Annotated in this window: 54 protein-coding genes and 1 tRNA gene (1 of these 55 running past the window's edge); 32 read left to right on the forward strand and 23 right to left on the reverse strand. The window is 38.7% G+C overall.

What is annotated here, in order from left to right:
• Nucleotides 1-642, forward strand: partial view of a polyprenyl synthetase family protein gene (locus MWU78_RS19335; RefSeq protein ID WP_247000893.1) — the 3' portion only. Its footprint begins 336 nt before the window's first position; 642 of the gene's 978 nt are visible here — the last part of the coding sequence; its start codon lies off the left edge, out of view; the stop codon is at nt 640-642.
• Nucleotides 643-886: 244 nt separating this feature from the next.
• On the opposite strand, the gene MWU78_RS19340 is transcribed toward MWU78_RS19335, so the two are convergent.
• Nucleotides 887-1,129 carry a zinc-ribbon domain-containing protein gene (locus tag MWU78_RS19340; protein WP_247000895.1) on the reverse strand — a complete coding sequence of 81 codons (243 nt, stop codon included), beginning with the start codon at nt 1,127-1,129 and terminating at the stop codon, nt 887-889.
• A gap of 124 nt (nt 1,130-1,253) precedes the next feature.
• Between MWU78_RS19340 and dnaG the strand changes: the two genes are divergently transcribed.
• Complete coding sequence (gene dnaG / locus MWU78_RS19345; RefSeq protein ID WP_247000897.1) at nt 1,254-3,233, forward strand: DNA primase; 1,980 nt, start codon at nt 1,254-1,256, stop codon at nt 3,231-3,233.
• Between the two features lie 93 nt (nt 3,234-3,326).
• Here dnaG and MWU78_RS19350 read toward each other — a convergent pair whose 3' ends face one another.
• Both MWU78_RS19350 and nadE read right to left on the reverse strand, forming a co-directional pair.
• Nucleotides 3,327-3,956: a response regulator transcription factor gene (locus tag MWU78_RS19350; RefSeq protein WP_187581788.1), complete on the reverse strand. Its 630-nt coding sequence runs from the start codon at nt 3,954-3,956 to the stop codon at nt 3,327-3,329.
• A gap of 168 nt (nt 3,957-4,124) precedes the next feature.
• The gene (gene nadE / locus MWU78_RS19355; RefSeq protein ID WP_247000899.1) at nt 4,125-4,913 is read right to left on the reverse strand and encodes an NAD(+) synthase; all 789 of its coding nucleotides are present in this window, start codon (nt 4,911-4,913) and stop codon (nt 4,125-4,127) included.
• A 93-nt stretch (nt 4,914-5,006) separates the two neighbouring features.
• Between nadE and gldB the strand changes: the two genes are divergently transcribed.
• The 3 genes from gldB to MWU78_RS19370 all read left to right on the forward strand — a co-directional run bounded on the left by gldB (nt 5,007) and on the right by MWU78_RS19370 (nt 6,833).
• Nucleotides 5,007-5,972: a gliding motility lipoprotein GldB gene (gldB, locus tag MWU78_RS19360; RefSeq protein ID WP_247000901.1), complete on the forward strand. Its 966-nt coding sequence runs from the start codon at nt 5,007-5,009 to the stop codon at nt 5,970-5,972.
• A gap of 27 nt (nt 5,973-5,999) precedes the next feature.
• Nucleotides 6,000-6,335, forward strand: coding sequence for a gliding motility protein GldC (gene gldC / locus MWU78_RS19365; RefSeq protein ID WP_187581785.1), 336 nt, complete (start codon nt 6,000-6,002; stop codon nt 6,333-6,335).
• Between the two features lie 138 nt (nt 6,336-6,473).
• Entirely contained in the window at nt 6,474-6,833 is a 360-nt protein-coding gene (locus tag MWU78_RS19370) for a GTPase (RefSeq protein WP_247000903.1), read from the forward strand.
• 14 nt (nt 6,834-6,847) lie between these two features.
• On the opposite strand, the gene yihA is transcribed toward MWU78_RS19370, so the two are convergent.
• Both yihA and MWU78_RS19380 read right to left on the reverse strand, forming a co-directional pair.
• A complete protein-coding gene (gene yihA, locus MWU78_RS19375; protein WP_247000912.1) occupies nt 6,848-7,462 on the reverse strand; it encodes a ribosome biogenesis GTP-binding protein YihA/YsxC in 615 nt (204 codons plus the stop codon).
• 38 nt (nt 7,463-7,500) lie between these two features.
• The gene (locus tag MWU78_RS19380; RefSeq protein WP_247000914.1) at nt 7,501-8,265 is read right to left on the reverse strand and encodes an alpha/beta hydrolase; all 765 of its coding nucleotides are present in this window, start codon (nt 8,263-8,265) and stop codon (nt 7,501-7,503) included.
• A 265-nt stretch (nt 8,266-8,530) separates the two neighbouring features.
• Between MWU78_RS19380 and mraZ the strand changes: the two genes are divergently transcribed.
• The 18 genes from mraZ to MWU78_RS19470 all read left to right on the forward strand — a co-directional run bounded on the left by mraZ (nt 8,531) and on the right by MWU78_RS19470 (nt 25,637).
• The gene (gene mraZ, locus MWU78_RS19385) at nt 8,531-8,995 is read left to right on the forward strand and encodes a division/cell wall cluster transcriptional repressor MraZ (RefSeq protein ID WP_247000916.1); all 465 of its coding nucleotides are present in this window, start codon (nt 8,531-8,533) and stop codon (nt 8,993-8,995) included.
• Nucleotides 8,982-9,878, forward strand: coding sequence for a 16S rRNA (cytosine(1402)-N(4))-methyltransferase RsmH (gene rsmH / locus MWU78_RS19390; protein ID WP_247000989.1), 897 nt, complete (start codon nt 8,982-8,984; stop codon nt 9,876-9,878). The genes mraZ and rsmH overlap by 14 nt, the downstream gene beginning before the upstream one ends.
• Nucleotides 9,879-9,956: 78 nt before the next feature.
• Nucleotides 9,957-10,280, forward strand: coding sequence for an FtsL-like putative cell division protein (locus MWU78_RS19395; RefSeq protein WP_247000918.1), 324 nt, complete (start codon nt 9,957-9,959; stop codon nt 10,278-10,280).
• A complete protein-coding gene (locus MWU78_RS19400) occupies nt 10,280-12,286 on the forward strand; it encodes a penicillin-binding protein (protein ID WP_247000920.1) in 2,007 nt (668 codons plus the stop codon). The genes MWU78_RS19395 and MWU78_RS19400 overlap by 1 nt, the downstream gene beginning before the upstream one ends.
• Complete coding sequence (locus MWU78_RS19405) at nt 12,283-13,746, forward strand: UDP-N-acetylmuramoyl-L-alanyl-D-glutamate--2,6-diaminopimelate ligase (RefSeq protein ID WP_247000922.1); 1,464 nt, start codon at nt 12,283-12,285, stop codon at nt 13,744-13,746. Before MWU78_RS19400 ends, MWU78_RS19405 begins: the two co-directional genes overlap by 4 nt.
• 50 nt (nt 13,747-13,796) lie before the next feature.
• The gene (gene mraY, locus MWU78_RS19410; protein WP_247000924.1) at nt 13,797-15,020 is read left to right on the forward strand and encodes a phospho-N-acetylmuramoyl-pentapeptide-transferase; all 1,224 of its coding nucleotides are present in this window, start codon (nt 13,797-13,799) and stop codon (nt 15,018-15,020) included.
• Between the two features lies 1 nt (nt 15,021).
• Entirely contained in the window at nt 15,022-16,356 is a 1,335-nt protein-coding gene (murD, locus tag MWU78_RS19415; protein ID WP_247000925.1) for a UDP-N-acetylmuramoyl-L-alanine--D-glutamate ligase, read from the forward strand.
• 24 nt (nt 16,357-16,380) lie between these two features.
• Nucleotides 16,381-17,553: an FtsW/RodA/SpoVE family cell cycle protein gene (locus tag MWU78_RS19420; RefSeq protein ID WP_247000926.1), complete on the forward strand. Its 1,173-nt coding sequence runs from the start codon at nt 16,381-16,383 to the stop codon at nt 17,551-17,553.
• Nucleotides 17,540-18,628, forward strand: coding sequence for an undecaprenyldiphospho-muramoylpentapeptide beta-N-acetylglucosaminyltransferase (gene murG / locus MWU78_RS19425; RefSeq protein ID WP_247000927.1), 1,089 nt, complete (start codon nt 17,540-17,542; stop codon nt 18,626-18,628). The genes MWU78_RS19420 and murG overlap by 14 nt, the downstream gene beginning before the upstream one ends.
• Before the next feature lie 10 nt (nt 18,629-18,638).
• A complete protein-coding gene (murC, locus tag MWU78_RS19430) occupies nt 18,639-20,000 on the forward strand; it encodes a UDP-N-acetylmuramate--L-alanine ligase (RefSeq protein ID WP_247000928.1) in 1,362 nt (453 codons plus the stop codon).
• Between the two features lie 11 nt (nt 20,001-20,011).
• Nucleotides 20,012-20,731, forward strand: coding sequence for a cell division protein FtsQ/DivIB (locus MWU78_RS19435; RefSeq protein ID WP_247000929.1), 720 nt, complete (start codon nt 20,012-20,014; stop codon nt 20,729-20,731).
• Nucleotides 20,732-20,734: 3 nt separating this feature from the next.
• A complete protein-coding gene (gene ftsA / locus MWU78_RS19440) occupies nt 20,735-22,063 on the forward strand; it encodes a cell division protein FtsA (protein WP_247000930.1) in 1,329 nt (442 codons plus the stop codon).
• Between the two features lie 44 nt (nt 22,064-22,107).
• Complete coding sequence (ftsZ, locus tag MWU78_RS19445; protein WP_247000931.1) at nt 22,108-24,033, forward strand: cell division protein FtsZ; 1,926 nt, start codon at nt 22,108-22,110, stop codon at nt 24,031-24,033.
• 94 nt (nt 24,034-24,127) lie between these two features.
• Nucleotides 24,128-24,580, forward strand: a complete 453-nt coding sequence (locus MWU78_RS19450; RefSeq protein ID WP_247000932.1) for a GatB/YqeY domain-containing protein — start codon at nt 24,128-24,130, stop codon at nt 24,578-24,580.
• 114 nt (nt 24,581-24,694) lie between these two features.
• Nucleotides 24,695-25,030 carry a GIY-YIG nuclease family protein gene (locus MWU78_RS19455; RefSeq protein WP_247000933.1) on the forward strand — a complete coding sequence of 112 codons (336 nt, stop codon included), beginning with the start codon at nt 24,695-24,697 and terminating at the stop codon, nt 25,028-25,030.
• Entirely contained in the window at nt 25,012-25,347 is a 336-nt protein-coding gene (locus MWU78_RS19460; protein ID WP_247000934.1) for a GIY-YIG nuclease family protein, read from the forward strand. Before MWU78_RS19455 ends, MWU78_RS19460 begins: the two co-directional genes overlap by 19 nt.
• On the forward strand, nt 25,329-25,586 hold the full coding sequence (locus tag MWU78_RS19465) for a GIY-YIG nuclease family protein (protein WP_247000935.1): 258 nt from the start codon (nt 25,329-25,331) through the stop codon (nt 25,584-25,586). Before MWU78_RS19460 ends, MWU78_RS19465 begins: the two co-directional genes overlap by 19 nt.
• Nucleotides 25,564-25,637: transfer RNA gene (locus MWU78_RS19470), tRNA-Arg, on the forward strand. The genes MWU78_RS19465 and MWU78_RS19470 overlap by 23 nt, the downstream gene beginning before the upstream one ends.
• 246 nt (nt 25,638-25,883) lie before the next feature.
• Here the strand turns inward: MWU78_RS19470 and MWU78_RS19475 are convergent.
• Complete coding sequence (locus MWU78_RS19475) at nt 25,884-26,219, reverse strand: hypothetical protein (RefSeq protein ID WP_247000936.1); 336 nt, start codon at nt 26,217-26,219, stop codon at nt 25,884-25,886.
• A gap of 112 nt (nt 26,220-26,331) precedes the next feature.
• Complete coding sequence (locus tag MWU78_RS19480; RefSeq protein WP_247000937.1) at nt 26,332-26,925, reverse strand: hypothetical protein; 594 nt, start codon at nt 26,923-26,925, stop codon at nt 26,332-26,334.
• Nucleotides 26,926-27,064: 139 nt separating this feature from the next.
• On the opposite strand from MWU78_RS19480, the gene MWU78_RS19485 reads away from it, so the two are divergent.
• Nucleotides 27,065-27,841, forward strand: coding sequence for a LuxR C-terminal-related transcriptional regulator (locus MWU78_RS19485; protein ID WP_247000938.1), 777 nt, complete (start codon nt 27,065-27,067; stop codon nt 27,839-27,841).
• A gap of 770 nt (nt 27,842-28,611) precedes the next feature.
• On the opposite strand, the gene MWU78_RS19490 is transcribed toward MWU78_RS19485, so the two are convergent.
• On the reverse strand, nt 28,612-30,768 hold the full coding sequence (locus tag MWU78_RS19490) for a cation:proton antiporter (protein WP_247000939.1): 2,157 nt from the start codon (nt 30,766-30,768) through the stop codon (nt 28,612-28,614).
• Nucleotides 30,769-31,015: 247 nt separating this feature from the next.
• Between MWU78_RS19490 and MWU78_RS19495 the strand changes: the two genes are divergently transcribed.
• Nucleotides 31,016-32,812, forward strand: a complete 1,797-nt coding sequence (locus MWU78_RS19495) for an arylsulfatase (RefSeq protein ID WP_247000941.1) — start codon at nt 31,016-31,018, stop codon at nt 32,810-32,812.
• A 213-nt stretch (nt 32,813-33,025) separates the two neighbouring features.
• Nucleotides 33,026-33,403 carry a hypothetical protein gene (locus tag MWU78_RS19500; RefSeq protein ID WP_247000943.1) on the forward strand — a complete coding sequence of 126 codons (378 nt, stop codon included), beginning with the start codon at nt 33,026-33,028 and terminating at the stop codon, nt 33,401-33,403.
• A 72-nt stretch (nt 33,404-33,475) separates the two neighbouring features.
• Here MWU78_RS19500 and MWU78_RS19505 read toward each other — a convergent pair whose 3' ends face one another.
• Nucleotides 33,476-34,006 carry a GNAT family N-acetyltransferase gene (locus MWU78_RS19505; protein WP_348647115.1) on the reverse strand — a complete coding sequence of 177 codons (531 nt, stop codon included), beginning with the start codon at nt 34,004-34,006 and terminating at the stop codon, nt 33,476-33,478.
• Between the two features lie 238 nt (nt 34,007-34,244).
• Between MWU78_RS19505 and MWU78_RS19510 the strand changes: the two genes are divergently transcribed.
• Entirely contained in the window at nt 34,245-34,757 is a 513-nt protein-coding gene (locus tag MWU78_RS19510; RefSeq protein WP_247000945.1) for a YfcE family phosphodiesterase, read from the forward strand.
• A gap of 410 nt (nt 34,758-35,167) precedes the next feature.
• Complete coding sequence (locus MWU78_RS19515) at nt 35,168-36,355, forward strand: hypothetical protein (protein ID WP_247000947.1); 1,188 nt, start codon at nt 35,168-35,170, stop codon at nt 36,353-36,355.
• A 163-nt stretch (nt 36,356-36,518) separates the two neighbouring features.
• Here the strand turns inward: MWU78_RS19515 and MWU78_RS19520 are convergent, their stop codons facing one another.
• From MWU78_RS19520 to kduI, 5 genes are all read right to left on the reverse strand, one after another.
• Complete coding sequence (locus tag MWU78_RS19520) at nt 36,519-36,998, reverse strand: DUF2975 domain-containing protein (protein ID WP_247000949.1); 480 nt, start codon at nt 36,996-36,998, stop codon at nt 36,519-36,521.
• A gap of 370 nt (nt 36,999-37,368) precedes the next feature.
• The gene (locus MWU78_RS19525) at nt 37,369-38,907 is read right to left on the reverse strand and encodes a pyruvate kinase (protein WP_247000951.1); all 1,539 of its coding nucleotides are present in this window, start codon (nt 38,905-38,907) and stop codon (nt 37,369-37,371) included.
• A gap of 182 nt (nt 38,908-39,089) precedes the next feature.
• Complete coding sequence (locus tag MWU78_RS19530) at nt 39,090-40,268, reverse strand: DUF4861 family protein (protein ID WP_247000953.1); 1,179 nt, start codon at nt 40,266-40,268, stop codon at nt 39,090-39,092.
• A 9-nt stretch (nt 40,269-40,277) separates the two neighbouring features.
• Complete coding sequence (locus MWU78_RS19535; RefSeq protein ID WP_247000955.1) at nt 40,278-41,072, reverse strand: gluconate 5-dehydrogenase; 795 nt, start codon at nt 41,070-41,072, stop codon at nt 40,278-40,280.
• Between the two features lie 19 nt (nt 41,073-41,091).
• Entirely contained in the window at nt 41,092-41,934 is an 843-nt protein-coding gene (gene kduI, locus MWU78_RS19540; RefSeq protein ID WP_247000957.1) for a 5-dehydro-4-deoxy-D-glucuronate isomerase, read from the reverse strand.
• Nucleotides 41,935-42,086: 152 nt separating this feature from the next.
• On the opposite strand from kduI, the gene MWU78_RS19545 reads away from it, so the two are divergent.
• Together MWU78_RS19545 and MWU78_RS19550 are read left to right on the forward strand one after the other, a co-directional pair.
• Nucleotides 42,087-43,103 (forward strand): LacI family DNA-binding transcriptional regulator, encoded by a 1,017-nt coding sequence (locus tag MWU78_RS19545; RefSeq protein WP_247000959.1) that lies wholly within the window; start codon nt 42,087-42,089, stop codon nt 43,101-43,103.
• A gap of 68 nt (nt 43,104-43,171) precedes the next feature.
• A complete protein-coding gene (locus MWU78_RS19550; RefSeq protein WP_247000962.1) occupies nt 43,172-44,401 on the forward strand; it encodes a glycoside hydrolase family 88 protein in 1,230 nt (409 codons plus the stop codon).
• Nucleotides 44,402-44,420: 19 nt separating this feature from the next.
• On the opposite strand, the gene MWU78_RS19555 is transcribed toward MWU78_RS19550, so the two are convergent.
• The 3 genes from MWU78_RS19555 to MWU78_RS19565 form a co-directional block, all read right to left on the reverse strand.
• Nucleotides 44,421-45,419, reverse strand: coding sequence for a YpdA family putative bacillithiol disulfide reductase (locus tag MWU78_RS19555; protein WP_247000964.1), 999 nt, complete (start codon nt 45,417-45,419; stop codon nt 44,421-44,423).
• On the reverse strand, nt 45,419-46,078 hold the full coding sequence (gene rpe / locus MWU78_RS19560) for a ribulose-phosphate 3-epimerase (RefSeq protein WP_247000966.1): 660 nt from the start codon (nt 46,076-46,078) through the stop codon (nt 45,419-45,421). The genes MWU78_RS19555 and rpe overlap by 1 nt, the downstream gene beginning before the upstream one ends.
• 110 nt (nt 46,079-46,188) lie before the next feature.
• Nucleotides 46,189-47,424 (reverse strand): DEAD/DEAH box helicase, encoded by a 1,236-nt coding sequence (locus MWU78_RS19565; RefSeq protein WP_247000968.1) that lies wholly within the window; start codon nt 47,422-47,424, stop codon nt 46,189-46,191.
• A 521-nt stretch (nt 47,425-47,945) separates the two neighbouring features.
• Between MWU78_RS19565 and MWU78_RS19570 the strand changes: the two genes are divergently transcribed.
• Nucleotides 47,946-48,920, forward strand: a complete 975-nt coding sequence (locus MWU78_RS19570) for an NmrA/HSCARG family protein (RefSeq protein WP_247000970.1) — start codon at nt 47,946-47,948, stop codon at nt 48,918-48,920.
• Nucleotides 48,921-49,032: 112 nt separating this feature from the next.
• On the opposite strand, the gene MWU78_RS19575 is transcribed toward MWU78_RS19570, so the two are convergent.
• From MWU78_RS19575 to rpsO, 5 genes are all read right to left on the reverse strand, one after another.
• Nucleotides 49,033-49,326, reverse strand: a complete 294-nt coding sequence (locus MWU78_RS19575; protein ID WP_247000972.1) for a hypothetical protein — start codon at nt 49,324-49,326, stop codon at nt 49,033-49,035.
• A 313-nt stretch (nt 49,327-49,639) separates the two neighbouring features.
• Nucleotides 49,640-51,841 (reverse strand): radical SAM protein, encoded by a 2,202-nt coding sequence (locus MWU78_RS19580; RefSeq protein WP_247000974.1) that lies wholly within the window; start codon nt 51,839-51,841, stop codon nt 49,640-49,642.
• 342 nt (nt 51,842-52,183) lie between these two features.
• Nucleotides 52,184-53,047, reverse strand: coding sequence for a sigma-70 family RNA polymerase sigma factor (locus MWU78_RS19585; RefSeq protein ID WP_103440424.1), 864 nt, complete (start codon nt 53,045-53,047; stop codon nt 52,184-52,186).
• A 187-nt stretch (nt 53,048-53,234) separates the two neighbouring features.
• Nucleotides 53,235-55,448, reverse strand: a complete 2,214-nt coding sequence (locus tag MWU78_RS19590) for a polyribonucleotide nucleotidyltransferase (protein WP_247000976.1) — start codon at nt 55,446-55,448, stop codon at nt 53,235-53,237.
• Between the two features lie 228 nt (nt 55,449-55,676).
• Nucleotides 55,677-55,946, reverse strand: a complete 270-nt coding sequence (gene rpsO, locus MWU78_RS19595) for a 30S ribosomal protein S15 (protein WP_187581743.1) — start codon at nt 55,944-55,946, stop codon at nt 55,677-55,679.
• A gap of 257 nt (nt 55,947-56,203) precedes the next feature.
• Between rpsO and MWU78_RS19600 the strand changes: the two genes are divergently transcribed.
• Nucleotides 56,204-57,064, forward strand: coding sequence for a hypothetical protein (locus tag MWU78_RS19600; protein WP_247000978.1), 861 nt, complete (start codon nt 56,204-56,206; stop codon nt 57,062-57,064).
• A 123-nt stretch (nt 57,065-57,187) separates the two neighbouring features.
• On the opposite strand, the gene MWU78_RS19605 is transcribed toward MWU78_RS19600, so the two are convergent.
• A partial coding sequence (locus tag MWU78_RS19605) for a transposase (protein WP_247000980.1) occupies nt 57,188-57,574 on the reverse strand: 387 nt, incomplete at its 5' end.

The following is a 57,574-nucleotide window of genomic DNA, read 5'->3' on the forward strand; positions in this document are numbered from 1 at the left end:
TTGGTAGGGGATTATTTGCTTTCCAAAGGGCTGCTGTTGTCAATAGATAACGGAGATTTTGATCTTCTTAAAATTATTTCCGTCGCTGTACGTGAAATGAGTGAGGGAGAATTGCTGCAAATAGAAAAGGCCAGGCGACTGGATATTACCGAGGAGGTGTATTACGATATTATTAGGCAGAAAACAGCAACCTTAATTGCTGCCTGTTGTAGTCTAGGGGCATGCTCCGTTAAGCCCAATTCCCCGGATGTGGAGACTTTTAGGAAATTCGGCGAGCTAATAGGTATGGCCTTCCAGATCAAGGATGATTTGTTCGATTACGGGGAAGAGAGAATTGGCAAACCTACAGGGATCGATATCAAGGAACAAAAAATGACCTTGCCGTTGATTTTTGTACTCAATAAATGTTCCAAAGCAGAAAAAAAGTGGTTGATCAATTCTATTAAGAATCACAACAAAGATAAAAAGAGGGTCAAGGAAGTTATTGCCTTTGTAAAGGAAAACGGAGGCCTTGAATATGCCGTGAAAAAGATGCTAGCCTATAAGGAGGAGGCATTGACCTTATTGGCGACGTACCCGGATTCAGAATATAGGAGTTCACTGGAACTTATGGTGAACTATGTGGTCGATCGAAAGAAGTAAATTTACTCTAGTGTACATTAAACATAATCGTTTTATTCATAACTGTAGGTGACCATGATGTAATTGAAGTCGTCTATCTTAATAACGAACAAACTTCAGGGATCTGAAAATAATTTCTATAGATCACGTTTGGGAGTATTAGGTTGTACGGGCTTTTTAGAATGTAATTTACCATATTTCCTCTCTGGGAAAGCGCTTCGAATTATAATAAATGGATGGAATTTAAATCTTATTAATAGATTTTTCAATCTTCGATACTTTGTTTCATTTCCTCAGTAAATTCATCCTCAAAATAGGTTCCTTTACAGTGCGAACAGCTTATTGTGGTAGAAGTGCCCACTCTAAAAAGGGAAATCCAGAACAAGTGGAAATAAGTCGTACTTGTAACCCTGGTCAAAGTTCCCTTATTTTCACAATAGGGACATACAACATTTGGTAACGATTTTGAAATTGTTTTTCCCGGTTTTGTTCCTAGAAATAATATCATTTTCTATTAGTTTATACTTCTGAATGAGAATCGCAATTTAATTAATATTTCTCTGATATGGATGGCCTTTCCTTTTTCCAACAGGCCATAAAGTACTATCTTTAGCCTGCAAAAAATTTAAAGATTGATTACAAAATCTACCATAGACAAAGTATACGAGACAGCCCGTTTAGAGGAGGTGATCGGGGATTTTGTGCAACTAAAGAAATCAGGCTCCAACTTTAAGGGCTTAAGTCCGTTTACCGATGAGCGCAGCCCCAGTTTCATGGTCTCCCCGGTAAAACAAATATGGAAGGATTTTAGTAGTGGAAAGGGAGGGAACGTTGTGGCCTTCCTAATGGAGCATGAACATTTTTCCTATCCGGAGGCCATTAAATATTTGGCAAGGAAATACAATATTGAAATAGAGGAAACAGAGCAGAGCAATGAACAAAAGGAGCAGACCAATGAAAGGGAGAGTATGTATCTGGTTTCTGAATATGCCCAAAAATATTTCTCGGAAGTTTTATGGGAAAGGGAACAGGGAAAGGCTATTGGATTAAGTTATTTTAAGGAGCGTGGTTTTACAGATGATACTATTAAAAAGTTTGATTTGGGCTATTGCCTGGATCAGTGGGACGGCTTTACCAAAGCGGCCTTATCCAAGGGGTATCAATTAAACTATTTGGAAAAAACGGGACTTACTATTGTAAAGGATGATGCTGCCAATCCCGGACAGAATAAGACCTTTGACCGTTTTAAAGGTCGTGTAATGTTTCCCATACACAGTATGAGTGGAAGGGTTTTGGGCTTTGGAGGTCGGATTTTGACAAATGATAAGAAAGCGGCCAAATACTTAAATTCTCCAGAAAGTGATATTTACCATAAAAGCAAGGTGCTTTATGGTATTTACTTTGCCAAACAAGCCATTGCCAAGGAAGACAATTGTTATTTGGTAGAAGGGTATACAGATGTTATCCAGATGTACCAACGGGGTATACACAATGTAGTGTCTTCTAGTGGAACGGCGTTGACCTCGGATCAGATAAGATTGATAAATAGGCTTACAAAGAATATTACGGTTTTATTTGATGGGGATGCGGCCGGATTGCGGGCATCACTTAGAGGGATAGACCTTATTCTGGAGCAAGGGATGAACGTAAAGGTGTGCACTTTCCCTGAGGGGGAAGACCCTGATAGTTTCTCCAAGACCAATGATTATGAGGATGTGGTGCTCTATTTACAGGAGAATTCGAAGGACTTTATTCAGTTCAAGGCCTCTTTATTGGTTGAGGAATCCGCCAACGACCCAATTAAAAGAGCGGACACGGTAAGGGATATTGTAAATAGTATATCTAAGATTCCAGATCGGATACAAAAGGAAATCTATATACAGGAGTGCGCTCAGATCATGAATATTTCCGAAGCGGTCCTGTTCAATACTTTGGCACAGATAGGAAAAAAGGATGTTGCAGATTCCAACAAAAAGGTAAAACAGGAACAACAGGCCTTTGATGTGGTTAAGAACGAACCTTTACGGCAGAAGGTGGATGTGCAATATGAACTGGAGCGTAAGATTATAGAGATGTTGTTGCTTTATGGTGATTTGGAACAAAAATTTGAGGATTTGGTACTAAAGGAAAACCAAAAAGGCGACTTGGAACTGGAGCCGGAATCCTTGGATGCCAAGGTGTACGAAAAAATTTATCTAGACCTTCAAGATGATGAAATTGAGTTGGCCAATGAGCAGTTCAGAAATATCTATTATAAAATAATGGAAGACCTTAATGAGAAGGAAAATTTTTCGATTACTACCTTTATTGCCGGTTTGAATCAAGAATTGGCGTCGGAAATATCTTCTATATTAATGGAGGAAGAGAAATATGCCCTACATCAATGGGAGCGAAAGGATATATATCCCAAAGATAAAAAAGTAGGAATTTCCCAGTTGGTGAGCGAAACTATTTTAACTCTTAGATGTTATTTGATAAAGAAAAGGATAGGCTCCCTTCAGGAGGATACATTAAATAAGAATGAAGGGAATCATGAGGCATTGGAGGAGATAATGAACTATATTCAGCTTAACGTTCTGCTGAACAAAAAACTGAATAGGGTTCTTTCTTAGGAATTCAGGTAAATGGCCTTAAAAAAAGACCGCATCCCATTTTAATAGGGATGCGGTCTTTTTTTTGGATATTATACTATGCTCTAGGTTAACTTAATACAGTTCCAAGGCCTTGGCTTGCTGTAATAAATCCACTAGGTTGTCTACATTTAATTTACGCATTAAACGCGCTTTGTAGGTACTAACCGTTTTTTCGTTCAAATCCAATCCTTGCGCCACTTCCTTGTTGCGTTTTCCACTGGCCAACAATTTAAGGACTTCAACTTCCCTTGTAGAGAGTTTTCTAAAGAACCTTCTTGGTTTTTGTGTTCCTTCATCAAAAGCAAGACGTTGTGCCAGTTCGTTGGTAATGAACATATTGCCTTCGCTAACTTTTCTAATGGCACTTATAATGTAGTCTATCTCTGAAGTCTTGGATAGGTAGCCAAAAGCTCCAGCTCTTATGGTACTTAATGCATAAACATCTTCCGATTGTCCACTATAGATCAACACCCGTATATTTGGGTACTGCTTTTTAATTTTTCTAAGGGTTGCAATGCCATTAATTTCAGGAATGTCCATTTCCAGAAGAATAACGTCTGGGGTGAAAATTTCCAGCTTATTAAATAATTCCGTGGTAGTAGATGCATCGGCTATAACTTCAATATCTGAAACAGGGTTCAAGACTTGTTGTACGCCCATCCGAACAATAGGATGATTATCAGCAATTAAAATTTTGATCATTTTAGGTTATTTTTCTAGATTTCAACATCAATAATCATGTCTAAAATACTGACATGCAATGTAGGGTTAAAATATCTAATTCGATAAGCAAAGCTTCATTTTTTTATTCAAAACCAAAAATTTTTGCATATTTTTTCGTTTTAATCACTTGGTTCTTAGGTGAGAGGTTCATTTTAATGAATTTGGAATTTCACAAACAGGTATTGGGAGCATTTTATGTTTGTTGGCGCGGTTAAATTTATTGTATATCTGAAAAACCTCTTTTTGTCTATCAGAAAAATCCGTATCCGCTTTACCTTCATCCTGCATTTGCATGGCCCATTCCAATTCTGGATATGATGCCCCTATTTGATCTTCGTCCGTTCTGTCATCTCCCCATAATCCATCTGTAGGAGCTGCCTTTATTATATCTTCGTTAATCCCCAAGACTTTTGCAATTTCATATACTTCGGTTTTTAACAAATCGGCGATCGGACTTAGGTCTACACCGCCATCCCCATATTTGGTGTAGAACCCTACCCCAAAATCTTCTACCTTATTACCGGTTCCTGCTACCAGTAGTTTGTTCAATGCGGCAAAGTAATATAATGTGGTCATTCTTAACCGTGCTCGGGTGTTGGCCAGGGACATAAATCTATCCTCCTCATTTTCAACAGCCGGTAATGCATTTACCAAACTATCGAAAGTTGGTGTAAGGTCTACTAGTTGTCTGTCAACATTTTGGTAATTGGCCTTTAGCCAGTTAATATGGTTGGATGCGCGTGTAACTTGGCTGGCTGCCTGATGTATGGGCATTTCCAGACATAAAAGTTGTAGGCCAGTTTTGGCACATAAGGTTGAGGTTACCGCAGAATCTATGCCTCCCGAAATTCCTATTGTAAATCCTTTTATATTTGCTTTGGTGGCATAATCCTGCAACCAGTTAACAATGTGGTCTATTACTTTTTCGGTCTGCATCTGAACAATTTATAAGGTTTAAAAACTTAACTTTGCACGGTAAAAATAAAGCCTAGATATTAAAAATTAAAACATTAACCGAATTACTTTAGCATGCGAAAGGCCATATTCCTCATTTTTCTCCCAATTATTATTTTTTGCAGTTGTGAGGGTAGCGATAAAGTGGCCGATGAGGTCGCTAAAATAAATGTAGATTTAAAGGTTTTTAGGTTCGACAGGGAGTTTGCCCAAGCACAGCCTAAGGATATACCTTTTTTGAAAAAAGAATACCCTTATCTTTTTCCTGTCCATTATTCTGATAGCATCTGGATTGCTAAATTACAGGACACTGTGCAGATAGAAGTTCTTGATGAAGTTGGCAAATCTTTCCCCGGCTTTGATAAGGAACAGGAAAATCTTGAACTTTTGTTTAAGCATATTAGGTATTATTTTCCTAATTATAAAGTCCCTAAGGTGGTTACAGTGACTTCGGATGTGGATTATAACAATAGAATTATTCTTACGGATAGCTTACTTCTTATTGGTCTTGATAATTATTTAGGAGCATCCCATAAGTTTTATCAAGGTATTTCCAAATATATTGCCAATGATTTGGATGAGCAATATATGATACGTGACATTGCAAGTGCGTTTGCTAAGACCGTGGTGCCCTCACCTCGGGACCGTACCTTTTTATCACAACTTATTTACTATGGCAAAGAGCTGTATTTAATGGAAAAGCTTATGCCTCAAAATACCGATGCCGTAACTATGGGCTATGCCCCTGATGAACTGGAATGGGCCAATGCAAATGAGGAACAGATTTGGCGGTATTTTATTGAGCGCGAATTATTGTATAGTACCAATAGTAAATTGGGGCCGCGTTTTTTAGATCCAGCTCCTTTTTCAAAATTTGAATTGGAACTTGATAATGAGTCACCAGGTAAAATTGGGAGATATTTAGGTTGGCAAATAGTAAAGGCATTTATGGATAATAATAATATCACATTACAGGAAATGTTAACTGTGCCGGAAGAAGAGCTGTTTAAAAGATCGGGATATAAACCCAGAAAGCTATAAAAGATCAAACATATCAAAAATAAAATAATGGCGAAACTACATACATCAGAAATTACGTTAAAGGTTGGATTGGATGAAAATAGGGTTCCTGAGGAATTAACGTGGTCTGCCCAAGATGGCGGTATAGATAATGAAAAAGCCAAGGCAATGTTATTGTCTGTTTGGGATAGTGAAAACCAGGAATCTCTGAAGATTGATTTATGGACCAAAGATATGCCCGTTGATGAAATGAAAATTTTCTTTCATCAGACATTGGTTTCCTTGTCCGATACCTTTATGAAGGCAACACAAGATGAAAAAATGACAGCAACCATGAAAGATTTCTGCGATTATTTTGCCGAAAAACTTGAGTTGAAAAAATAGTTACTTCTGCGATTTTTGTTCTCTCTGCCTTGCATTTTGAGCTTCCGTTAAGTATTGTTGTTGTTTACCGACAAACTTAATAATAGGAACTTTTAGCATATTGTTATGGATGGTACTGGGGTAGATCGACTTGTTTTTGTGTATAATGCCAAATCGGGTATAGGTAATGCGTTGTTAGGTAGTGCTCACAAAATTTTAAGTCCTGGCTCATACGATTGTAATTTATGCGCGATAACCTTTGGTGTTTTTTCTGAAAATAAAAAATGGAAAGCATTTAGGCGGCAATTCGATTTAGAAATGGAATTTCTTCATCTGGATGAGTTTATGGAAAGATATCCAAACGAAAATTATTCTAACCGGGACTTTCCAAAAGTGTTTGTTTCAAAAAATGGCAAACTGGCAGGGTTTCTTAAAAAAGCAGAGATAAATGCTATGAAGAATCAGGAAGATTTAATATTGGGAGTTCAGGAAAAATTTGCACAAAAAAACGCAATATGAATTTTAATCAAGTCCTAGTGTGCTTCTTTGAAGAAATTAGTATTTAACTCATCAATATAGCCAAGCAGTTCTTCTTGGCCCATTCCGTTTGTGGAGGAGGTCACAAAATAAAGTGGAGCCTCTTCCCAAACTCCGTCCAATAATCCCTTAATATAGGCGCTAACGTGGTTTTCTATGGCCTTTGGTTTCAATTTGTCGGCCTTGGTGAAAATCATGCAAAACGGGATCTGGTTTTCCCCCATCCATTCCAAAAATTCCAAATCCACTTTTTGGGGTTCGTGCCTAATATCGATCAAAACAAAGGCACATACCAATTGCTGGCGCTCAATAAAGTAGTCGGTAATATATTTCTGAAAGGTTTTTTTGTCTTTTTTGGAAACACGGGCATACCCATAACCAGGTAAATCTACCAAAAACCAATTTTCATTGATTTTAAAATGATTTATGAGTTGAGTCTTTCCTGGGCGGCCAGATGTTTTGGCCAAACCTTTCCTTTGGGTAAGCATATTGATCAAAGATGATTTTCCCACATTGGAACGGCCAATAAAGGCATATTCCGGCAAATGGTCCTTTGGGCAATTTGTTACGTTGGAATTGCTCATGACAAAGTCGGCCGACTTTATTTTCATTTGTTTGCTATTAAAGTATTATTAGTATTGACTCCAGGTTACAAATTTCGTTTCTCCAACCAAGCATCAAGGACAGTGTTGAACTCCAGGGGGTGCTCCATCATTGGTGCATGTCCGCATTTATCGATCCAAAATAAATCGGAATCAGGGAGAAGAGAATGAAATTCCTCAGCCACGTTTGGTGGGGTAACACTATCGTTTTTGCCCCATATAATGCAAGTGGGGGTCAACATATGTGGTAAATCCTTGGACATGTTGTGCCTTATGGCACTTTTAGCAATGGATAAGGTCTTTACTAATTTTATGCGGTCATTAACTGTAGCAAAAACTTCATCCACAATTTCTTTGGTGGCTATTTCGGGGTCATAAAACACATCCTGTGCCTTTTTCTTTATAAATTCATAATCGCCACGCTTGGGATACCCGTCTCCCATTGCACTTTCGTATAGGCCAGAACTACCTGTTATGACCAGGGCCTTAACCATTTTTGGGTACAATTTGGTGTGAAGTAGTCCAATGTGTCCGCCCAAAGAATTGCCTAAAAGAATTACGTCTTTTAGTTCTTTGTGTTCTATAAACCGCTCCAAAAATTTGGCAAAGCTCTTTACGTTGGTCTTGAGCAATGGCATATCGTAAATCGGAAGTTCGGGTACCAATACCTTGTAGCCCTTGGGGGGGAAATGATTCATAACCCCGTGGAAATTGCTCAATCCACCCATGAGGCCGTGCAATATTATAATAGGTGTTCCTTCACCCATTTCAATGTAGCGGTATTTCCCCTCTTTAATTATCTTTTTTTCCATTAAGGATCCTTCTGGTCTTAGTTGACAAATATAGGCATTTCATTGTTATACAAGTATAGCCAAGTTTTTGGAAAGGCAATGGACAATGACATTTTTTTTGTTGAAAGAATTTTTAGGGGATAGTCCCAAAGAATTTTTTGAGGGGCATTTTGGGTGTCGTTTGTCGATAAAGTATGCATTTTATTAACAAAGTGGTATTTTGTGGTAAATTGTGGTAATAATTTCTATATATTTGAGTTATTAAATTAAAAACCAGCTACTTTAAGTGATAAGTTTCATTGGAACATATGATTGTAAGGCCGATTCTAAGGGAAGGGTAATGCTTCCTGTGGCGCTTAAAAATCAGATGTCACCCGTAATCAATGATGGTTTTGTCGTAAAGCGTTCGGTTTTTCAACCTTGTTTAGAACTGTATCCCATGGCGGAGTGGAATTTGCTGATGCAGAAAATGAACAAGAAGAATCGATTTAAGAAAAAGAACAACGATTTCATAAGAAGATTTTCTGCAGGAGTAAAGGTAGTTGAAATTGATGCTACGGGTAGGTTGTTGATTCCAAAAAATTTGGTGGATGTGGCGGGAATTGCTAAAGAAGTGGTCTTGAGTTCGGCAATCAACATTGTTGAAATCTGGGATAAGGATAGTTACGAAAAAGTATTGGAGGAAACGGCCGAGGACTTTGCGAGTCTGGCAGAAGAAGTAATGGGAGACGACGATGATGATATATCATAATCCAGTATTGTTGAAAGAATCCGTTGATGGATTGAATATAAAGCCTAATGGTGTTTATGTTGATGTGACTTTTGGGGGTGGCGGACATTCTAGGGAGATATTGAAAAGGCTTGGGGATGATGGAAGGCTCTTGGCATTTGATCAGGATGAGGATGCGTTGCAAAATGTTATTGATGATGGACGATTTCAGTTGATCAATGAAAACTTTAGATATATAAAGCAGTTTTTGAAGTTCTATGGCGTGAAGAAAGTAGATGGGATATTGGCCGATTTTGGAGTATCCTCCCATCAATTTGATCAGGCCGAAAGGGGTTTTTCAACCCGCTTTGATGCTGATTTGGATATGCGAATGAGCAAGAAAAACCAGGTATCGGCTTTTGACGTGGTTAATGTGTATGAGTTTGATGAGTTGAGTAGGGTGTTATTTCAGTATGGAGACCTGCGAAATGCAAATGCAATGGCAAAAACCATTATAGAGCGGAGGGAAGAGGATCCAATAAAAACTACCGATCAATTGAAGGAGGTGTTGGGTCAATATTTGCCCAAGCATCGGGAGCATAAAATACTGGCCCAGATATACCAGGCTATAAGGATAGAGGTGAACCAGGAAATACAGGTGATAAAGGAGTTTTTGTTGCAGGTTCCTGAACTATTGAATGAGGGGGGTAGGTTGAGTGTTATAAGTTATCATTCTTTGGAGGACAGGCTTGTTAAAAGGTATATAAGGGCAGGTCGGTTTGAAGGGGAGCCGGAAAAGGATTTTTATGGGAACATTAAGGTTCCCCTAAAAAAAGTTGGAGGATTGGTGGTACCATCAAAAGAGGAGATAAAAATTAATAATAGAGCCAGAAGCGCTAAGCTAAGGATCGCGGAGCGGGTTTAAATACGAATGAAAATTGCGAATTATCCTCCCTGGAGGTGTTTGTGATTATTAAGGTATAGTTGAATGATTTTTTAAGCAATGAGAAAAGGAATATTAGACATATTAAAGGGAAAGTTTTTGGTAAGCGGAGGTGCTCCAAAAAACTGGATGTTTATCATTTATGTTTCTTTCTTGGCAACAGTAATGATTGCCAGTTCCCACAGTGCTGATGGAAAAGTGCACAAAATTGCTGCTTTGGATGAGCAGGTTAAGGAGCTGAGAAGTGAGTTTGTGGATGTTCGTTCGGATATGCAGCATCTAAAGTTGGAATCCACTGTGTTAAGGATGTTGGAGCGGGATGCTTTGTTTCCTTCGGAGACTCCCCCAAAAAAAATTAAAGTTAAAACAGAAACAGAAGATTAGTGCCGGTAACAGAAAAAAACATATTGACCAGATTATATATTGTGGCGGGATTGCTATTCCTGTTCGCAATGGCTGTTTTGGTTAAATTGGTGAGTATTCAGATGGTGGAAGGGGATAAGTATCGAAAACTTGCCATGGATCGTACCGAGAAAATGTTCACCATTGCTCCCAAAAGAGGTAATCTTTATTCTGATGACGGCAGTTTGCTGGCTACTTCGGTTTCACGATATACCATACGTTTTGATGCTGAAACTGTAGGAAAGAAAGATTTTGAGGAGAATGTAAAGCCCTTGTCGGATGCATTGGCAAAATTGTTCGGTAAAACCACATCACATTATCAGCAATTACTAAGAAAGGCGAAAGCAAATAAGAACAGATATGCTTTGGTCGCTAGGAATTTGGACTATTCGGATTATATAGCTGTAAAACAATTTCCACTCTTTAATAAAGGTCCGTATAAAGGAGGTTTGATTATTGAGCAAAAAATTGTTCGTGAGCATCCCTTGGGTAAAATTGCGGAGAGAAGTGTGGGGTATGAAAGGGTAGATGAGAATGGATATTATACCAGGGTTGGTCTTGAAGGTGCCTTTGGTGAGTATTTAAGAGGGATAGAAGGTAAAAGGTTAAAACAAAAGATTGCCAAAGGCCAGTGGAAGCCTATTGGTTGGGATAACATTGTTGAGCCCCAAGATGGCTATGATGTTGTTTCCACCATCGATATCAACATACAGGATATTGCCCATCATGCTTTATTGGGGCAATTGGAAAAATATAATGCGGAACACGGTTGTGTAATTGTAATGGAAACCGAGACCGGGGAGATTAAAGCTATTTCCAACTTGGGTAGAACTACAGATGGTAAATATTACGAGCGATTAAATTATGCCATTGGGGAGTCGCACGAGCCTGGATCTACTTTTAAGCTAATGTCCATGGTCGTGGCCTTGGAGGATAAAGTAATTGATACCAATACGGTTATAGATACAGAAAAAGGCAATTATAAGGTCTATAACAGGACTGTTAGGGATTCTAAACATGGAGGTTACGGTAAGATAACGGCGGCTAAGGCATTTGAGGTCTCTTCCAATACTGCTTTTGCTAAAATCATCAATAATAATTATAAGGAAAATCCGGAAAAATTTGTAAACCGCCTAATGAATATGAACCTGCATAGGGAATTGGGGTTGCCGGTAAAAGGTGAGGGAACCCCTGTAATTCGCTATCCTGGGGATAAGGGTTGGTCAGGAGTTTCCTTGGCATGGATGTCCCATGGTTATGAAGTTTCATTAACCCCTTTGCAGACCTTAACATTTTATAATGCCATCGCCAATGATGGCGAGATGTTAAAGCCAAGACTTATAAAAGAGGTAAAAGAGTGGGATAAGACTATTCTTAAATTTGAAAAGGAGGTCATTAATCCGTCTATCTGCTCTAAGGAAACAGCGCATAAAGTGCAGCAATTGCTTAAAAATGTGGTAGAGAAAAAGCACGGAACCGGACATGGACTTTATTCGCCTAATTTTTCTATGGCGGGAAAGACCGGAACCACACAGAAAAATTATGTTTCCAAAGATCCTGAGGTGATGAAATACATCTCCACTTTCGCTGGTTACTTTCCTGCAGATGACCCCAAATATTCTTGTATCGTGGTAATTCATGAGCCGGATAAAAGTGTTGGTTACTATGGAGCGGATGTTTCTGGTCCTGTTTTTAAATCTGTAGCACAAAAAATTTATGCTAGCTCGCCGTTGGTGGACGAAGTTGATGTTCATGATGCCGAGACAAAGAACTTGGACGAGGAGTTTCAAAGGTATTTTGCCGCTTCCAATAAAAAATATAATGAGGTACCCAATGTAGAGGGTATGAGCGGTATGGATGCGGTTTCTATTCTTGAGAATTTAGGGATAGAAGTTGAGGTGAAGGGAAATGGAAAGGTCAAAAAGCAATCTATTGCCAAAGGAACCGATCTGAAAAAGGTTAACAAAATAGTACTGGAACTATCATGATGACACTAAAGGACATATTGTACGGTGTTAGCCTTTCTGCGGTAAGTGGTTCTACTTCCATTATGGTGAACAATATTTGTTTCGATTCCAGAAAGGTTGGAATGGATGATGTTTTTGTGGCCATAAAAGGAGTTGTTGCCGACGGTCATCAGTTCATTGATAAGGCTATTGCTTCGGGTGCCAAATCCATTGTATGCGAAGAGCTGCCAAAGCAATTGGTCAATGAAATAACATATGTGGAGGTGGATAATGGCAACAAGGCGTTGGCTATAATGGCATCCAACTTTTATGGTAATCCTTCCAAAAATTTAAGACTGGTGGGGGTTACTGGTACCAACGGTAAGACTACTATTAGCAGTTTATTATATCAATTGTTTAAGAAAGCTGGTTTTAAAGTAGGCCTAATATCCACTATAAGGATAATGGTAGATAATAAGGAATATGCCACTACACATACTACTCCGGATGCGCTTACAATAAACAAATATTTGCAGTTGATGAATGATGTAGGTGTTGAGTATTGCTTTATGGAGGTGAGTTCTCATGGTATCCATCAAAAGAGAACGGAAGGTTTGGTGTTCGAAGGCGCTATTTTTACCAATCTTTCTCATGATCATTTGGATTATCATAAGACTTTTGCAGAATATAGGGACACCAAGAAAGTGTTGTTCGATAGGTTGTCGAAAAAAGCATTCGCACTTACCAATATAGACGATAAGAACGGTTTGGTCATGTTGCAGAATACTGTGGCGAGAAAGTATACCTATGCTTTAAGGTCCTATGCTAATTACAGGGCTCAAATATTGGAAAATCAGTTCAATGGTCAATTGTTAAAGATCGATGACAATGAGGTCTGGTCCAAATTGATAGGGGATTTTAATGCCTATAACATGTTGGCCATATATGCCACAGCAGATTTATTAGGATTGGAAAAATTGGAAATTCTACGTCTTCTAAGTGAATTGGAAAATGTGGAGGGAAGGTTTCAATATTATATTTCAAAAGAAAGAATTACAGCTATTGTTGATTATGCCCATACACCGGATGCCTTGAAAAATGTACTTGATACTATCGGTACATTGAGGACTGGAAATGAAAATGTCATCACCGTCGTGGGGTGTGGTGGTGACAGAGATAAGTCTAAGCGTCCGGTTATGGGTCATATCGCATCATCATTAAGCAATAAAGTCATTTTTACCTCAGATAACCCCAGATCGGAATCACCTACCGTTATTATCGAGGAAATGGAAGCAGGTGTAGAACCTCAAAATGCAAACAAGACACTATCAATTGTGAATCGTAAGCAGGCCATTAAAACGGCATGTCAATTGGCTGCGGCCAAGGATATTATTTTAATCGCTGGCAAAGGCCATGAAACCTATCAGGAAACCAATGGTGTCCGCGAAGATTTTGATGATTTTAAAATGGTTAAAGAGTTGTTGACAAGTTTAAAGAAGTAGAATTTAGGTCAACTAAATGAATGTAAATATTAAAAAACAATAACCCAGGAATGCTATACTATTTGTTCGAATATTTGGAAAAACATTATCAACTGCCAGGGGCGGGGCTTTTCCAATTTATTACGTTTAGGGCGGCTATGGCGGTAATGTTTTCGCTTATTTTGGCTACTGTCTATGGGAAAAGGATCATTAACTTTTTACGACATAAACAAATAGGGGAAACTGTTAGGGACTTGGGTTTAGAGGGTCAAAAACAGAAATCGGGTACGCCTACCATGGGAGGACTTATCATTATTATGTCCACATTGATTCCGGTATTGCTATTTGCCCGTTTCTTGGACAATATTTATGTAATCCTTCTGATCGTGACCACAATTTGGATGGGGATTATTGGCTTTGTGGATGATTATATCAAAATATTCAAAAAGGATAAAGAGGGCTTAAAAGGAAGGTTTAAGGTTTTGGGCCAAGTAGTTTTGGGTCTAATGGTGGGGGCAACTTTGTATTTCCACCCAGAAGTGACAGTGAAGGAGCATTCCAGGACAGAGATTACCCAGAATTATACCGTTAAGCAAGTGCCGGGCGAGGAAATTAAATCTACCATGACCACCTTGCCGTTTATAAAAAATAACGAGTTGGATTACTCCCGCTTTATTTCTTGGATGGGTGATGGGATGGAGGAATATGCATGGTTGGTGTTTATTCCCATTATTATAATTATTGTCACGGCCGTTTCCAACGGTGCTAATCTTACCGATGGAATAGATGGATTGGCCGCCGGGACTTCAGCGATAATCGTATTTACACTCGGCATCTTTACACTGGTTTCCGGTAATATAATTTTCTCGGATTATTTGGATATCATGTTCATACCTAGAGTGGGTGAATTGGTGGTGTTTATTGCGGCCTTTGTGGGTGCCTTGGTCGGATTTTTATGGTACAATGCATATCCTGCAACGGTCTTTATGGGAGATACTGGAAGTCTGACCATTGGTGGGATAATTGCCGTGATAGCCATCATTATCCGAAAGGAATTATTAATCCCTGTTTTATGTGGAATTTTCTTTGCAGAGTCCATTTCAGTAATGCTGCAGGTGGGTTATTTTAAATATACCAAGAAGAGATTTGGGGAAGGTAAAAGGATATTTCTAATGGCGCCATTACATCATCATTATCAGAAAAAGGGATACCACGAAAGTAAAATTGTAACCAGATTTTGGGTTGTTGGAATCCTATTGGCAGTAATTACCATAGTAACGTTAAAGGTGCGATAAAATGAAGCGGTTAGTTGTTTTGGGAGGAGGAGAAAGTGGTGTTGGAACAGCTATTTTGGGTAAAAAGGAAGGTTTTGAAGTTTTTGTCTCCGATAAGGGGGCAGTTAAAGAGGAATATAGAAAAGTTCTTGAACATTTTGAGATTGATTGGGAAGAAGAGCAACATACCGAGGGCAAGATTTTAAATGCGGATTTGGTTATGAAAAGTCCTGGTATCCCCGATACGGTTCCATTGATACTCTTGCTTAAGACGAAAGGAGTTCCGGTTATTTCGGAAATCGAGTTTGCATCGAGGTATACAAAGGCGACCATTATTGGGATTACAGGTAGTAATGGAAAGACTACCACCACCATGCTTACAAACCATATTTTAAAGGCAGCTGGACTGAATGTTGGTATGGCGGGGAATATAGGTGATAGCTATGCCAAAATGGTTGCGGAAAAGGATTTTGATTTCTATGTATTGGAAATAAGTAGTTTTCAATTGGATGGAATAGTGGACTTTAAGCCACATATAGCCATCCTTACCAATATCACTCCAGATCACCTGGATAGATATGGATACAATTTTGAAAACTATATAGCATCCAAGTTTAGAATTGCAAAAAACCAGACAAAGGAAGATTATTTAATATATGATGCCGATGATGAAGTAATAGTCCACTGGTTGAAGAACAACCCGGTTCAATCAAAATTATTGCCTTTTTCGATCAATAAGAAATTGGATGAAGGGGCGTATTTAGAGAATGATAAAATAATAATTAAGACACATAATAACACTATAGAGATGGGTACAGATGCTTTGGCTTTGGAGGGAAAACATAATTTAAAGAATACTATGGCGGCTACTACAGCGGCTAAATTAATTAGTATTAGAAAAGAAACTATACGCAGAAGTATAGAGAATTTTCAAGGGGCCGAACATAGGCTGGAAAAGGTATTGAAGATTCATCATGTACAATACATAAACGATTCCAAAGCTACCAATGTGAATGCTACTTATTACGCATTGGATAGTATGAAAACGCCGACGGTTTGGATTGTAGGGGGAGTGGACAAGGGAAATGATTATAAGGAACTAATGCCTTTGGTACGTGAAAAAGTAAAGGCAATTATTTGTTTGGGTATGGATAATTCAAAAATCAAGGATGCTTTTGGGAATGTTGTGGATTTGGTTGTTGAAACATTTGCCATGGATGAGGCCGTTAAGGTGGCTTATAAGATAGCAGAACGGGGAGATACGGTTTTGCTCTCACCGGCATGTGCCAGTTTTGACTTGTTCAAGAATTATGAGGATAGGGGAAATCAGTTTAAAGCAGCAATTAAAAAATTATAATCTGTGTTGGGATTTTTAAACAAAATGAATGGAGATAAAGCTATTTGGGCAGTTGTAGCCCTTTTGGCCCTATTTTCATTTTTACCTGTTTATAGTGCCAGTAGTAACTTGGTCTACGTTGTAGGCAACGGAACTACTATAGGTTATTTGGTAAAGCATGCCATACTTCTGCTTATGGGGTTTGGTATTATTTATGGGGTACACCGTATTCCTACCCATTTTTTTAAAGGATTGTCCTTGATTGCAATGCCGGTGGTATTGCTTTTGTTGCTGTATACCTTAGCTCAGGGGCAGGTAATAGATGGGGCCAACGCCAGTAGATGGATACGCATTCCAATTGTTGGGTTTACCTTTCAAACCTCCAATTTGGCAGCTGTAGTATTGATGATCTACGTGGCTAGGTATTTAACAAAAATAAAGGATAAGACCATAACCTTTAAAGAGAGTATTCTGCCATTATGGTTGCCGGTTTTTTTGGTGATAGTGTTAATACTTCCTGCCAATTTTTCTACCGCTGGTATTATATTTTCCATGGTGTTACTACTTTGTTTTATTGGTGGTTATCCTTTTAAGTATTTGTTGGGTATAGTCGGAGCAGGGATATTGTGTTTAACCATATTTATATTAACGGCCAAGGCCGTGCCGGATTTATTTCCCAATAGGGTAGATACTTGGATGAGCAGGATAGAAAGCTTTTCCAATCCGGAGGATACAGAGGCGGATTATCAGATTGAAAAGGCGAAGATAGCTATTGCAACAGGAGGAATAGTAGGCAATGGAGCCGGTAAAAGTGTAATGAAGAACTTTTTACCGCAAAGTTCCTCAGATTTTATTTACGCCATTATTGTAGAGGAGTATGGACTGCTAGGTGGGTTTGTCCTTATGTTCTTTTATTTGCTTTTGCTTTTTAGAATTGTGGTAGTGGCCAATAGTAATGGAACCGTTTTTGGAAAATTATTGGTTTTGGGAGTGGGGCTCCCCATAGTGTTTCAGGCATTGATAAATATGGCAGTAGCCGTTGAGCTATTTCCAGTTACTGGTCAGACTTTGCCTTTGATAAGTAGTGGAGGAACCTCTAGTTGGATGACCTGCTTGGCCATAGGTATAATTTTAAGTGCCAGTAATAAGCACGCTCAGTCGGAACCTGAGGAAATTGATGAAACTAACCCTTTAGAAGTTTTAAGTGGACAGTTATAGATTTATACTTTCAGGAGGGGGAACAGGTGGGCATATATATCCTGCCATTGCAATAGCAAATGAGTTGAAAGTTAGGTATCCTGATGCCGAATTTTTGTTCGTGGGGGCAAAAGACAGAATGGAAATGGAAAAGGTGCCTCAGGCGGGTTACAAAATAGAAGGTTTATGGATTAGTGGGCTGCAAAGGAAGCTCACCTTGAAAAATTTAATGTTTCCTTTTAAAGTAATAAGTAGTTTGATAAAAGCGGCAAACATAGTAAGGAACTTTAAACCACATGCGGTTGTGGGTACTGGCGGTTTTGCGAGTGGTCCCCTTTTAAAGGTGGCCTCTGGCAAAGGCATTCCATGCGTGTTACAGGAACAGAATTCCTATGCCGGAATTACCAATAAATTATTGGCCAACAAGGTTGCCAAAATATGTGTTGCTTATGACGGTATGGAGAAATTTTTCCCAAAGGATAAAATTGTAAAAACGGGAAACCCTGTCCGAGGCGATCTGGTTTCATTGACAAGTAATAAAGCCGAGGCATTGAGTTTCTTTGGATTACAAACGGGTAAAACCACGCTGTTGGTGCTAGGTGGAAGTTTGGGGGCAAGACGTGTAAATAAACTTATAGAACAGGAGTTGCCCTTTTTTAAAGCTCAAGGGATACAAATCGTTTGGCAAAGCGGTAAGCTTTATTATGATGAGTATAAAAAATATGACTGCCAAGATGTTAAGGTGGTGGCGTTTTTAAATAGAATGGACCTGGCCTATTTGGCGGCAGATGTTATTATTTCCAGGGCTGGAGCCGGTTCGGTCTCTGAATTGTGTATAGTAGGTAAACCAGTAATTTTTATCCCTTCTCCAAATGTGGCGGAGGACCATCAAACAAAAAATGCCAAGGCCCTTGTTGAAAAGGATGCGGCGATTATGATAAAGGAGGCTGAGTTGGATGATAAGTTTGAGCCTACGTTTTCCAATTTGCTCAGTTCTGATAGTTTAGCCGAAAAGTTGGGTGGCAATATTAAAAAATTGGCCTTGCCGAATGCTACCAAGGAAATTGTAAATGAAATAGAAAAATTATTAGTGTAATAATTAGAAAATGGGTGTTAAAGATATACATAGCGTCTACTTTATAGGTATTGGAGGTATTGGTATGTCTGCCCTTGCGCGGTATTTTAAATTTGTGGGCAAAAATGTTGCCGGCTATGATAAGACTGAAACTCCGCTTACAAAGGATATGGTAGAATTGGGTATAGATGTACACTACGATGATGATTTGGAATTGGTGCCTAAAATCTATTTAGACCCTGATAATACGTTAATAGTTTTTACTCCTGCTGTGCCCAATGACCATATGGAATATAATTATTTCATTGGGAACGGGTTTCAGGTTAAAAAGCGATCCGAAGTTCTGGGGTTGATTACAAAGGATACCTTCTGTTTTGCAGTTGCAGGTACCCACGGCAAAACAACTACCTCTTGTATCCTAGCACATTTATTAAAAGAAACAGGGACGCCAATTACTGCATTTCTGGGAGGAATATCAGAGGATTTTAATAGTAATTTTTTATTGGAAGGTTCGGAGTACTCGGTAGTGGAGGCCGATGAATTTGATCGTTCCTTTCTTCAGTTGTCACCTAATGTGGCCTGTATAACTTCAATGGATGCAGATCATTTGGATATATATGGCAATAGTGAAGAGCTTCAAAAGTCGTTTGCCGATTTTGTAAAGCGTATTAAGCCGAACGGTAAACTATTTGTGCGTAATGGTTTGCCATTGGAGGGAACCACATATGGCATTGAGGATGGTTCCGATTATTGTATTAGAAATATTAAAATAGAACAGGGCAGCTATGTTTTTGATCTGGAATCACCAGGAGCTAAACTAAAAGCGGTTCGTTTTAACAAACCCGGTAGGCATAACCTGCTCAATGGTTTGGTAGCCTACGCGATGGCAATCGAAGCTGGTTCGTCCCCACAGGGCCTAGCCAATGCATTGGCAACGTTTAAGGGAGTTCAAAGGCGTTTTTCATATCAGATTAAAAGGGCCGATTTTGTTTTTATAGATGATTACGCACATCATCCTACGGAAATAGATGCAGCGTTTCAAGCTGTTTCGGAAATGCATCCGGGCAAGACGGTGTTGGCGGTTTTTCAGCCACACTTATTTTCTAGAACGAGGGATTTTGTGGATGATTTTGCACGTAGCCTGTCCAATTTTAATAGTTTGTTGTTGTTGGATATATATCCTGCCAGGGAAAAGCCAATTGAAGGTGTTACCTCTCAATGGTTGTTGGATAAAGTTACAAGTCCAACGAAAAAATTAATTACGAAGTCAGAGTTGATTTCTGAAATAATAGCCCAAAAACCGGATGTTTTAATAACATTGGGTGCGGGAGATATTGGATTGGAAGTTCCAAAAATAAAAAAGGAATTAGATTTAGTAGATAATAGACTATAAAATTAGAAGAAATGAAAATTAATTGGAATTTCATAAAATTCGGGGCCTTACTACTTGTTGTTACAGGTCTTTATGCATTTTCCAACATTAGGAACAAGCATAAAAAGATCGATAATATTGAAATTAAGTTTGTCGGAGATCAGAATCTATATATGACCCAAGAGACGGTTAATAAATTGTTAATACAAAATTCCGGGGACCTTAAAAACCTGCCTAAAGAAGATATAGTTTTGAATACTATAGAAAAAGCTATCGAAGCTAATGAAATGGTAAAAAATGCCCAAGTTTACCTTACGGTGAACGGGGACCTAATGGCTAAAGTTATACAGCGTAAACCAATCGGAAGAGTTGAGGGAGTAGCAAAGTTTTATATTGATGAGGATGGGAGACGCATGCCATTTTCTAGATACCATTCTGCGCGAGTGCCAATAATTACGGGGATAATAACCGAAAAAAGTACTAAAGGAGTGTACGAAATTTTGACCTATATAAATTCTGATGAATTCTTAAGAAAGAATGTAATAGGCGTTCATATTGCCGATGAGGAAAAGTATCAGTTGAAATTTAGAATGGAGAATTTTGTTGTGGATCTAGGAGATGTGAAAGAATTGGAGAAAAAGTTCAGCAATTTCAAGGCGTTCTATACCAAGGCGAACAAAGACAAAACGTTGAACGATTATAACAGGGTGAGTTTGGAATTTAATAACCAGGTAGTGTGCACCAAAATTTAAGATATGGAACAAGGTAATTATTCAGTTGGGTTGGATATTGGAACCACCAAAATTGTAGCCATCATTGGTAAGGAGAATGAGTATGGCAAGATTGAAATTTTGGGTATTGGTAGATCTAAGAGTTTGGGAGTGCACCGTGGTGTGGTTAATAATATTACTCAGACCATCAAGTCTATACAGCAAGCTGTTGAACTGGCAGAAGCCAATTCGGGTTTAAAAATAAGCTCTGTAGTTGTGGGTATTGCCGGACAGCACATAAGAAGTTTACAACATAGCGATTATATAACCAGGGCTAAATCCGAAGAAGTTATCAATGAAGATGACGTGGAAAAGCTTTGCAATCAGGTTTATAAATTGGTAATGCTGCCAGGTGAGGAAATAATACATGTCCTACCGCAAGAATTTAAGGTAGATGGACAAGCGGAGATAAAGCAGCCAATGGGGATGTATGGAGGACGACTAGAGGCCAACTTTCATGTGGTTGTGGGACAGGTTTCCTCTATCCGAAATGTGGGAAGATGTATAAAAAGTGCCGGTCTTGATCTTGGTAATATAACTTTGGAACCTTTAGCTTCCGCGAATGCGGTTTTAAGTCAGGAAGAAAAAGAGGCAGGTGTTGCTCTGATCGATATAGGTGGTGGTACCACGGACTTGGCCATTTTTAAGGATGGAATAATCCGGCATACCGCAGTTATTCCGTTTGGAGGAAATGTAATTACCGAAGATATTAAGGAAGGTTGTTCCATTATTGAAAAGCAAGCTGAACTATTAAAGATCAAGTTTGGTTCGGCCTGGCCAGGGGAAAATAAGGATAATGAAATTGTTTCCATCCCAGGCTTGAGAGGGCGGGAGCCAAAGGAAATCACCTTGAAAAATTTATCCAAGATAATACATGCCCGAGTAGTGGAGATTGTGGAGCAGGTGTATGTGGAGATTAAGAATTATGGGCACGATGAGCAAAAGAAGAAATTAATTGGAGGCATCGTATTGACTGGCGGTGGAAGCCAGTTGAAACACCTTAAGCAATTGGTGGAATATATTACGGGAATGGACACTAGGATCGGTTATCCCAACGAACACCTGGCAGGCGATTCGGATGAGGAAATAGCCAGCCCATTATATGCAACAGCTGTGGGATTATTGATGAACGCGGTGCAGAACAGGGCCAAAGTAAGGGAAGTAAATCAAGAGGTTGCCGATAAGGATGTTGATCAAGATGTTTTTACGGGGGAAGATCATACCCAGACCAAAACGGCCCTTAAAAAGGAGCGCAAATCTATTTTTGATAAATGGTCCGAGAAACTGAAGGACTTCTTGGATAATGCGGAATAGATTAAAGATTAAGAACAGTATAGTAAACCAGTAAAATAAAAAATATGAGCAAGAACACTGAATTTGAAAGTATAGCCTTTGATTTGCCCAAAAATCAAAGCAACGTAATTAAAGTCATTGGTGTTGGCGGAGGCGGTAGTAATGCAATTAATCATATGTTCCAAGCCGGTATTAACGGGGTGGATTTTGTGATTTGCAATACCGATTCGCAAGCACTTCACAATAGTCCGGTACCCAATAAGATACAATTGGGAGTTTCATTGACAGAAGGATTGGGCGCTGGTGCCAATCCTGAAGTTGGGGAACAAGCGGCTATTGAAAGTATGGAAGAGATCAAGCAAATGCTTGAGCCTACAACAAAAATGATCTTTATTACTGCTGGAATGGGCGGGGGAACAGGTACTGGTGCTGCCCCTGTCATTGCAAAAATGGCAAAGGAAATGGACGTTCTTACAGTGGGGATCGTTACCATGCCTTTTCAATTTGAAGGTAAAATGCGTTGCCAACAAGCTCAGTTGGGAATTGAAAAATTACGTGCCAATGTAGATTCCTTGATTGTTATCAATAATAATAAATTAAGGGAAGTATACGGCAATTTGGGATTTAAGGCTGGTTTTTCCAAAGCAGATGAAGTGTTGGCTACTGCGGCTCGTGGTATTGCCGAGGTAATTACACATCACTATACTCAGAACATAGATTTACGTGACGCCAAGACTGTATTGAGCAGTAGTGGTACGGCCATAATGGGATCGGCCATATCATCTGGATCATCCAGGGCTCATGAAGCTATCATGAAAGCGTTGGATTCCCCTCTGCTCAATGACAACAAAATTACAGGAGCCAAGAATGTGCTTCTACTTATTGTTTCAGGTTCTCAAGAAATTACGATTGATGAAATAGGTGAAATAAACGACCATATTCAAAATGAGGCCGGTTTCGGTGCTAATATCATAATGGGTGTTGGTGAAGATGAGGGACTGGGCGAGGCAATCGCAGTTACGGTTATTGCCACGGGTTTTAATATTGATCAACAGGATGATATAGTAAATACCGAATCCAAAAAAATCATTCATACGTTAGAAGATGAACAACGAGCGGAGCATAATCTAACTCCTAAGAACGTTGTTCACCAGTTGGTCGAAGAAGAGGAAATTACGGCATCTCCAGTAAAGCCTACTCAGGTACAACAGGAGTCGCAAATGGATTTGATTCCTACTACCAATTTCATTAAGAACTTTAATGTGTTCTATGAGGAAGTTGTAGCTGAAAATGTTCAAGACGATTTTATCATAATAAATGCCTCCGATGAAATTAAGGATATAGAGGTAGTGGATCCCCGAGTAGTATCCAATAAGGATATCGAGGAAGATCAGTTTGCATTTAGTTTTGATATGCCTTTGGCCAAAAAGCCTACCGAGGAGGAAGAAGAGGCCCAACATATCATCACCTTCGATTTGGATGAAGAGGTAAGGGATTTGGAAGTAAAAGATCATGTAGAGGTTATACCAGTTCTGGAATACAATAAGAATGGGGAAAAGCGCTACAGTTTGGATGATTATATGGAGTTGGAGAAGAAGCTTACGGGAGCCCAATCCAAGGCAGAAAAGTTTGAGCCACGTATTGTTGAAGATGAGTTGGTATTTGAAAAGCGCACCGTTGCAAATCAGGAATCAAATCAGTCTAGGGTGAATGTGGAGGATGAAGACCCCGTTAACACCCCGATAGAAATCCTTTTAAAGGAACGGGCAGACGAAAGAAGAAGGAAACTAAAGGATTTCAATTATAAATTCCAGAATAGTCTTAGTAACTTGGACGAAATATCCAAGCAGCCAGCTTATAAGAGACAGGGAGTAAACTTAAATGAAAACCCTAGGGAGAATAAGGTTTCTAGAACTAGCCTTAGCGAGGATAGTAATGAAGATATCCAATTGCGCTCCAACAACTCTTATTTACATGATAATGTAGACTAGTAGGATTTGGTGTACTATTATTAACAAAGTTTAAACCCGAAAATAGCTTTTATTTTCGGGTTTATTTTTATCTTCGCAGGGCTAAAAAAGAGTTATGGGTTTACAGCAAAGAGTAATGGAGGATATGAAGGCGGCAATGAGGGCCAAGGACACCGTAGCATTGGAGTCGTTACGCGCTATAAAATCTGCTCTATTGTTGGCGCAGACCGAAACAGGACCGGGGACTGAACTGTCTGAGGAAGAAGAAGTAAAGCTGGTTCAAAAATTAGTAAAGCAGCGTAAGGATAGTGCCGCTATTTATAAGGAACAGGGACGTGAAGATTTGGCCGAGCCGGAATTGGCACAGGCATTGGTAATAGAAAAGTTTTTACCAGAGCAATTGACGGAGGAAGAAATTGAAAAGGTTGTAGTACAGGCCATCGATACTGTTGGTGCTGCTGGAATGAAAGATATGGGCAAGGTTATGGGAATTGTATCCCAAGAATTGGCAGGAAAAGCGGATGGGAAAACCATTTCCAATATCGTAAAGGCTAAACTAGCCAATTAAGAAAGTATATCTGACCATATAGGTCAATATTTGGCCCCGTGGCGCAACTGAATACCCGCCCGTACCGAACTGCCGTTGGTACGTTCGGGCGGGGCGCATCGGATTTAGTTACGAATGTATAAGGTCTATGTAATATATAGTAGTAGTTTTGAAAGATATTATGTTGGTATTACGAATAATATTCAAGTTCGTATAAAACAGCATAATTCTGGAAGGACAAAATCGACCAAGGCTTACGTTCCTTGGGAAGTAGTACTTATGGAGGACTACGAGACCAGATTGGCAGCTAGAGAAAGAGAAAAGTATCTAAAATCAGCTGCAGGAAGGCGTTGGAGAAAATTAAATGTACGGCCCCGTGGCGCAACTGAATACCCGCCCGTACCGAACTACCGTTGGTACGTTCGGGCGGGGCGCATCAGATTTTATTACGAATGTATAGGGTCTATGTAATATATAGTAGTAGTTTTGAAAGATATTATATTGGGATTACGGATAACATTGAAGTTCGTATCAAACAGCATAATTCTGGAAAAACAAAATCGACCAAGGCTTACGTTCCTTGGGAAGTAGTACTGACGGAGGACTACGAGACCAGATTGGCAGCTAGAGAAAGAGAAAAGTATCTAAAATCGGCTGCAGGAAGGCGTTGGAGAAAATTAAATGTACGGCCCCGTGGCGCAACTGAATACCCGTCCGTACCGAACTGCCGTTGGTACGTTCGGGCGGGGCGCATCGGATTTAGTTACGAATGTATAAGGTCTATGTAATATATAGTAGTAGTTTTGAAAGATATTATGTTGGTATTACGAATAATATTCAAGTTCGTATAAAACAGCATAATTCTGGAAGGACAAAATCGACCAAGGCTTACGTTCCTTGGGAAGTAGTACTGATGGAGGACTACGAGACCAGATTGGCAGCTAGAGAAAGAGAAAAGTATCTAAAATCGGCTGCAGGAAGGCGTTGGAGAAAATTAAATGTACGGCCCCGTGGCGCAACTGAATAGCGCATCAGATTTCGGCTCTGAGGGTTGGGGGTTTGAATCCCTCCGGGGTCACGAATAAACCACAAAAAAGTGGTTGTGCAAGCGAGCTTCAAAAAGGAAGCTCGCTTCTTTTTTGAAGTAAAGCGAAGCATAACTTTTTGTGGTTTTCAAAGCGGAGCTTTGTAGGGAAGGGCGCAGCCAATCCCATTTTCGTAATCCAGTTCGATTCTCGCTTCTTTTTTGAAGTATAGCGAAGCATAACTTTTTGTGGTTTTCAAAGCGGAGCTTTGTGGGGAAGGCACAGCCAATCTCTATGTTCTAAATACCGACATCACCATCAGAAGTAATTAGTTTGCTAGGTAATTTGGTCATTTCGTCGAAATTCATAAGCAGAGATGTAAAACCATCAATAAATATAAATCCATCGAATGTTCCATTTCCATCAAGTAATGAGACTGTTGAACCATCTTTATGTGTAAAAATAATTGGAGTATTTAAATCTTCCGTTACAATTATTGCCAAATCGTCAATTAATACTTCTTCCGTTATGTTCTCCTCAGCTACCAATTCATCACAATTCCTACAACAAGAATTAAATAATAACATGCAAAACAACATGCAAACCAGTGATATAATTTTTCTTGTAATTTTCATATCAAATTGGATTTATTTGGATTATTCATTATCAAGGGTCAAATCGTAATATGGTTATGGAATATTCTATTTATTAATTTATAGCCTAGTCAAAACTTTTCATTTTTTTAAATTAAAAAGCCGCCCCAAAACCAAAATTGAACATCAAACCTGAATTTAATGGGCTGATACTTTCTTGTTGTACTTCTGAGGTGCCATCAGAAAATTTTACGGTCGTATCCAAAAATTCGGGTACAGGGGTTAAAGCATATCCAATCTCGGGACGAAAATAGAAGCCTGACCCCAGTTTAGCCCCGAGCTTAAGATTGACTGATTTATTCAATAACTTCACATAACCAGTTCCAGTTTTATTATAATCAGTATCTGACGAATACCCGGAATCTATTATTTCAGTTTTAAGAATTCCATAGCTCAAATTGGAATATAAGCCCTTCCCAGGTTTGAAGAAATAATAATTAAAACCAAACTGTAAATAGGAATAATCAAATTTTTCAATCTCTAAAAGCTTTTCCGGAGACAATGTTGAATACTCTATAGATGGTGCCAATTTTTTGCCTAATAAAGGTGTGACATATTCAATGTTACCACCCAAAGCATTCGGATAACCAATTTTAACTCCAATTCTAATTGGCTTTTCTTGAGCTAATGTGCTAAGAGATCCTAAAAAGGATGCAATAATCAAACAACTTTTCATTTTAGATTTCATTTCGATGGCCTTTAAATTATTATATGAATTGATCAAATGCGTTATATCGAATTTATACTATAACTCCACGACACGAAATACCCAAGATTGGGTATTTTAACATATCTTTAATTGAACAATTACTGATAAACTTCCCCCTATGAAGGAAAACGATATTGCCCAGGTATTGAGCGTTTGGGAATCTCGAAACAAAATCCTAAGCCCTAACAAAAAAGTACTCTTCTCAGAGATTTTGGATCAGATTTCATTTCTCTTTTCAGTCGGACCTTTCTATTACTACATTCTAAACTTTGAAGATTTGAAAATGGAATTTGTCAATGAAGGAACAAGGGAAGTTTTGGGCATTGCCCCAGAAGAATTTACGATGGAAAAGGTATTTTCCTTAATGCATCCCGAAGACCTTGAGAAAATGCATGAGAAGGAAGCCCTGGCCTTCGATTTTTCCCTGAACAGGATTTCAAAAGATGATATTTTACTTTATAAGATTGTTTATATGTTTAGAATGCTGCACGCCGACGGTACATATAGGACTATCTTACATCAAGTGAAGGCTTTGAGCGCATCAGAAGATGGCAAAATACAACAAGTATTAGGTATTCATACGGATATCACCTATTTGAATATCCCGTTTCACCAAAAGGTTTCCTTCATTGGCACCAATAGACCTTCTTATTATAACATTAGTCCTAAAAGTATATTTAATCCTAATGATATAGCTTCGAAATCTATTTATTCCAAGCGTGAGATAGAAATCATAAAAGAATTGGCCAAAGGAAAAAAATTCATTGAGATAGCTAAGCAATTGTTTGTATCCCCCCATACGATAAATACCCATAAAAAGAATATTTTAAGGAAGTCTGGATATAAAAATACTCCGGAACTCATTGCTCAGTGCATTATGAACGGAACTATTTGATCCATACGGATGATCCAAACTCACGTCGAGTTGTTCCAATTCAATGACAAAAGGACATAATTTATGAACTGCATTTCATAAAGTCTAAAACACCTAATTTCAGTAAAAATAGGGGCTTTTTGATCAATGCCAGTTTCCGTGGGTTCTCTACTACTTATTGTGCCACAATTTTCACAAAACCCAATAATCATGGTGTTTACATATCTTTATTTAGGGATACTTGTGGGCATTGCTACCCAAATCACCAGTAATCTTTCTTTCGACCTACAATAGTCTCAAACATTTCCATAATAGTTTAAAAAGGGATTTTTCAATGCTTTTTAGTAAAAAACACTTGGACAAGGTATCAATAGCACATTTTAATTCTTATCCCTATTCTTCATCTTCCTCCAAAGGATGTAAAATATGATCGCTAGAACAGGTAAAATAATATATACAATTACATCAAATGTGCTTGTTATATCGATAGGCTTATTATCATCAGGGTTTCGTGTGCCTATAGGTAATTGAAGTAGTAAAGGAAATAAATTGATAAGCATTGTTTTTTTGAGAATTGCTGTTATGTAATTTACAAAATTAAATAGGCAATCTCAAGGGTTCAGACAATCCTATTAGATATACCTGTTCATTTTATGCTTCCTTTTTCAGAGATGACAAGGCTACATGATCTAAGAATTATTATAAACCTAAATTCCATTTGTGTCCTCTAAATCACTTAAGCCATAAACAAGGGAATAGGTCTTCGCCTGAATTTGTATTCTTCCAACGGATTATTCCTTGTTATCCTTTTTAAAAATATTTCCAATTCCCTTACTGATCTTTTGTATGGTTTCAATTCCTTTGTTCAGTGGTTCAGGGTTAATTTGATCAGATCGCTTGCTGCCAAAATTCTGAACGAACTGCTGTGGATATATGATAAGTCGGCTATTATTGGGAAAATGTTTTTCTACTTTGGACGGGAGATTTTCGAGCATAACCATATACGATGCGGCGCCTTTACGGGCAGAAACCAAAACAAACAAATCATCTTCACGTATGTTTCTTGAGAGAATCAGGAAATCTTCCCAATCACTGAAATGACTAGCGGTAATTGTGGCCGATAATTTAGAATCTTTAACCAAGTTTTTAACGGATTTTAGTGTTAATTCATTGCAGTATAACTGTATAGGCACACTTAATTCCTGAGCCAATTTTGCAATTTTCGAAAACCAAAGTTCGAAGCCGTTTTCATGTTCTGTTAGAGGAGGAGCTGCAATTACAATTCTTTTGTGTAATACCAAGGGTTTTTCAAAATGACAGATAAAAGTAGTTTTGTCGGTGTTGCTTATAATGCTGTCCACTTTTTCCCCAATCAGTTTGTCAATAAATCCGGTACGTTTTGGCCATCCCAGAACAATGATGTCCGCCATTATTTCTCTTGCAATACGAGATATTCCGCTGGCTGCATTATGGTCAATTGTGGTAATGATACTTACTTTCGTTTCCGTTGCAGATGCTTGTTCTACAAATTCTTCAAGTTTGTTTCTGGCTTTAAAAATATTTGTTTCCGCTTCCTCATTATTGGAAACTACCGAAAGAACAGATAAGGGATTGGCTGATTTTGTTCCTTTTATAAGAATCGAAAATTCGAGAAGTTTTTCCATGTTCTCGATATTGGCAATTGGTAATAATATATGTTCGTTATGTGGGCCGTTTGATTTCAATAAGCCCGTGGTGTCATCTTCTGTCTCAAGGACAAGTTTTTTAGCGGCTTTTTCTGTGGCAAAGGATGCAACAACGCAGGTGATTAAAATAAGTATAATTGTTCCGTTCAAAATATTTTCATCAAGAATTTGCGCCTTATAGCCCACCAAAATCACCGCAAGTGTTGCGGCGGCATGTGAACTGCTTAAACCAAAAATTAGTTGGCGTTGTGTTTTGGAATATTTTAAAGCAAACTGAGTAACCAACGCAGCAAACCATTTTCCAAATAACGCAACAACTGAAAGCGTTGCCGCTACAACAAGAGCCATTTTACCATTTAGAATAACACTGACATCAACCAACATTCCTACGCTTATCAAGAAAAAGGGAATGAATAGGGAATTGCCTATAAATTGTATTCTATTCATTAATGCCGAAGAATGGGGGATAAGCTTGTTTAAAGCCAATCCTGCGACAAATGCACCAATGATCGGTTCAACTCCTGCCAATTCAGCCAAGAAAGCCGCAAAAAACACAATTGAAAGAACAAAAATATAATGTGAGTGTTTTTCACTTTCCAGTTTACGAAAAAACCAATTCGCAATTCTAGGAATAACAAAGAACATAATAGCCGAAAAAACAGTTAATGAAACGCCCAATCGTATCCAAAATGCCATGTCCAGGTTACCCTGACTGTTGCCCATAATTACGGCTAGGATGATTAGAACGGCCGTGTCCGTCAATATGGTTCCTCCAACAGTAATTGCAACGGCTTGATTTTTCGAGACTCCTAATTTACTTACTATGGGATATGCAACCAATGTATGGGTTGCAAACATGCTGGCAGTAAGAAAACTGGCATTAAAGTCATATTCGAGAAAGAAAAAACAAACAGGGAAACCGATTGCTAGTGGGAAAATGAATGTAAAAAGTCCAAATAAGAGACTTTTATTTCGGTTCGATTTAAACTGGTTCATATCAAGTTCAAGCCCAGCTATGAACATGATGTACAACAGTCCAATAGTAGAAAAGAGATCGATCGCAGAATTTTTTTCAAGAATATTGAGTCCAAAAGGACCAACTACAACTCCCGAAATTATTAAGCCTATTATTCCGGGAATATTTAATTTTCTCAATAGAATGGGAGATAACAGGATGATAAATAAGATTAAAGAGAATATCAGAACTGGATTTCCCAATGGCAATTCAAATTCGTGCATGAAGTGTTTAAAAAAATCTGTCATCTTGTAGACTTTCCCCTTTTTAGGACAACTCTAAATTCAACTATTTTTGGTTAATAATATGCGTTTCGGGAAAGAATTCTTCCACTAAACGATTCTTTAATTCACCTTATGGTAGGCCTTCCAATCCCTTTGGAGTCCTTGTCTCCTTAGTTGAAAACATGGAAAAAGTGGCTTAACTCAGCTTGATGAATAATTTCTTGGGAAATTATATGGATTTCATACCTTATACTTCCAAAATAACAACCAAATGAGGTATTTGCAATTTAAGTATATGGTGCTGGCCATATTGGTGACATTTGTTTCTTGCAAGGACAAGGTAAAGCCCAATTTAGTTTCCAGTCCCCAACGCACAGACAAACCGAATATTGTTCTCATATTGGCAGACGATCAGGGATGGGGGGATCTGGGTATAACGGGAAACACTAATCTGCAAACCCCGAACATCGATGCTATTGCCAAAAACGGGGTTATGTTCGATCATTTTTATGTAAGTCCTGTTTGTTCTCCTACCAGGGCCGAATTGTTGACCGGCCGGTACTTTCCAAGATTGGGGGTTTATTCCACTTCTGCCGGAGGGGAACGTTTAAACTTGGATGAAACGACTATTGCACAGGTGTTCAAGGAGGCTGGGTATACCACTGCGGCTTATGGAAAATGGCATAACGGCATGCAACCGCCCTATCATCCCAATGCCAGAGGCTTTGATGATTTTTATGGATTCTGCTCAGGACATTGGGGAAATTATTTTAGTCCCATGTTGGAACATAATGGGGAAATAGTAAAGGGAGAGGGATTCATAATTGATGATCTTACCAACAAGGGGATAGATTTTATAGATAAGAATAAGGATAAGCCTTTCTTCCTTTATTTGCCCTATAATACGCCACATAGCCCCATGCAGGTTCCGGATGAATTTTGGGGTCGTTTTAAAGACAAGGAGCTTGCCATGAAATATCATGGAGAAGAAAAGGAAAACGAAAACTTTACCAGGGCTGCCCTGGCAATGGTAGAAAATATTGACTACAATGTGGGCCGGGTATTCAACAAGCTTAAAGACTTGAAACTGGAAGAAAATACCATCGTAGTGTATCTATCGGACAATGGTCCCAACGGATGGCGTTGGAATGGTGGTCTGCGGGGCAAGAAAGGATCTACCGATGAAGGAGGGGTGCGATCTCCTCTGGTGATGCAATGGAAGGACAAGCTGCCTCAAGGAAAACGGATTTCACAAATAGCAAGTTCTATAGATTTATTGCCCACTTTATCCGAATTAGCACAAATCCAGGTGAAAACCCTTAAGCCATTGGACGGAAAAAGCTTAAAGCCCTTGTTGATGGAGGATAACGCCAGTTGGGACGATAGGGTGGTCTATAATCATTGGAACAGAAGTACAAGTATCCGTACGCAAAAATATCGCTTGGATAGTGAGGACAGACTTTATGATATGGAAAAGGATGGCGGACAGACCACAGACCTTTCTGGGAAACTGCCGCAGCTTGCAGATTCTTTGAAACGGTTAAAAAGCGATTGGTTGCAAGAAGTAATGCCAAAATCCAAGGAGACGGAGGATCGGCCTTTTACTTTGGGGCATCCTGATTATATATACACCCAGATTCCCGCCCGGGACGGGGTAGCGCATGGCAATATAGAACGGAGTAATAGGCATCCCAACGATACCTTTTTTACAAATTGGAAAAGCACAAAGGATAGCATCAGCTGGGATGTGGACGTTCTGGCCGATGGAGAATTTGAGGTAGTACTTTATTACACGGCCAAAGAACGGGATTTAGGGTCTGAATTTGAATTGCGATTAGGGGAGAGTTCCCTGAAAGGAACGATTAGTAAGGCACATGATCCCCCGTTGGTAGGGGAAAGTAGAGATCGGGATCCCAGAATTGAATCATATACCAAAGATTTTATTCCTATGGATTTAGGTAAGATGCAACTGAAAAAGGGTAGGGGCAATTTAACACTTAAAGCACTAAAAATTCCTGGAGAAGAAGTTATGGATGTCCGATTATTGATGTTTAAGAGGGGGAACTGATATGGTACGGGCAACTGGGATTCGAAGTTATCACCCTTAGCTCACTTAGCCTTTTACTTTAAGTCCAAATAGAGATCATTGGGTAAATTTTATGTCGCTCCTGTTCAAATACTGTAGTGTTGTACAACGACTTTGGCTTTTGTGTTTTTTAAATGAACTTTTGTTGTATTGGTGTTTTTTTTTGTAAATTATTGCATACTAAACACATAGACCATGAAAATTAACAAAGAAAGTATTCCGACTACAATGCAGTCACCGGACACCAGAATGCGGGCCCAACCCAATTTTGGGGGCATGACCGTTTGTTTCAATGAATTGCCCAAGGGCACTGATTTTACCCCACTCCTACAAGGATTGGCTAATAATAGCTGCCACTGCCCTCATTGGGGGTATGTATTGGAGGGTGCTATGTTGGTCATTTATGATGATGGAAAAGAAGAATTGCTCACTAAGGGGGATGTCTTTTATATGCCTTCGGGTCATACGGCCATCGTTAAGGAAGATATTAAATTGATCGATTTTAATCCAACTAAGGAATTCAATGAGGTAATTACCCATGTAGGCATCAAAATGGCCGAATTTGGAGCGTAATCCAGTCTAATGGTTTGTACTCTACTGTAATTTAGGGATATCCATTGATGGCCAATTTTTATGGAATGGATATTATAATTCAATGGTATATAAAAGCAATTCTTCCTTGCTGTTGGGAAGGGTTGTTGTTCCCGCTAAGGCCATACCAAGTTTTTCCAGCAATTTTTGGGAGGCAACATTGTGTTTGGAGGTTATGGCACTAAGGGCATGGAGCCCGAATTCCTTGAAGGCTGCATTTTTTAATTTGTCAGTGGCTTCAAAGGCAAAACCTTTGCCTTCATATTCTGGTAAAAAGGCAAAGCCAATATCGATGCCTTCCAATCCCTCCCTATCATATAATCCACAACATCCAATTTTTATTTTGTCCGTTTTTCTTATAAGGGTATAATTGGAAAATCCAAGTCGTTCCAGTTGCGGTTGCATTTTGGTTAAAATATACTCTTTTGCCATTTCGGGCGAGCTTATATTTCTGTCCCCAATGTTTTTAAGCCACTTGGGAGTGTTGAACAGCTCATAAATAAACGCTGCATCCTCTTCCGTGGTGGGTTTTAGGATTAGCCTTTCTGTTTCAAACGTCTTATAGGGCCTCATATTAAAATTCACTAACTTTGTTTGTCCTAAAGGGATGATTATTCATGTATCTGCGACCAAGGCTCGCAACCGCGAGTGAATTTAATGGTTTTTCAGGTACACGGGCTGCAATAGGCAAAATACTAAAAAAAGACATGCTTATAATTTACCCTGGAATTTCTAAAAAATAACAGCCTTAGTTTAATTAATGGATGGATTAAAAGCCCAGTTACTGTTTTTAGAACACTAAGGATACCAATATATACTGCTAATGAAAATCACCGTAATTTCCGACATTCACGACAACATCTGGAACCTGCAAAAAGCCTTGTCCATGCCGGAACTTCGGGCTACGGAAGCGATGCTGTTTTGTGGTGACCTTTGTTCCCCCTTTGTAATACATTTACTGGGGCGTGCGTATTCCAATCCAATCCATATTGTATTGGGCAATAACGATGGGGATGTTGCGGCTATCATAGAGAATTCTAAGAAATATTCAAATATTCACATTCATGGAGAATATTTTAGAAGTCACTTAGGCGGTAGATCATTGGCTATGAACCACTACCCTGAAAAAGCTAGGGCAATCGCTGAGAATGGAGGTTTCGACATTGTGTGCTATGGACATAATCATACCGTAGTTAACGATGAAATGGTTGGCGACACCCTATTGATCAATCCAGGGGCCATAATGGGTTATCACGGAGGAAAGCTAATGGATATTCCCGCAACTTATTTGGTATTGGATACCGACCTGCTAAAAGCGAAAATTTATCAAATTTGAACCTGTAGGTGTATAGGACTATGCTAAGCTACGTCTGCCGACTTAGGTAAGCCAGATTGAAGGCTAATACAGGCTCGCGGCAGCGAGGGGAAACCTAATGCTCAAAGCAATAAGAATTCCTGGAGAAGTTATGGATATTCGATTATTGATGTTTAAGAGAATGAATTGAAGATCTATGACGTAGAATGTGACAAGTACTTTTTATTGGTTTGGCATTGGTATTTATTAATTCGTTCTGTAATATATTAAGTCATGGGTTCATAAGTACAGGATGAGACCTTATTGACATCGATTCAAATTAATCAATGCTTTTTACAAGTAATGGTCACCAATTGTATAACATTGATATTTTTTCCATAGACTAGCTCCCAAGTTTAAAAGATTAAATTGGCTTCCAAATTTTGAACGCGATGAAACTTAAAAGCATTTTACTTCTATGTCTCCCACCTTTTTGTCTATTGATATATGGATATGGCACAATTTCCCAAAAAACCAAAACTCCTGAGCTTTATTTAGATCCTATCTTCAAAGTTAGTTTCGGTGATGCTACTGCGGATAAACCTCAATCAAAATCATGGACAAACGATTATGGGCAATGGCTGGTGGTAGGTGATGAAGACGGTCCTAAATTATTGAAAAAGGATGTTTCGGGATGGAGGGGTCAATCTGCGATCAATAGCGAATGGCATAGCTTACCGAGTAGGGCCGACGTTTTAAGCAAAGGCGATGAGGCGCATATTGTCTTTGTTGGGGAATGTGCATTGAATGTAGCTCAAGTGACTTATTCCCATCATAGCAAACAATACGAACATCAATGGAAGAGTTATCTTCCCATTTCTCAGGACTGCCACTCTATTGAAACTGCTACTATTACACAGGATTCAAAAAATGAATATTGGGTTTGTGCCGACATGAATGAAAATATCATGGTTTGGCATTCCTCCAATGGTAGGGATTGGTCAGATCCATTTACGCTGGCGGAGGATATCAATAAAGATGATATCTCCTTGATAGTCCGACTAAAAAATCAAGTATCAGTTATCTGGTCCAACCAAAATACTCAATCCATCAATGAGCGAATCCATTATGATGGGGATGCTCCCAATAAATGGTCAGGGACTATAATTGTTCAGCAGGGAGATAATAACGCAGACGACCACCTGAATGCGACTGTGTTTGAAAATGGGGAAATGGCCTTGGTCACCAAGAACAGTGTGGACAAAATTAATCAACCTCAGTTTGTATTGCGAATAAGGGACAAGAAGGGCAAATGGACAAACATTCCATATGAAAACCTCAGTCCTGGATTTAGCCCTAGCCGTCCTATTATTAACCATGTTGAATCAGGAAAAATATTTGAAGTACATTCAGTAAAAAACAAAGTGAACAATCGGTATTTTATTTCTGTGAATGAAATAGTCAGACAGAAAGATGGCTGGGAGTTTAGGGAGCTCATACAATTGAAGACCAAAATAAAGGGAAAAAACGGGGATGTTACATCGAGTAAGGCCAGTTTTTCACCCAATGGGCCTAAACTTATATTTTTCTCAGATGATTTGGGTAACGTCTATTCGTTTGATTTGGATACGTTAAAGTAGGTTTCCAGATTGCGTCTAAAGTGCTAAAACGAATTGCTTTAGCTAATGCTGTCCTTTTAATAGGAATGCTGGATAATGTCAAATCTATTCCTTTAAAAAGCTCATTCAAAGAAATTTATCGCTTGGCCCTCATAACCTGGGGGTTCACAATAATTGGCATAGGTTAAGGTGTTGAGTCATTTTCAGATTTTAAATCTACAGCATTTTGCAATTTTTTTTCAAACACTGCCACAGCAATGGCAACTGTGATGGAAATAAAAGTTAATATGATACACATGGCAAGAAAACCAGCAGGGTCGTCTTCTTTATGGTGATATAGCTTAATATATATTCCGGCCATCGCAATTAAAATACTTAAAATGATTGCGCAATATTTTATACTTCTTAATGTTCTTATCGAGTTTAGTGTAAATAATTTATCTTGTCCGATAAAACCAAGTAATTTGAATGTTTTATACAGCGCTATAAAAAAAACAATCGATGATGCATAGCCATACAAGATGAATGGGTCAAAGTAAATGCTGAACAGGTCTAAGTTCTCGGCTCTTCCCTCGATCAATGGCAGTCGTATCATCATGAAAAGTGCCACCACAGCTATAAGCGCGATGACTGCCTGAAGAAAAATTATAGTAATTCTTTTCATAATGATTTTTAAACTATATCGTGAAAATAATATTCATTACAATCCTAGCAGCTACCTATAAAAATTAACGATTGGCCATTTGTTTAGAAGTCGAAATTGTTCTTGCGGTTTAGCTATCCTGCAATGTTTGTTAAAGTGCCTATATAGCAACCAGTAATTATATACCCATTATTAATCTAATATAGCAAATCTTTTATTTGGTTTTGCATTAAAAATGCTCACTTAGTAGCAACTATTAGGAGCTTTATTCTTATTGCCAGGTCACCATTTTTTTTAGTATTATACTTGTTAAAATTGAACTACAAGCTGCCTATCGCTATTCCTATCAACACTCTTTTTTTCTCGTGTTTTAGGTCCATACAATATTTTATTACTGCTGAAATTCCTTGTGGATATCCTTCAACCCTTTTTTGGCTACTTTCAAGGCTCTAAGGGTCTTCTTTGTTTTTTGGGAATGGGCTTCCATTCGTATGAGTACATTCCTTAAGGTTTTAGTGGCTTCCACTATAAAAGGACCTTTGTTGAGCATAACGCATTCGGCTTGGGCGCTTATGGTGGCATCTGAAATTTCGGCTCTAGTAGCCATGCCTTTTTTTGCCATAGTATCCAACACCTGGGTGGCCCATATCACGGGTATCTGTGCAGCCTCACACAACCAAAGTATCTCATTTTGTACTTCAGATATACGTTCAAATCCCACCTCTACCGCCAAATCCCCTCTGGCGATCATTACGCCAATATTTGGTCTGTTCATGGCTCTAAAGAGAATGGAGGGTAAATTCTCAAAAGCGGTCCTGTTTTCGATTTTAAATACAACTCCAATGTCATTATTCCCCAGTTTGTCCAGTTCCTCATAAAGCCGGGATACATCGGCCGCATTGCGAACAAAAGAGTAGCCAATAAGGTCTGCATTAGCAGAGATAAAAGGCAATAGCTGTAAGTCTTCCGGAGTTAGTGAGGGAAGGCTGAGATGGGTATCCGGTAAATTGATGCCTTTCCCGGGCCTAAGTTTTTTCTTGTAAGAGTTTTTAACGACAAGGGATGCAGAATTGCCAGAGATTGACCTGACCTTGGCACTTATAGCGCCATCATCAAAAAATACTGATTGCCCCACTTTAAGGTCATCAATGATTTGCGGAAGAGAGACTTCGATCATGGCATTTTCCAAAGCAGGATCTAGTTTAGTATTTCCTTCTGAAAGATTTCGCGAATTAGGCTTTATCAACAGTAGTTGGGTGCCCTTATGTATTTTTAGGAAGGGAATGGATTTTATAGATCTTTCAATTTCGACCCTTGTGTAAATATTGCTGATTCTAATTTTGGGACCAGGTAGGTCCATGTAGACGTTTATAGGAAGATTTAATTCCTGTTTAACACTGTCTATATTTTTAAGGATTTTTTTCCATAATTTTTCATTTCCATGGCTAAGGTTTAAGCGGGCAATGCCCATGCCTGCCAATCTCAATTTTGTGATAAGGTTTTTGTTGGTCGTCACCTCGTCTGGCATGGTCACCATTATTTCGGTATCCCGTTCCCCGCTTTCCGTTTTAAAGAGGTCATTGGCATGTTTTACCAATAATTTTTTACTACCTGTGTATCCAATAGCTTCCAAGCTTGAATTCTTTTCCCATGTTTTACCGTTCAGTAATTTCACAAGTTTTAAGGCATTGGAGATATTTTCATAGACGTACCCGGCCCCGCTTCCCAAGGAAGATATCCCTATTTCGGATAGGTCACTCTGAATCCCACGAATATCTAAACTCCGGAGCAGTAAATAGCGATACAGGTTTTTGGCACTGGATTTATATTGAGGATGTACGGAAGTGACAATCCTGTCTGCTATAGACTCATTATTCAGAAGGTTTTCGTAAATTTTTTCAAGCTCCGTTTCCAGTTTTTTGATATCCATAACATGTCGATTTTGATAAAATGATGACCTAGCCTGTGATATTAAAAATACGAATATAAAACATGGTTATTTCCCGGTACAAGTACAAAAAGAAGTTAAAATTTAACATAAAAAAAGCAATACCTCTAAACATTATTATGAGTAAGGGTATTGCCATATTTATTGTAAAATAATAATATTCCCTAGGGGTTAAATGTAACTTCCAGAGGGTGGTTGATCTGTTCGGAAAATGCATTTAAATAATTCTCCCAGTCCTGTTTGGTGTTAAATTGCCCGCTCTTTTTCCATCCAAATCCAGCGTAATAGGTTACTGTATTATTTTTTACTTTTAATTGTGCGTAGGCGTTGCTTAGATCCTTTGTTGGTACATCGTATTTTTCAAAATCGATGAAAGTTTCATTGTTGGCAATGATTGCGGTTCCCAATTCCGAATCACCATGTGGCTGCCAGTAACTTACCCATCCATTATCCTTCTTGCCGCTAACCTCACCATCCTTTTCATGAAGAGTGAGTCCGGCGGAAATTTGGTCAACACCTTCTAGGGTGATATTGAATTTCGACAAATTTTGACCTAGGTCCAAGCTTATAACTCTCGATTCCTTAATGGTTTTTCCATTGGCGTCCCAATCTTCATATTCCAGATAGAAGCTGGTCCTTATTGGCCCTTTGGTAATGGTACGCCACTGTGTGTAGTTTTTGGAATAATAGTAGGTACTGTCTACCTTAGCTGCAATACCTCCAACACCACGGCTAGGACCTACATGAAAATCATCCAGGCCTTCCCCCGTATCCTTGTGGTAACTGCTGACTCCGCTCAGCTCCTCTTTATACCATTTGTCAATTATGGGGTATTCTACCCGCTTCAACCAGGCATCGACACCGCTGGACAGTGTGCCTCCCGGAACCTTGTCCTCGATCATCTTTTGTGCGGTGGGACCGTACACCCGAAATGCAACCTTGTTGTTTTCCCAGGTATAATCATCCGTGCGCTCTGGAACAAATCTGGAATAACATAACTCTTGAGCAGTGGGATTTTCTCCTTCGCCAACTTTAACGATTTCAAATTTACTTTCGCTATTCGCGGGCATTTTGGGTTGAAATAGGATCATATCCCAAGTACCATCCCCATCATTGTCCACCTTTTGGATGATTTCCAGCTGATCGGTTTCTGTATTTTTAATTCCTATTGAAGATAGGTCATCCATCTTTAAGATGCCCTTGCCGAGCTCCACAGTTTCAGTAGTCCGTTCCATATCGAGCACATTTTTTACTGTAATGATCAATGGATTCTGTTTTTCGGCACAAGCTATTGAGCACAAGACACTAACGGATAGTACTGCTAATTTATAAAGTGAATTCATAACATCATATTATTTTTCATTGGACGGTTTTCCTATAGTGGCTAATATGCCTCCATCTACATAAACTATTTGTCCATTAACAAAATTACTTGCCTTGGAACTCAAGAAAATGGCTGCGCCTTGTAGGTCATCGGGGTCACCCCATTTCCCTGCTGGTGTTCTTCCTACTATGAAATCGTTGAAAGGATGTCCATCTATGCGTATAGGGGCTGTTTGTGCTGTAGCAAAATAACCAGGTCCAATTCCATTGACCTGAATATTGTGTTTGGCCCATTCCGTAGCCATATTCCGGGTCAACATTTTTAGACCACCTTTGGCAGCGGCATAGGCCCCTACGGTGTTTCTGCCCAATTCGCTCATCATGGAGCAAATGTTGATTATCTTACCTTCTTTTCGGGCAATCATGCCCTTGACAACATGTTTGGATACGATAAAAGGACTTACCAGATCTACCTTAACGACTTCTTCAAAATCGGCAACCTCCATATCCTCCAATGGAATTCTTTTAATAATTCCGGCATTGTTTACCAAAATATCAATATGCCCAACTTCCTTTTCAATTTTGGATATATTTAGTTGGACTTGATCCTCTTTGGTAACATCAAAGAGGTATCCATGGGCCTGTAACCCTAAAGCCTTATATTCAGCAACGGCATTGTTCAGCTTTTCTTGGGAGGAGGCTCCATTAATGACCAGGGTGGCACCTGCCTTGCCCAGTCCAATGGCCATAGCTTTGCCCAAGCCATGGGTAGCACCAGTAATAAGTGCTGTTTTTCCAGTTAAATCAAATAGGTTTATTGACATCTTTATAGGTTTGTAACTGTTATTTTAAGTCTTTTATTTTACAGTGGTCCATGTCGCCATAGTCCAAGTTCTCACCGGCCATTCCCCAGATAAAGGTATAATTACTGGTTCCTGAGCCGGAGTGTATAGACCATGGCGGAGAAATAACGGCCTCATTATTTGCCATCCAAATATGTCTTGTTTCTTGGGGTTGTCCCATGAAATGGCAAACTGCCTGATCTTCTGGAACTTCTAAATAGAAATAAACTTCCATTCTTCTGTCGTGTACATGTGCTGGCATCGTATTCCAAACGCTTCCAGGTTTTAATTCTGTCATTCCCATTTGAACCTGACAGGTCTCTACCAGACTGTTAACGATCAATTTTCTTATAGTTCTTGCATTGGCCGTCTCCATGGAGCCCAACTCTACAATTTCCGCATCTGCTTGACTAATTTTTTTGGTTGGATAAACCTTATGTGCCGGAGTGGAGTTCAAATAAAATTTGGCTGGTGTTTCTGCACTGTTGCTGCTAAATACAACATCCTTATTTTCCTTTCCAATGTACAGGGCTTCCTTGTAATCCAGATCATATTTTTTACCATTGACAGTTACAGAACCTGCTCCGCCCACATTGATAATTCCAATTTCCCTTCTTTCCAAAAAATAATCCGATTTTAAAGGATCTATGGTAGTCAGTTTTAACGAAGTTTTGACTGGTGTTGCCCCTCCTACTATGTATCTGTCAAAATGGGTATATACCAAATTAATAGTATCGGCTTCCATTAAATTCTGAATTAAGAACTCCTTTCTTAAACCTTCTGTGGTTAATTCCTTTGTCTCTTTCGGAGAGCAAGCATACCTAACTTCATAATTGTTTTTCATGACTATATATCTAATAATTATTTTCTAAACTAGTGGGGAAATATGGACTTATTTAATAAGTCAGATTGTAAATGTATTAAAAATAAATCAAAAATACAATCGATTGTATTTTTGATTTGGTATCTTTGTGATAGTTAATATACTCTTTATTCATGAAAAATAAAACTACTATTCATGATATTGCCAAGGCATTGAGCATTGATGCCTCTACCGTATCAAGAGCATTGAACAATAGTCCAAGGGTAAACCAAAAAACCAAGGATAGGATATTGGCAAAGGCAAATGAATTAGGGTATCAACGTAATTTATTGGCTTCCAATCTCCGTAAAAACGAGACCAATACCATAGGTGTGATAGTGCCAAGAATATCGCGACATTTTTTTTCATCGGTAATTTCAGGGATAGAGGAAGCTGCCTATGATGCGGGATATAATGTGATTATTTGTCAGTCCTTGGAACAGTTGAAGCGGGAACGGGATATTGTTGGGACTTTATTGGCCAACCGGGTTGCTGGAGTGCTGTTGTCTGTTTCGATGGAAACAAATGATTACGACCATTTATTGAATATGAAAAATAATGGTACACCTTTTCTTTTTTTTGATAGACATTGTGATATAGAAGGAATTAGTAGTGTGCTTATTGATGATGTTCAGGGTGGGTTTGATGCAACTGAGCATCTTATTTTAAAAGGCTGTAAAAGTATTGGTCATTTTTCCGGTCCCCAAGAATTGTCAATTTATAAAAATAGACTGGCGGGATATATTAAGGCCTTGGAAAAATATAAAATTCCATATAGGCCAGAGTTGGTAATTCGATCGAGTCTAATGGAAATTGACGGTGCCGAAGGTGCAAAAACCTTACTTTCTTTACCCTACAAAATAGATGGACTATTTTCAGCCAATGATATTGCAGCCATAGGGGCGATGAAGTATTTAAAAAATGAAGGAATTCGAATTCCTTATGATATTGCTATAGTAGGTTTTAGTAATGAACCTATTTCTGAGGTAATTGATCCATCTTTGACCACAATTGATCAGCCTGGGTTTCAAATAGGTCAAATCTCTACAAAACTATTATTGGAAGAAATAAATAAATCGTCGAACTCAAAAAAAGCCAAAAAAACTATTCTGAAGTCTTCCCTAATAGAACGTGATTCGTCTAGAAAATGATATTTAAAGCCTTGTGAAACATCTTTTATATGTTTAAAAACAATACTAATAAATAAAACTAATATCCCATGAAACTGCTCTTCGTATCCCTTCTTGTCTGTTTGGCAAGTTGTCAAAATTTGTCTAAAAATAAAAATATTAAAGTCGATAACAAGGTTACTGCCAAGCTTAGTTCTTTTGATCTTAAAAAGGAAATAAAAAACTGTGAGGCCCAATTAAACAGAGCTGTTCCTAAACTTACCGATCTGTCCAAACATCCACGACTGATCGAAACAAATGAAACCGAATGGAAAGAAATACCTAATGGGAGATTGGTGTGGACTTCCGGATTTTATCCTGGGATTCTTTGGTATATGTACGACCTTACCAAGGAGGAAAAATGGAAATCGGAAGCTATAAAAAGGACAGAAGTTTTTGAAGATTTTAAAACGATCAATGAGCACCACGATATTGGGTTTATGATGTTCCCGGCCTATGGTAATGGATATATTTTTGGAGACAAGAAGGAGTATAAGGACATTCTTCTAACTTCTGCTGAATCCTTGGCCAGTAGGTTTAATCCAAAAGTGGGAACTATAAGATCATGGTCCAATAAAATGCATCCACGTTGGCAGCAACATATTACCATAATCGATAATATGCTTAATTTGGAACTATTGTTCTGGGCCGCTAAAAATGGTGGTAGTAAGGAATTTTATGATATTGCCGTAAAACACGCTGAGACCACAATGGAAAATCATTTTAGGCCAGATTATACTTCTTGGCACGTTATTGAATATGATTCTATATCCGGAAAAGTATTGAACAGACATACCAAACAAGGCTATGCAGATGATAGTCGTTGGTCCCGGGGACAGGCCTGGGGGATCTATGGATATTCCATGATGTATAGGGAGACAGGTGATAAAAAATTCTTGGATTTTGCGGTAAAGTTAACGGATAAATATTTGGAACTACTTCCTGCCGATTATATACCCCATTGGGATTTTGATGTGTCTAATTTGGAAAATGAGGAGCGTGATGCCTCCGCAGCCGCAGTTGTGGCTTCCGGCCTGTTGGAGCTAAGTACTTTTGTAAAGGAAAAAAAGGATCAGGAGCGGTATTACAGTGCCGCTATGCGTATGTTGGAATCGTTGAGTTCAGAGGAATATTCCGGAGTAGGGAAAACAGATTCCTTTTTAATACATTCCACAGGAGCAAAATCCTTGGGACATGAAATTGATGTGGCCTTGATCTATGCAGATTATTATTATATAGAGGCGTTGGACAGATTGCAAAAAATGGAACAGTCCAAATAATTTATCAGCTTACAGCCGGTTAGCCTAGGTTAACTGGCTGATTGGTAACTGATTTTTTATTTTTCACAATATTATTCATAATCATTTTGGCATGTATTCTTGAGTTTTCTATAAACCATTTATGGGTCTCCATTCCTCCACAGATTACTCCCGCCAAATATAAATTCTCAATATTGGTTTCCATGGTTTCCGGATTATACTGTGGAAGCCTTTTCTCATCTTTGGATAATTGGATTCCTATTTTTTCCAGAAAACTAAAATTGGGCATATACCCCGTAAGGGCCAGGACATAATCATTTTTAAGACTTATGGTTCCAGTAGGCGAATTCAGGATAATTTCATCTTCTGTAATTTCCTTTACCACACTACTGTAATAGACTTTTATGCTGCCTTCCTCAATTCTGTTGATAATATCCGGTCTTACCCAATATTTTACACGTTGGCCCACCTCTGGTCCTCGGATAATCAAGGAGACTTCCGCTCCTTTTCTATAACATTCCAAAGCAGCGTCTATAGCTGAATTGCTTGCCCCAATGACCGCTACTTGCTGGTTGGAATAAAAGTGTGGATCCTTGTAATAATGCGTCACTTTTTTTAAGTCTTCCCCAGGTACATTCATCCTGTTGGGAATATCATAGAAGCCTGTTGAAATAATTACATTGGTTGATTTATAGGTGCTTTTTTCAGATACAATGTTAAAATACCCGTCAATCTTACTAATTGAATTTACTTTTTCAAAGAGGGAAATATTTAGATTGTTAGAGGTAACTATTCGTCTATAATATTCCAGGGCCTCATTTCTTTTCGGTTTCGCCTCTATGCTGATGAAAGGAATTTCATCAATTTCCAATTTTTCCGAGGATGAAAAGAACTGCATGTTCAACGGATAATTATATAGGGAATTAACGATACATCCCTTTTCTAGGATTATGTAGGACAATCCTTTTTTTTTAGCTTCCAATCCACAGGCAATTCCAATAGGCCCTCCTCCAACAATTACAACATCCCAAATCTTCATTATCCTATAATTTTTTTAAGTTCCCCAATCGTTTGGGATGGGTCATCACTTTTAAAAATAAAGCTTCCTGCTACCAATACATCTGCACCGGCATCTATAAGTTGCTTTGCGTTTTCTGAGGTAACACCACCATCAATTTCTATTAGGGTATGTGCACTTTTTCTTTTTATGAGTTCTTTTAATGCCCTTATCTTGTCGTAGGTGTTTTCAATAAATGATTGTCCGCCAAATCCTGGGTTTACACTCATTACGCAAACAAGGTCAATGTCATTTATAGTGTCTTCCAACAAGTTAATATTGGTATGTGGGTTTAGCGCTACGCCAGCCGCCATTCCTTCGGCCTTAATAGCCTGCAGTGTGCGGTTCAGATGCGGACAGGCCTCGTAGTGAACGGTTAAATTATTGGCACCCAGATCGGCAAAGGTCTTGATGTAGCGGTCAGGGTCAACAATCATTAAATGCACATCCAAAGTTTTTGTAGCATGGGCTGCAATTGCTTTAAGGACAGGCATTCCAAAGGATATGTTGGGTACAAAAACACCATCCATAATATCTATGTGGTGCCAATCGGCATCACTGTGGTTTACCATTTCAATATCTCGCTGTAAGTTGGCAAAATCAGCTGCCAATAGGGAAGGGGCAATAATCTTTTCGTCCATTACTATAACTGAAATTAATTCTACAAAGGTAACAAAATGATATGGTTTAAGGGAATAGGGGAAACTGTTTGCCCATTATGTTTATCTCGCTGTTTTAGGTAAATGTACTATCAATACCAACGCTTCTTTTTCTTTTTGGATGCTACGGATTTCCTTCCTTTCTTGTGTTTGCTGCCTTGTTTTTTGTGTACTTCCGGTTTGGCCTTGGGGTCTAGGGGATAAGGATGGTCTTCAACCACTTCAATGTGCTTTTGCATCAGTTTTTGAATAGTTGACAAATATCCTTTTTCATCTGCAGAACAAAAAGCATAAGATGTTCCGGTGTTTCCTGCCCTTCCCGTTCTTCCTATACGGTGAACATAAGTTTCTGGTATATTGGGTAGGTCAAAGTTGATTACGGCGTCCAGATCGTCTATATCCAATCCTCGTGCCGCAACATCGGTGGCAACAAGAATGTTGGTCTCTCCATTCTTGAATTTCCCTAAGGCTTCTTGGCGCTCGTCTTGGGACTTATCACCATGTAAACTTCCTGCCTTGAAATTATTGTTAAGGAGTGTTTTTTCCAATTTATCCACTCCGAATTTTGTACGTCTAAAAATAAGAATATTACCTTTTATTGTATTCCTCAATAGGTATAGGCATAATTCAATCTTATCGGGTTTTGGAGTATAATATAACAACTGATGTACTGTAGCTGCTGCCGAAGATGTAGGGGTCACGGCCACTTTCTTGGGGTCTTTTAAAATGGTATCCGCCAATTGAACCACTTTAAAAGGCATGGTAGCAGAAAACAATAAAGTCTGCTTTTCCTTGGGGCATAATCGCTCTATTTTTTTAACGTCATCTATAAATCCCATATCCAGCATTAGGTCCGCCTCGTCCAATACCAAAGTTTCTACGTAATCCAAATTAACCACATCCTGTTTGTGAAGGTCCAATAACCTACCAGGGGTTGCCACTAGGATATCCACTCCCTTTCTTAAGGTAGATATTTGCGGTTCTATCCGCGTTCCACCGTAAATAACTGCCGAGGTTAAATGGGTATGCTTGCCGTAATCTATAAAACTCTCATGAATTTGTGATGCCAATTCCCGAGTGGGACTAATTATTAAGGCTTTTATTTTTTTACCTTTTTCAGAAGTTTCCTGCTTGTCAAATAACATTTGTAATATAGGAAGGGCAAAAGCGGCTGTTTTTCCCGTTCCTGTTTCGGCCGACGCAATAATGTCATTTTTCTGTAAAACCAATGGAATGGCAATTTCTTGAATAGCAGTGGGGTCGTTATAGTTCATTTCAGCGACCGCTCTCAAGAGGTGCTTGTTTAGCTTTAATTCTTTAAAATTCATATGGGTACCTGTTTTGACAATGATCGTTGCAAAGGTAAGGTAAATTAAGGCTTAACCCTTTGTGTGAATTAACCTCTAAGTTGCCAATTGTTAAAAAATAATATTTTAGCTACATAGAGTCTGTCTTCAACCGATAATTTTAAAATTAAATACTATAAAATTAGCTAAACCTTAACTAAAGAAATTTAAAAGGCAAAAGGTAATTTATTAAATTTATAGTTGTTTTGTTTCTGGTTCAAAGGTGAGCTCACCCAATGAAATATGGACAAAAACAGTCTTCCGAAATCCTGATTATAAAAATAGTTGGGTGTAATATGTTCGCAATCCCCCTCTTAGATAGATCTAATTAGATCTTGATTAACATTAGCAAAACACAGATTTGGAAAGGTGAATTAATTCCAACTACTAATTGTAATGGGTAACGCCATGGAATTTCCTTTCCTGATAATTATGGAGCTGCGACTTTGGTTCAATTCCGGTTAAGCTTCGATGAAATTGGTTAATCTAAAATGTTATTTATTATGGAAAAGAGGAAAATTATTGCTGTAGTAGGGGCTACTGGGGCCCAAGGTGGCGGATTGGTCCGCGCAATCTTAAAGGATGGTAAAAAGGAATTTGCTGTAAGGGCAATAACTAGGGATGTTAATTCAAAAAAAGCAAAGGAATTAAAGGAATTGGGCGCTGAGGTGGTTATGGCCAATCTGGATGATAAGGACAGTATTGTCAAGGCTTTTAAAGGGGCTTATGGGGCGTATTGTGTCACATTTTTCTGGGATCATTTTTCTCCCGAAAAGGAGATGGAACAAGCGAAGAAAATGGCCCAAGCAGCCAAAGAAGTAGGATTGAAACATGTAATTTGGTCTACTTTGGAGGACTCGCGTAAATGGGTTCCTTTGACAGACAAACGCATGCCAACCTTAATGGGAAGCTACAAAGTACCCCATTTTGATGGTAAGGGAGCTTCTAACACCTACTTTGAAAAGAGTGGTGTGCCCTATACTTTGTTGCTGACTTCGTTTTATTGGGACAATTTTATAAATTTTGGCTTAGGTCCCGCCAGGGGAATGGACGGTAAATTGTGGATTACAATGCCTATTGGCAACGCAAAGCTGCCAGGGATTGCCGCTGAAGATATAGGCAAATCAGCTTTAGGGATATTTAAGGCCGGTAAAAAATATCAAAATAAAACAGTGGGCATATCCGGTGAACACCTAACAGGGAATCAAATGGCTGAAGCCTTTACAAAGGTATTCGGAGTAGAGATTGGGTTTAAAGATATTCCAGCCGATGATTACAGGAAATTGGACTTCCCCGGAGCAGATGATCTGGGAAATATGTTCCAGTTTAAAAAGGAATTTGAAGATTATTTCTGTAAGGCCCGTGATGTGAATTTTACCAGGGAATTGAATCCCAGTTTGATGTCATTTAAATCCTGGTTAATCAAAAATAAAGGGCAATTGGAATCTGGTATCAAGGGAGAGGCGGCAATGGCCTAATCGGAAACTTGGTAGTGTATTGCAATAGTTATTAAAAGAAGAAGCATTGATATTTCAATGCTTCTCTTGCTGTTAATATGGTCCGTTTGGTATGTGGTTGGATGAAATGTGGTTAATGGGCAACTAAATTTGCATTGTACTCATAATGCAAGGGTAGAATGTTAGGCTTTGTTTTGGGTATTTTTAATTTTTCAAAAATAGGCATTAGTATTTTTCCAAATGCTTCAAAACGCTCTGCCGATTCCCAGACATCAACAACCAACATACCATTCGCAACAGCTGCACCATAGTGGTGCAGTAATCCTTTTGGTTGGGCATGACCAGCTTTTCTAATTTCTACCCAACATTGGTCGTACTGCTTCGTGGTCATTCCACGAAAGTCAAATTGAACTACAACTTTTTTCATAGTACCTTTATTTTTTCCTACTCGTGTGGCTTTTCGGTTACGCCCCGTTTTTTAAAGGGGTATCTGGACTCCTCTTTTTTCTATATTTTCTCTTTAAAGACATATGCAGAAAACTTAATTGAGGGGAACAATTGGAAATTCAAAATAAGTGAGGTTGGTCGGTTTTTCTGAATTCAGTAGATTCAGTATCAATTAATTAAACCAATAAGCAACATATAAAGATACTGAATAGAACTAAGGGCAGTTTGTTAAAAATAATGTAGTTGTTGTTAATTGTGATATCCTTAACGTGTCTGGAAAGCTATTTTAAGGTTTACAGTGTTAGAAGCCCATGGGTTTTTAAGGTCTGTAAAGGTTTTGAATACCAGAACAATTCAAAATCTTCAAATCGTGTTTCAAAATCGGTTTTAAGCTGGCCGAAGGTGAAGGTTTTTTCTTTTGGGTCCGATAAATGTCCCAAAGTATCCCTTAGCCATTCCCCTTGATTATTATCTAGCGTTATGGAAATTGTGCCAACCTTGTCGTGAAACGTCAATTTTAGCAATTGCCAGGCAAATCCTTTTTTAGATTTCTCAATGGTCTGTGCAATAGGCATACTTCCCAGCCAAACAATCTTGGCATTTGGTTTGGTTGTTAAAACAGGTTCTTCAATTAACGCATTGTCTATGAAATTGGGGGAAATAGTAGTTTTTGGAATTTTGAAATCGAACCACTCTTGCAAGGGATAATCAAAACAAATTCCGTGCATATAGTTAAAGAGCGATTTTTTTAATCCGAAACTAAAGCGTTCGTGATCTATACCGGTTGAATCTGCAAATTGGATATCATTATTGGCAAATGTTATGGGTTGAAAGTCCGGTATTATGTGGTAATCAGAGGGGTTGAGTCCCACCGGACTATGCGCTGTTAAGGCAAATTGATGCCAAAAACCGGATTGCAAAATACCGGCTTGAAACATTTGGCGTACCATTTCCAAACTGTCCACTGTTTCTTGGACCGTTTGGGTGGGGTAGGCGTACATTAGATAACAATGAACCATAATGCCCGCTTCGGTAAAATTACGGGTCACCTTGGCCACCTGTTCCACGGTAACCCCTTTCTGTATCAAGGCCAACAATCGGTCCGAAGCCACTTCCAAACCACCCGAAACAGCAATACAACCCGACGCCTTTAATAACGTACAGAGGTCTCTGTTAAAGCTTTTCTCAAATCTTATATTGGTCCACCAAGTAACTATTAATCCTCGCTTTATTATTTCAAGCGCCAAGGCCCTCATTAGGGCCGGCGGTGCAGCTTCATCCACAAAATGAAATCCTCGTTCCCCTGTCTGTCCTATGAGTTGCTCCATGCGGTCCACCAAAAGTTTGGCGGCTATGGGTTCATAAATTTTAATATAATCCAAGGAGATGTCGCAAAAGGTACATTTTCCCCAATAGCAACCATGTGCCATTGTAAGTTTGTTCCATCGGCCATCACTCCACAGACTGTGCATTGGGTTGGCAATTTCTATGACAGAGATGTACTTGTCCAATAAAAGATCGGAATAATCAGGGGTGCCCACCTCACTTTGTTTATAATCTGTCCTCGTGGAGAGATTATTGTAAAATACGGCCCCGTCCTTGATTAGAAAGGTTCGTTTCAATTCGGCCATGCTATCATTGGAGGGTTGCTCTGTGCAAAGGGCCGCTAAAAGTTCTATGGGTACCTCGCCATCATCCAAAGTAATATAATCAAAGAAATCAAAAACCCGCGTATCGGTAACCGACCTCAATTCCGTGTTCGGAAATCCCCCGCCCATGGAGACTTTAATCTTTGGAAAGTTTTGTTTTATAAATTGGGCACATCTAAAAGCGCTATATAAATTGCCAGGAAAGGGAACTGAAAAACATACCAGTTTAGGTTTTATTTTAATCAACCTTTCTTGTAGAAGGCTTAAGGCAATATTATCTATATAAGTGATTTTATTTTGTAGATGGCCGTATAATTCATCAAAGGAATTGGCACTTCTTCCCAATCGTTCCGCATACCGACTAAAACCAAAATTTTCATCAATACATTCTACTATGAAATCGGATAGGTCTTCAAGATATAAGGTTGCCAAATGTTTGGCCTTATCCTGATTGCCCATAGTGCCAAAGGCCCATTCCAGATCGTCCAATTGATCAAATCTAGTTGCTTGAGGTAAAAAATTAGGAGTGCATATTTGTCTGGCAAATGTGGTATTGTGTCCCTGTAAAAAGGAAATAACGGAATCTACGGTCTTTACATATTCCTCTTTTAAGGCATATATTCTTTGGCTATTGTCAGAGATTATGGAATTGTTTTTATGGGCAAGGTCAAAGATTTCCTGTAATCCGACTTTGGAAAAGAGTTGTAAAATAACTTCAATACCCAAGTCGATCTGAAAACCGGAAATACCTTTGGTGTTTAAAAAACCCTTTAAATATGCCGTGGCCGGATAAGGGGTGTTCAATTGCGTAAAGGGAGGAGTTATTAGAAGTAGGTCTTTGGCCATTGCACTTATATGTATTATGGTGCAAAGATAAGGGGGTTTCTAGTAATAGGCTTGGTAAATACGTAGGGAATGCAATTGCAGAGAATCAAGTTTTTGCTTTAAAAATGGGTGGTAAAATGGGTGGTAAATATTTTTGTTTTATTAAAAAGTCAATGAATACGGTACTTACCAACGGTTTTAAGTGGCTGTAAAATACGAAAAACTCCGGTAATCAGCCGGAGTTTATTCATCAATCAAAAAACGAACAGTCATGATAACTGTTGTTACTGTCCACAATTTACGATTTTTGCACTAGCATTCCAATGGGGACGGGCGTTTGCGCAAAAGTTTTAATTGTTTGGGTTAACCAAGATATGTTTTTAGGATTTTGCTCCTTGAGGTGTGTTTCAACCTTCGAATAGCCTTCTCCTTTATTTGACGAACTCTTTCCCTGGTTAGGTCAAAAGTTTCGCCAATTTCTTCCAATGTCATAGAATGTTGTCCTGCCAATCCAAAGTATAAACGAATTACATCCGCTTCCCTTGGGGTTAAAGTTTCCAAAGCTCTTTCTATTTCTGTCCTAAGGGATTCGTGCAACAATTCCCTATCTGGGTTGGGAGACTCCCCACTACGCAATACATCGTAAAGGTTGGAATCCTCACCGTCAATCAAAGGTGCATCCATGGATACATGACGACCTGAATTTTTAAGTGACTGTTTTACATCCTCAACGGTCATGTCCAATTCTTTGGCAATCTCTTCCGCAGAAGGTTGTCTTTCATGGGCTTGCTCCAAAAAGGCGAATGTCTTATTTATTTTGTTGATAGACCCAATTTTATTCAATGGTAATCTTACAATACGTGACTGTTCGGCCAAGGCTTGTAAGATAGACTGGCGAATCCACCATACTGCATAGGATATAAATTTAAACCCACGCGTTTCATCAAAACGTTGTGCAGCCTTAATCAATCCAAGGTTACCTTCGTTGATCAAATCGGGAAGTGTTAAACCTTGGTTTTGGTATTGCTTTGCAACGGAAACCACAAATCGTAAATTGGCCTTGGTCAATTTCTCAAGTGCAAGTTGATCACCTGCCTTGATCCGTTGTGCCAATTCTACTTCTTCATCTGCTGTAATTAAATCGACCTTACCAATTTCTTGTAGGTATTTGTCCAAAGAAGCAGTTTCTCTATTGGTAACCTGTTTTGTAATTTTAAGCTGTCTCATCGAAATTTTTTCTTTCTAAATTATGTGCATTAAGCATAAGCTGCATTAGGTTATACGTTCAAAAGTTAGAAATGTTACAAATGGTCCCTTTTATTTTACTTTTTTAGTTGAAATACATGAAAAAAGCCACGTTCTCCCTATAAAAAAGGTTAAACGTGGCTTTGAGTCTGTGACTATTATTTAAGAACTAGTCCCTTCTTGGCTTGCGATCTCTATCTCTATTTCGATCGTTGCCCCTGTCATTTCTACCGCGATCTTCTCGTGGTGGTCTTTCCTTAAAACCTTCCGGTTTTGGCAATAAAGCTTTACGGGATACTTTTTCTTTTCTTGTTCTTGGATCAAGACCAAAGTACTTAACATCAAAAACATCTCCCATATTTACTACATCGGAAACATTTTCGGTACGTTCCCACGCCAATTCAGATACGTGAAGCAATACTTCGTTACCTGGAGCGTCCAAATATTCCACTACGGCACCAAAATCCAACATTTTAATTACCTTAACTTCGTATACGCTGCCCACTACTGGTTTGAACAATAAAGAATCGATCTTGGTTAGAACCATATCAATACCATCTTGCGAAGTACCTAAAATTTCCACAATACCTTCTTCGGTAACTGGGTCTTCGTTGATAACGATAGTACATCCAGTTTCTTTTTGAAGTTCTTGAATTACTTTTCCACCAGGACCAATTAATGCACCTATGAATTCGTTAGGAATTCTACGCATGATCATTTTTGGAGAATGTGGTTTCACATCTGCATTTGGTTCCGCGATGGTTTCGGTAATTTTACCTAAAATATGTAAACGACCTTCGCGTGCTTGCTTTAATGCTTTTACCAAAATTTCGTAGGATAAACCTTTAATTTTGATATCCATTTGACAAGCAGTAATTCCTTCAGAAGTACCTGTAACTTTAAAGTCCATGTCTCCTAAATGATCTTCATCACCTAAAATATCGGACAATACAGCAAAACGATCACCATCAGAAATTAATCCCATTGCAATACCGGAAACTGGTCTTATCATCTGAACACCGGCATCCATTAAAGCCATGGTCCCTGCACAAACAGTTGCCATTGAAGAAGAACCGTTGGATTCCAATACTTCAGAAACCACTCTTACTGTATAAGGGCAGTTGTCAGGAATCATTCCTTTTAAACCACGTTGTGCTAAGTTACCATGCCCAACTTCACGACGGGATGTTCCTCTTAAAGGACGTGCTTCTCCTGTACAAAAAGGAGGGAAGTTATAATGTAAATAGAAATTTTCTTCGCCTTCGTAAGATGGCATGTCAATTTTATTGGAATCCCTAGAAGTACCTAAGGTAACCGTTGCCAATGCCTGAGTCTCTCCTCTCGTGAAGATAGCTGAACCATGCGTTGATGGTAAATAATCTATCTCACTCCAAATTGGCCTAATTTCATCAGTTTTTCTACCGTCTAAACGTAAACCTTCACTTAGAGTCAATTCTCTAACGGCTTCCTTTTCAGCTTTGCTATAATAACCTCCAACAAGGTGGCCAAATTCAGCCATCTCTTCTTCGGTAAACGAAGCTTTTACTTCTTCTTTTATTGCTGCGAATGCTTCGGTACGTTCTACTTTGGAAGTTCCTTTTTTAGCAATTGCGTAACATTTATCGTAAGCTAAAGCGTGAATTCTTTTTTCTAAGTCTTCGTTTTTTTCTGCAGTTTCATACTCACGAACCTCTTTTTTTCCAAATGCTTCTGCTAAACGCAATTGAGCGGCAACTTGAACTTTAATAGCTTCATGGGCAAACTTAATTGCCTCTGCCATTTCTTCTTCCGAGATTTCCTTCATCTCGCCTTCAACCATCATTACTGAATCTGCCGAAGCACCGATCATCATATCAATGTCCGATACTTCTAATTGAGCACGTGTTGGGTTAATAATAAATTTACCATCAATACGACCTACTCTAGCTTCAGAAATTGCACATTCAAATGGAAAATCTGATAATTGAATTGCAGCGGATGCAGCCAATCCTGCCATTGCTTCTGGCATTACGTCGTCATCATGTGACATTAATTGGATCATTACCTGAGTTTCTGCATGGTAATCCTTTGGGAAAAGTGGACGTAAAACTCTGTCTACCAATCTCATAGTTAATACCTCTCCGTCACTAGGTCTTGCTTCTCTTTTAAAGAACCCTCCAGGGTAACGTCCAGATGCAGCAAATTTTTCACGGTAATCTACAGTTAGTGGAAGGAAATCCACATCACTTTGTTTGTAATTGGAAACTACTGTACATAACAACATACATTTTCCAGATTGTACAACAACAGAGCCATGGGCCTGTTTTGCCAATTTTCCGGTTTCGATAGAAATTTCCCTACCGTCTCCAAGGTCAATGACCTCTTTAAATACTTTTGGTATCATAAATACGAATTAAAACCTGTGTCGTTACAGGTTTGTTAAACAATGGTCTTTCGTCTGTTATAGACGACGTTGTTGTGTTGTAGTTGTGTGTTGTTGACCAATGAAAAACTATGTGCAAGCTTTTTGTTTTGCCCATTGGAAACCCTTTGGGACTTTACAATAATACGGTAAATTGTAATATTGATATTGTAAAAAAGGGGAAAAGTTATCTTTTCCCCTTTTTGTAATTTATTTTCTAATTCCTAATTCTTTAATTATAGCACGATATCTAACAATATCTTTCTTAATTAAATAATCTAGAAGAGATCTTCTCTTACCAACCAGTTTTACCAATGAGCGCTCAGTGTTGAAATCCTTACGGTTTCTTTTTAAATGCTCGGTCAAGTGATTAATTCTGTGGGTGAACAAAGCAATTTGTCCTTCAGCAGAACCTGTGTTTTTTTCTTCCCCGCCGTGTTTCTTGAAGATGTCGGCTTTTACTTCCTTAGTTAAATACATTCCAATATTATTTTAATGATTTTTATGTACATGATTGATTTTCAATCAGGGCGCAAAGATAGACTTTTTTTTAGAAACCTTGAGCAAACATAATGTTTTTTGAAGAGTAGATTAAACTTTTCGACTTAAACGCCGTCCAATTAATAAATGTTAATAAAATGTTATAATGAAATGAGCGGTTAACGATCGTATTGATAAGCTAGCTATAAAATCGCGAATGACATTTAACTTTTTGAAAAACAATTAAATTTAAAATCATGAAAAAAGGACTAATAAAAATGAGCATTAAAGGAATGTCACTAATAGTTTTATTGGTGATGGGTTCCTGTAACAACGAAGATTCCACTACTATTGACGAAGGCTCCTCAATAGAAGTGGTAGAACTTGTAGCCAGTGATGAAGCGGATTTAATTTCAGAAGAAATTGCCAACATTGGAGAAGATGTTTATGCTACCTTAGAGATCAGAGCAACATCAAAAGCATTCTTTCTTTCCGATTATCTACCGGAATGCGTTACCATAACTACAGTTGTTGTTAATGGTAAAAAGGAAACCGACATAGATTTTGGAGATGGCTGTGAGCTGCCCAATGGCAATCTGTTAAGTGGGGTTATCCATTTGAGTTATGCAAAGGAGGTGGATACGGCAACTAAAACCATAAGTCTTTCCTTGGAGAATTTTACTTTTAATGAAGTGGCCGTTGAAGGTAGTGCCAATTTGGAAAGAAAACGAAGCAATGACAATGGCAATCCAGAATCCCATGCTGTTGCCAGTTATAATGGCGTATGGCCAGATGGAAGTGCTGCTAGTTTTACGGGTGAAAGAACACGGGAATGGGTAGAAGGGTATGGTTCCGGATTTTGGGCAGATAATGTATTCCTGATTTCTGGTCAAGGCACATATACCGGTAAAACGGGTGATGTTTATTCCAGGGAAACCATTAGCCCATTACGCAGGGAATTGTCGTGCAGATTTTTGGTCAGCGGCGTGTTGGAAGTGTCTAAAAATGATACTACGGTTAGTCTCGATTTTGGTGATGGCAGTTGTGATGCCAAAGGTATGTTGACTTTTCCCAATGGAGAAACCAAGGAAATTTTATTAAGAAGGTTCAACAAGTAAAACAAGTTCAAATAAAAGAGGCTGTCTAAAAACAATTAGGCGGTCTTTTTATTTTTAGTGATTTTGGTGACTTTGATTTTTAAACTGTTTTAATTTGAACAGTGTAAGGAAGCCAGAGTAGTCCTATCCGGCTAGGGTAACTTTTTTCAGGTTGTGGGCCATTGCAATTAGCCCTATTTCAGTCTCCACTTTATTGATTCCCCTTAGCATAAAGCGTTTAAAATTCATATTCTGTTTAATGTTCCCAAAGACAGCCTCAACATCCCAGCATCTTTGTTTACGATGGGCAATTCCCTCCGGGCTTAGTAATTTTTCCTTTGCCTTGGCCCTGAGTCTGACCAGGTTGTGATTTCTTTCTACGATCCGGCTGCCTTGTGATTTATGGCAGACTCCCCGCATGGGGCACTCTAAACAGTTGCTTGCCCGATAGCGATCAATGGTTTGTAAGTATCCTGTCTTGGTTTCTTTCTGGTAACCACCTATATTTTGCATTACTTGGCCCATTGGGCA

Source organism: Arenibacter sp. F26102, assembly GCF_023015865.1.
Classification (GTDB): domain Bacteria; phylum Bacteroidota; class Bacteroidia; order Flavobacteriales; family Flavobacteriaceae; genus Arenibacter.

Coding starts and splice junctions, on each gene's coding strand:
- MWU78_RS19340 (WP_247000895.1), bottom strand. CDS start 1,129: ATGATATTATTTCTAGGAACAAAACCGGGAAAAACAATTTCAAAATCG.
- MWU78_RS19350 (WP_187581788.1), bottom strand. CDS start 3,956: ATGATCAAAATTTTAATTGCTGATAATCATCCTATTGTTCGGATGGGC.
- nadE (WP_247000899.1), bottom strand. CDS start 4,913: ATGCAGACCGAAAAAGTAATAGACCACATTGTTAACTGGTTGCAGGAT.
- gldB (WP_247000901.1), top strand. CDS start 5,007: ATGCGAAAGGCCATATTCCTCATTTTTCTCCCAATTATTATTTTTTGC.
- gldC (WP_187581785.1), top strand. CDS start 6,000: ATGGCGAAACTACATACATCAGAAATTACGTTAAAGGTTGGATTGGAT.
- yihA (WP_247000912.1), bottom strand. CDS start 7,462: ATGAAAATAAAGTCGGCCGACTTTGTCATGAGCAATTCCAACGTAACA.
- MWU78_RS19380 (WP_247000914.1), bottom strand. CDS start 8,265: ATGGAAAAAAAGATAATTAAAGAGGGGAAATACCGCTACATTGAAATG.
- rsmH (WP_247000989.1), top strand. CDS start 8,982: ATGATATATCATAATCCAGTATTGTTGAAAGAATCCGTTGATGGATTG.
- MWU78_RS19395 (WP_247000918.1), top strand. CDS start 9,957: ATGAGAAAAGGAATATTAGACATATTAAAGGGAAAGTTTTTGGTAAGC.
- MWU78_RS19405 (WP_247000922.1), top strand. CDS start 12,283: ATGATGACACTAAAGGACATATTGTACGGTGTTAGCCTTTCTGCGGTA.
- mraY (WP_247000924.1), top strand. CDS start 13,797: ATGCTATACTATTTGTTCGAATATTTGGAAAAACATTATCAACTGCCA.
- murD (WP_247000925.1), top strand. CDS start 15,022: ATGAAGCGGTTAGTTGTTTTGGGAGGAGGAGAAAGTGGTGTTGGAACA.
- MWU78_RS19420 (WP_247000926.1), top strand. CDS start 16,381: ATGAATGGAGATAAAGCTATTTGGGCAGTTGTAGCCCTTTTGGCCCTA.
- murC (WP_247000928.1), top strand. CDS start 18,639: ATGGGTGTTAAAGATATACATAGCGTCTACTTTATAGGTATTGGAGGT.
- MWU78_RS19435 (WP_247000929.1), top strand. CDS start 20,012: ATGAAAATTAATTGGAATTTCATAAAATTCGGGGCCTTACTACTTGTT.
- ftsA (WP_247000930.1), top strand. CDS start 20,735: ATGGAACAAGGTAATTATTCAGTTGGGTTGGATATTGGAACCACCAAA.
- ftsZ (WP_247000931.1), top strand. CDS start 22,108: ATGAGCAAGAACACTGAATTTGAAAGTATAGCCTTTGATTTGCCCAAA.
- MWU78_RS19450 (WP_247000932.1), top strand. CDS start 24,128: ATGGGTTTACAGCAAAGAGTAATGGAGGATATGAAGGCGGCAATGAGG.
- MWU78_RS19455 (WP_247000933.1), top strand. CDS start 24,695: ATGTATAAGGTCTATGTAATATATAGTAGTAGTTTTGAAAGATATTAT.
- MWU78_RS19460 (WP_247000934.1), top strand. CDS start 25,012: ATGTATAGGGTCTATGTAATATATAGTAGTAGTTTTGAAAGATATTAT.
- MWU78_RS19465 (WP_247000935.1), top strand. CDS start 25,329: ATGTATAAGGTCTATGTAATATATAGTAGTAGTTTTGAAAGATATTAT.
- MWU78_RS19475 (WP_247000936.1), bottom strand. CDS start 26,219: ATGAAAATTACAAGAAAAATTATATCACTGGTTTGCATGTTGTTTTGC.
- MWU78_RS19480 (WP_247000937.1), bottom strand. CDS start 26,925: ATGAAATCTAAAATGAAAAGTTGTTTGATTATTGCATCCTTTTTAGGA.
- MWU78_RS19485 (WP_247000938.1), top strand. CDS start 27,065: ATGAAGGAAAACGATATTGCCCAGGTATTGAGCGTTTGGGAATCTCGA.
- MWU78_RS19490 (WP_247000939.1), bottom strand. CDS start 30,768: ATGACAGATTTTTTTAAACACTTCATGCACGAATTTGAATTGCCATTG.
- MWU78_RS19495 (WP_247000941.1), top strand. CDS start 31,016: ATGAGGTATTTGCAATTTAAGTATATGGTGCTGGCCATATTGGTGACA.
- MWU78_RS19500 (WP_247000943.1), top strand. CDS start 33,026: ATGAAAATTAACAAAGAAAGTATTCCGACTACAATGCAGTCACCGGAC.
- MWU78_RS19510 (WP_247000945.1), top strand. CDS start 34,245: ATGAAAATCACCGTAATTTCCGACATTCACGACAACATCTGGAACCTG.
- MWU78_RS19515 (WP_247000947.1), top strand. CDS start 35,168: ATGAAACTTAAAAGCATTTTACTTCTATGTCTCCCACCTTTTTGTCTA.
- MWU78_RS19520 (WP_247000949.1), bottom strand. CDS start 36,998: ATGAAAAGAATTACTATAATTTTTCTTCAGGCAGTCATCGCGCTTATA.
- MWU78_RS19525 (WP_247000951.1), bottom strand. CDS start 38,907: ATGGATATCAAAAAACTGGAAACGGAGCTTGAAAAAATTTACGAAAAC.
- MWU78_RS19530 (WP_247000953.1), bottom strand. CDS start 40,268: ATGAATTCACTTTATAAATTAGCAGTACTATCCGTTAGTGTCTTGTGC.
- MWU78_RS19535 (WP_247000955.1), bottom strand. CDS start 41,072: ATGTCAATAAACCTATTTGATTTAACTGGAAAAACAGCACTTATTACT.
- kduI (WP_247000957.1), bottom strand. CDS start 41,934: ATGAAAAACAATTATGAAGTTAGGTATGCTTGCTCTCCGAAAGAGACA.
- MWU78_RS19545 (WP_247000959.1), top strand. CDS start 42,087: ATGAAAAATAAAACTACTATTCATGATATTGCCAAGGCATTGAGCATT.
- MWU78_RS19550 (WP_247000962.1), top strand. CDS start 43,172: ATGAAACTGCTCTTCGTATCCCTTCTTGTCTGTTTGGCAAGTTGTCAA.
- MWU78_RS19555 (WP_247000964.1), bottom strand. CDS start 45,419: ATGAAGATTTGGGATGTTGTAATTGTTGGAGGAGGGCCTATTGGAATT.
- rpe (WP_247000966.1), bottom strand. CDS start 46,078: ATGGACGAAAAGATTATTGCCCCTTCCCTATTGGCAGCTGATTTTGCC.
- MWU78_RS19565 (WP_247000968.1), bottom strand. CDS start 47,424: ATGAATTTTAAAGAATTAAAGCTAAACAAGCACCTCTTGAGAGCGGTC.
- MWU78_RS19570 (WP_247000970.1), top strand. CDS start 47,946: ATGGAAAAGAGGAAAATTATTGCTGTAGTAGGGGCTACTGGGGCCCAA.
- MWU78_RS19575 (WP_247000972.1), bottom strand. CDS start 49,326: ATGAAAAAAGTTGTAGTTCAATTTGACTTTCGTGGAATGACCACGAAG.
- MWU78_RS19580 (WP_247000974.1), bottom strand. CDS start 51,841: ATGGCCAAAGACCTACTTCTAATAACTCCTCCCTTTACGCAATTGAAC.
- MWU78_RS19585 (WP_103440424.1), bottom strand. CDS start 53,047: ATGAGACAGCTTAAAATTACAAAACAGGTTACCAATAGAGAAACTGCT.
- MWU78_RS19590 (WP_247000976.1), bottom strand. CDS start 55,448: ATGATACCAAAAGTATTTAAAGAGGTCATTGACCTTGGAGACGGTAGG.
- rpsO (WP_187581743.1), bottom strand. CDS start 55,946: ATGTATTTAACTAAGGAAGTAAAAGCCGACATCTTCAAGAAACACGGC.
- MWU78_RS19600 (WP_247000978.1), top strand. CDS start 56,204: ATGAAAAAAGGACTAATAAAAATGAGCATTAAAGGAATGTCACTAATA.